This window comes from Helicobacter muridarum, assembly GCF_000765805.2.
In the GTDB taxonomy this organism is placed as follows: Bacteria; Campylobacterota; Campylobacteria; order Campylobacterales; family Helicobacteraceae; genus Helicobacter_A; species Helicobacter_A muridarum.
On the sequence record NZ_JRPD02000011.1, the window covers coordinates 1 to 57,671 of the forward strand.

General features: G+C 32.3%; 51 protein-coding genes (1 of these 51 running past the window's edge). 30 read left to right on the forward strand and 21 right to left on the reverse strand.

Annotation, left to right across the window (positions count from 1 at the left end; genetic code table 11):
- Positions 1–264 precede the first annotated feature (264 nt).
- From LS73_RS05715 to LS73_RS05725, 3 genes are all read right to left on the reverse strand, one after another.
- Positions 265–459, reverse strand: a complete 195-nt coding sequence (locus tag LS73_RS05715) for a hypothetical protein (protein WP_034557970.1) — start codon at positions 457–459, stop codon at positions 265–267.
- A 321-nt stretch (positions 460–780) separates the two neighbouring features.
- Positions 781–1,884, reverse strand: coding sequence for a dual-specificity RNA methyltransferase RlmN (gene rlmN, locus LS73_RS05720; protein ID WP_034558211.1), 1,104 nt, complete (start codon positions 1,882–1,884; stop codon positions 781–783).
- Positions 1,885–2,181: 297 nt separating this feature from the next.
- Complete coding sequence (locus LS73_RS05725) at positions 2,182–3,273, reverse strand: Mrp/NBP35 family ATP-binding protein (RefSeq protein ID WP_034556825.1); 1,092 nt, start codon at positions 3,271–3,273, stop codon at positions 2,182–2,184.
- Between the two features lie 109 nt (positions 3,274–3,382).
- Here LS73_RS05725 and LS73_RS05730 point away from each other — a divergent pair, with 109 nt between their 5' ends.
- The 3 genes from LS73_RS05730 to LS73_RS05740 all read left to right on the forward strand — a co-directional run bounded on the left by LS73_RS05730 (position 3,383) and on the right by LS73_RS05740 (position 5,312).
- The gene (locus LS73_RS05730; protein WP_034556824.1) at positions 3,383–4,150 is read left to right on the forward strand and encodes a uroporphyrinogen-III synthase; all 768 of its coding nucleotides are present in this window, start codon (positions 3,383–3,385) and stop codon (positions 4,148–4,150) included.
- A 20-nt stretch (positions 4,151–4,170) separates the two neighbouring features.
- A complete protein-coding gene (locus LS73_RS10215) occupies positions 4,171–4,866 on the forward strand; it encodes an RDD family protein (protein ID WP_052089458.1) in 696 nt (231 codons plus the stop codon).
- 113 nt (positions 4,867–4,979) lie between these two features.
- Positions 4,980–5,312 carry a hypothetical protein gene (locus LS73_RS05740; protein WP_034556823.1) on the forward strand — a complete coding sequence of 111 codons (333 nt, stop codon included), beginning with the start codon at positions 4,980–4,982 and terminating at the stop codon, positions 5,310–5,312.
- 80 nt (positions 5,313–5,392) lie between these two features.
- Here LS73_RS05740 and LS73_RS05745 read toward each other — a convergent pair whose 3' ends face one another.
- Positions 5,393–7,393 carry a tRNA uridine-5-carboxymethylaminomethyl modification enzyme MnmG/GidA gene (locus LS73_RS05745; protein WP_034556822.1) on the reverse strand — a complete coding sequence of 667 codons (2,001 nt, stop codon included), beginning with the start codon at positions 7,391–7,393 and terminating at the stop codon, positions 5,393–5,395.
- An 84-nt stretch (positions 7,394–7,477) separates the two neighbouring features.
- On the opposite strand from LS73_RS05745, the gene LS73_RS05750 reads away from it, so the two are divergent.
- The 5 genes from LS73_RS05750 to LS73_RS05770 all read left to right on the forward strand — a co-directional run bounded on the left by LS73_RS05750 (position 7,478) and on the right by LS73_RS05770 (position 12,445).
- A complete protein-coding gene (locus LS73_RS05750) occupies positions 7,478–8,593 on the forward strand; it encodes a phosphatidate cytidylyltransferase (RefSeq protein WP_233708833.1) in 1,116 nt (371 codons plus the stop codon).
- A gap of 141 nt (positions 8,594–8,734) precedes the next feature.
- On the forward strand, positions 8,735–9,244 hold the full coding sequence (gene fabZ / locus LS73_RS05755) for a 3-hydroxyacyl-ACP dehydratase FabZ (RefSeq protein ID WP_052089457.1): 510 nt from the start codon (positions 8,735–8,737) through the stop codon (positions 9,242–9,244).
- Positions 9,245–9,294: 50 nt separating this feature from the next.
- Positions 9,295–10,116, forward strand: a complete 822-nt coding sequence (gene lpxA, locus LS73_RS05760; protein ID WP_034556821.1) for an acyl-ACP--UDP-N-acetylglucosamine O-acyltransferase — start codon at positions 9,295–9,297, stop codon at positions 10,114–10,116.
- Entirely contained in the window at positions 10,109–11,389 is a 1,281-nt protein-coding gene (gene clpX, locus LS73_RS05765) for an ATP-dependent protease ATP-binding subunit ClpX (RefSeq protein WP_034556820.1), read from the forward strand. Before lpxA ends, clpX begins: the two co-directional genes overlap by 8 nt.
- Before the next feature lie 18 nt (positions 11,390–11,407).
- Positions 11,408–12,445, forward strand: coding sequence for a rod shape-determining protein (locus LS73_RS05770; RefSeq protein ID WP_034556818.1), 1,038 nt, complete (start codon positions 11,408–11,410; stop codon positions 12,443–12,445).
- Positions 12,446–13,132: 687 nt separating this feature from the next.
- Here LS73_RS05770 and LS73_RS05775 read toward each other — a convergent pair.
- The 3 genes from LS73_RS05775 to LS73_RS05785 all read right to left on the reverse strand — a co-directional run bounded on the left by LS73_RS05775 (position 13,133) and on the right by LS73_RS05785 (position 15,615).
- Positions 13,133–13,405: a hypothetical protein gene (locus LS73_RS05775; protein ID WP_034556817.1), complete on the reverse strand. Its 273-nt coding sequence runs from the start codon at positions 13,403–13,405 to the stop codon at positions 13,133–13,135.
- Entirely contained in the window at positions 13,392–13,964 is a 573-nt protein-coding gene (locus LS73_RS05780) for a dCTP deaminase (protein ID WP_034556816.1), read from the reverse strand. Before LS73_RS05780 ends, LS73_RS05775 begins: the two co-directional genes overlap by 14 nt.
- 739 nt (positions 13,965–14,703) lie before the next feature.
- Positions 14,704–15,615, reverse strand: coding sequence for a hypothetical protein (locus LS73_RS05785; RefSeq protein ID WP_034556815.1), 912 nt, complete (start codon positions 15,613–15,615; stop codon positions 14,704–14,706).
- Between the two features lie 81 nt (positions 15,616–15,696).
- On the opposite strand from LS73_RS05785, the gene rimO reads away from it, so the two are divergent.
- The gene (rimO, locus tag LS73_RS05790) at positions 15,697–16,989 is read left to right on the forward strand and encodes a 30S ribosomal protein S12 methylthiotransferase RimO (protein WP_034556814.1); all 1,293 of its coding nucleotides are present in this window, start codon (positions 15,697–15,699) and stop codon (positions 16,987–16,989) included.
- A 431-nt stretch (positions 16,990–17,420) separates the two neighbouring features.
- Positions 17,421–18,359, forward strand: coding sequence for a phospholipase A (locus tag LS73_RS05795; protein ID WP_104692157.1), 939 nt, complete (start codon positions 17,421–17,423; stop codon positions 18,357–18,359).
- Positions 18,360–18,791: 432 nt separating this feature from the next.
- Here the strand turns inward: LS73_RS05795 and LS73_RS05800 are convergent, their stop codons facing one another.
- From LS73_RS05800 to lspA, 3 genes are all read right to left on the reverse strand, one after another.
- Positions 18,792–20,924, reverse strand: a complete 2,133-nt coding sequence (locus LS73_RS05800) for a motility associated factor glycosyltransferase family protein (RefSeq protein WP_104692156.1) — start codon at positions 20,922–20,924, stop codon at positions 18,792–18,794.
- Positions 20,925–21,041: 117 nt separating this feature from the next.
- A complete protein-coding gene (gene guaB, locus LS73_RS05805) occupies positions 21,042–22,487 on the reverse strand; it encodes an IMP dehydrogenase (protein ID WP_104692155.1) in 1,446 nt (481 codons plus the stop codon).
- 66 nt (positions 22,488–22,553) lie between these two features.
- Positions 22,554–23,063 (reverse strand): signal peptidase II, encoded by a 510-nt coding sequence (gene lspA, locus LS73_RS05810; RefSeq protein ID WP_034558352.1) that lies wholly within the window; start codon positions 23,061–23,063, stop codon positions 22,554–22,556.
- A 163-nt stretch (positions 23,064–23,226) separates the two neighbouring features.
- Here lspA and thrC point away from each other — a divergent pair, with 163 nt between their 5' ends.
- Entirely contained in the window at positions 23,227–24,726 is a 1,500-nt protein-coding gene (gene thrC / locus LS73_RS05815; RefSeq protein ID WP_034558353.1) for a threonine synthase, read from the forward strand.
- On the opposite strand, the gene LS73_RS05820 is transcribed toward thrC, so the two are convergent.
- The 5 genes from LS73_RS05820 to ribD form a co-directional block, all read right to left on the reverse strand.
- Complete coding sequence (locus tag LS73_RS05820) at positions 24,723–26,645, reverse strand: tetratricopeptide repeat protein (protein ID WP_034558355.1); 1,923 nt, start codon at positions 26,643–26,645, stop codon at positions 24,723–24,725. The two genes, thrC and LS73_RS05820, sit on opposite strands and share 4 nt — an antisense overlap.
- A gap of 525 nt (positions 26,646–27,170) precedes the next feature.
- Positions 27,171–28,793 carry a cation acetate symporter gene (locus LS73_RS05825; protein ID WP_407918755.1) on the reverse strand — a complete coding sequence of 541 codons (1,623 nt, stop codon included), beginning with the start codon at positions 28,791–28,793 and terminating at the stop codon, positions 27,171–27,173.
- 99 nt (positions 28,794–28,892) lie between these two features.
- On the reverse strand, positions 28,893–29,228 hold the full coding sequence (locus LS73_RS05830) for a DUF485 domain-containing protein (protein ID WP_034558359.1): 336 nt from the start codon (positions 29,226–29,228) through the stop codon (positions 28,893–28,895).
- 203 nt (positions 29,229–29,431) lie between these two features.
- Positions 29,432–30,322, reverse strand: a complete 891-nt coding sequence (locus LS73_RS05835; protein WP_034558361.1) for a tRNA1(Val) (adenine(37)-N6)-methyltransferase — start codon at positions 30,320–30,322, stop codon at positions 29,432–29,434.
- Positions 30,315–31,703: a bifunctional diaminohydroxyphosphoribosylaminopyrimidine deaminase/5-amino-6-(5-phosphoribosylamino)uracil reductase RibD gene (gene ribD, locus LS73_RS05840; RefSeq protein WP_052089727.1), complete on the reverse strand. Its 1,389-nt coding sequence runs from the start codon at positions 31,701–31,703 to the stop codon at positions 30,315–30,317. The genes LS73_RS05835 and ribD overlap by 8 nt, the downstream gene beginning before the upstream one ends.
- A 93-nt stretch (positions 31,704–31,796) precedes the next feature.
- Here ribD and LS73_RS05845 point away from each other — a divergent pair, with 93 nt between their 5' ends.
- The 6 genes from LS73_RS05845 to LS73_RS05870 all read left to right on the forward strand — a co-directional run bounded on the left by LS73_RS05845 (position 31,797) and on the right by LS73_RS05870 (position 38,092).
- The gene (locus LS73_RS05845; protein ID WP_104692154.1) at positions 31,797–33,773 is read left to right on the forward strand and encodes an ATP-binding cassette domain-containing protein; all 1,977 of its coding nucleotides are present in this window, start codon (positions 31,797–31,799) and stop codon (positions 33,771–33,773) included.
- Positions 33,774–33,795: 22 nt separating this feature from the next.
- The gene (locus LS73_RS05850) at positions 33,796–34,323 is read left to right on the forward strand and encodes an NYN domain-containing protein (protein WP_052089732.1); all 528 of its coding nucleotides are present in this window, start codon (positions 33,796–33,798) and stop codon (positions 34,321–34,323) included.
- 119 nt (positions 34,324–34,442) lie between these two features.
- Complete coding sequence (locus tag LS73_RS05855; protein WP_034558363.1) at positions 34,443–34,868, forward strand: universal stress protein; 426 nt, start codon at positions 34,443–34,445, stop codon at positions 34,866–34,868.
- 12 nt (positions 34,869–34,880) lie between these two features.
- Positions 34,881–35,657 (forward strand): SDR family NAD(P)-dependent oxidoreductase, encoded by a 777-nt coding sequence (locus LS73_RS05860; protein WP_034558365.1) that lies wholly within the window; start codon positions 34,881–34,883, stop codon positions 35,655–35,657.
- 67 nt (positions 35,658–35,724) lie between these two features.
- Positions 35,725–36,666, forward strand: a complete 942-nt coding sequence (gene pgp3 / locus LS73_RS05865; protein WP_081955601.1) for a peptidoglycan metallopeptidase Pgp3 — start codon at positions 35,725–35,727, stop codon at positions 36,664–36,666.
- A 154-nt stretch (positions 36,667–36,820) separates the two neighbouring features.
- A complete protein-coding gene (locus tag LS73_RS05870) occupies positions 36,821–38,092 on the forward strand; it encodes an NTP/NDP exchange transporter (RefSeq protein ID WP_104692153.1) in 1,272 nt (423 codons plus the stop codon).
- Between the two features lie 352 nt (positions 38,093–38,444).
- Here the strand turns inward: LS73_RS05870 and LS73_RS05875 are convergent, their stop codons facing one another.
- On the reverse strand, positions 38,445–43,688 hold the full coding sequence (locus LS73_RS05875; RefSeq protein WP_034557943.1) for a vacuolating cytotoxin domain-containing protein: 5,244 nt from the start codon (positions 43,686–43,688) through the stop codon (positions 38,445–38,447).
- 380 nt (positions 43,689–44,068) lie between these two features.
- On the opposite strand from LS73_RS05875, the gene efp reads away from it, so the two are divergent.
- From efp to LS73_RS05910, 7 genes are all read left to right on the forward strand, one after another.
- On the forward strand, positions 44,069–44,632 hold the full coding sequence (efp, locus tag LS73_RS05880) for an elongation factor P (protein ID WP_104692152.1): 564 nt from the start codon (positions 44,069–44,071) through the stop codon (positions 44,630–44,632).
- 4 nt (positions 44,633–44,636) lie between these two features.
- Positions 44,637–46,094, forward strand: coding sequence for an inositol monophosphatase family protein (locus LS73_RS05885; protein ID WP_233708834.1), 1,458 nt, complete (start codon positions 44,637–44,639; stop codon positions 46,092–46,094).
- Between the two features lies 1 nt (position 46,095).
- Entirely contained in the window at positions 46,096–46,965 is an 870-nt protein-coding gene (accD, locus tag LS73_RS05890) for an acetyl-CoA carboxylase, carboxyltransferase subunit beta (RefSeq protein WP_034557942.1), read from the forward strand.
- 10 nt (positions 46,966–46,975) lie between these two features.
- Positions 46,976–47,473 carry a 23S rRNA (pseudouridine(1915)-N(3))-methyltransferase RlmH gene (locus LS73_RS05895; protein WP_052089684.1) on the forward strand — a complete coding sequence of 166 codons (498 nt, stop codon included), beginning with the start codon at positions 46,976–46,978 and terminating at the stop codon, positions 47,471–47,473.
- Positions 47,474–47,485: 12 nt separating this feature from the next.
- Positions 47,486–47,854 carry a TraR/DksA C4-type zinc finger protein gene (locus tag LS73_RS05900; protein ID WP_034557939.1) on the forward strand — a complete coding sequence of 123 codons (369 nt, stop codon included), beginning with the start codon at positions 47,486–47,488 and terminating at the stop codon, positions 47,852–47,854.
- The gene (locus LS73_RS05905) at positions 47,851–48,987 is read left to right on the forward strand and encodes a ubiquitin family protein (RefSeq protein WP_034557938.1); all 1,137 of its coding nucleotides are present in this window, start codon (positions 47,851–47,853) and stop codon (positions 48,985–48,987) included. Before LS73_RS05900 ends, LS73_RS05905 begins: the two co-directional genes overlap by 4 nt.
- A gap of 112 nt (positions 48,988–49,099) precedes the next feature.
- Entirely contained in the window at positions 49,100–49,528 is a 429-nt protein-coding gene (locus LS73_RS05910; protein ID WP_052089600.1) for a phosphatase PAP2 family protein, read from the forward strand.
- A gap of 198 nt (positions 49,529–49,726) precedes the next feature.
- On the opposite strand, the gene tpx is transcribed toward LS73_RS05910, so the two are convergent.
- From tpx to LS73_RS05930, 4 genes are all read right to left on the reverse strand, one after another.
- Positions 49,727–50,221 (reverse strand): thiol peroxidase, encoded by a 495-nt coding sequence (gene tpx, locus LS73_RS05915; RefSeq protein WP_034557937.1) that lies wholly within the window; start codon positions 50,219–50,221, stop codon positions 49,727–49,729.
- Between the two features lie 93 nt (positions 50,222–50,314).
- Entirely contained in the window at positions 50,315–50,752 is a 438-nt protein-coding gene (locus tag LS73_RS05920; RefSeq protein ID WP_034557935.1) for a flagellar basal body-associated FliL family protein, read from the reverse strand.
- Positions 50,753–50,865: 113 nt separating this feature from the next.
- Positions 50,866–51,417: a flagellar basal body-associated FliL family protein gene (locus LS73_RS05925; protein WP_034557934.1), complete on the reverse strand. Its 552-nt coding sequence runs from the start codon at positions 51,415–51,417 to the stop codon at positions 50,866–50,868.
- Positions 51,418–51,432: 15 nt separating this feature from the next.
- Entirely contained in the window at positions 51,433–52,146 is a 714-nt protein-coding gene (locus LS73_RS05930; protein WP_081955560.1) for an RsmD family RNA methyltransferase, read from the reverse strand.
- 111 nt (positions 52,147–52,257) lie between these two features.
- Between LS73_RS05930 and trpA the strand changes: the two genes are divergently transcribed.
- From trpA to LS73_RS05955, 5 genes are read left to right on the forward strand one after another with little or no spacing between them, the layout of a single operon-like run.
- Complete coding sequence (trpA, locus tag LS73_RS05935) at positions 52,258–53,022, forward strand: tryptophan synthase subunit alpha (RefSeq protein WP_104692151.1); 765 nt, start codon at positions 52,258–52,260, stop codon at positions 53,020–53,022.
- 43 nt (positions 53,023–53,065) lie between these two features.
- Complete coding sequence (locus LS73_RS05940; protein ID WP_034556802.1) at positions 53,066–54,250, forward strand: trans-sulfuration enzyme family protein; 1,185 nt, start codon at positions 53,066–53,068, stop codon at positions 54,248–54,250.
- Positions 54,251–54,284: 34 nt separating this feature from the next.
- The gene (locus LS73_RS05945) at positions 54,285–54,686 is read left to right on the forward strand and encodes a hypothetical protein (protein ID WP_052089456.1); all 402 of its coding nucleotides are present in this window, start codon (positions 54,285–54,287) and stop codon (positions 54,684–54,686) included.
- Positions 54,670–55,281 (forward strand): hypothetical protein, encoded by a 612-nt coding sequence (locus LS73_RS05950; protein ID WP_052089455.1) that lies wholly within the window; start codon positions 54,670–54,672, stop codon positions 55,279–55,281. Before LS73_RS05945 ends, LS73_RS05950 begins: the two co-directional genes overlap by 17 nt.
- Positions 55,259–55,699 carry a DUF1104 domain-containing protein gene (locus LS73_RS05955; protein WP_034556800.1) on the forward strand — a complete coding sequence of 147 codons (441 nt, stop codon included), beginning with the start codon at positions 55,259–55,261 and terminating at the stop codon, positions 55,697–55,699. Before LS73_RS05950 ends, LS73_RS05955 begins: the two co-directional genes overlap by 23 nt.
- Before the next feature lie 453 nt (positions 55,700–56,152).
- On the opposite strand, the gene folE is transcribed toward LS73_RS05955, so the two are convergent.
- Positions 56,153–56,707 carry a GTP cyclohydrolase I FolE gene (gene folE, locus LS73_RS05960; protein ID WP_034557376.1) on the reverse strand — a complete coding sequence of 185 codons (555 nt, stop codon included), beginning with the start codon at positions 56,705–56,707 and terminating at the stop codon, positions 56,153–56,155.
- Between the two features lie 181 nt (positions 56,708–56,888).
- Between folE and LS73_RS05965 the strand changes: the two genes are divergently transcribed.
- Positions 56,889–57,671, forward strand: partial view of a D-alanine--D-alanine ligase gene (locus LS73_RS05965; protein WP_034556799.1) — the 5' portion only. 261 nt of this gene lie beyond the right edge of the window; 783 of the gene's 1,044 nt are visible here — the first part of the coding sequence; the start codon lies at positions 56,889–56,891; its stop codon lies off the right edge, out of view.

Below are 57,671 nucleotides of genomic sequence, written 5' to 3' on the forward strand. Positions count from 1 at the left end.
TGCTTATCATTACCTTTAAGGTTTGTAGATTGAATATTTAAGCTATTTGGAATCTTAATATCCACAGGATTTATATCCTGTGTAATTGATACTTGATTGCATAAATTGTTATAGCTTTTGCTTGAACATTTGGAATTAACAATTTGTTCCTTATTGCTACTTAACTAACAAACTCATTATGATAGAAGCGCATTTTTCTTGAAAACATAAAATCGATTGTAAATATTGATTTATCTTGTATTTTAAGATAAGATTACAATTTTGTCATAGTGCTAGAAATTTCTCAAATATATTCTTTAAGGATAGATAAAATACAATTAGCACTACTCTTAAATGCGGTCTTGTAAGCATGTAAGAAAGCACAATCATCATAACAATCATGACTATATATTCTATATTGATTTTTATATCAAATAGGACATATGTTTTAGCATTTGGCAAACCATCGCAAATTATCATCTATCACACAAAAATAAACGTGCTTTTTGAAATATAAAATGCGCAAAAGATTCTACAATATCCCTATTGCTATTATAAATAAAAGACATAAATAATATATTTTATATCCTTAATGGTAATGACCTTCCCAAATATTAATCTTATTGGCAATTTATTAGATAGATTTTAGTTGCATATCCATAAGTGCGTATATAACAAAATATTGAAATGTAACCTAAAACTAGCATCTTAAAACGTTAAGTTTTATTTCGACTTATATTTGGCTATGCCATAGAAGATTCATTAGCATTTTACTATTTAATTCTGATACAACAATAATTGCTATATATTTGTTGGCTTATTTTGTAATGTGCCTCCATTTATAACTTTCTGCCTTAATTGCCCACACGCAGCACTTATGTCTAACCCCCTTGATTCCCTAATAGTTGCTACAATACCTTTTTTGTAGAGATAATCCGCAAAAAGCTTCAAACGTTCTCTACTTGGTCTCTCAAACTCGCTTTCACTATGTGGATTAAACGGAATCAGATTAACTTTTGCTCTAAATCCATTCAAAAGACTAACCAACTTTTTGGCATGATCTAAGCTATCATTTACATTATGTAACATCAGATACTCAAAGAGTATCTTATTTCTAGAGCGGATTGGGAAATTTCTTAGAGATTCCAAAACTTGAGCAATATTCCAAGATTTGTTAATTGGCATTAATCTATCACGAAGAGAATCATCAACAGCATGCAAAGATAAAGCTATTTGGACATCTAAATTCATATCTGCAAGTTTTGCTATTTGTGGAACTATACCGCTAGTTGATATAGTTTGCCTCCTAGTAGCAATATTTAGCCCATCTTTGTGGCTAATAATTTTAATAGCTCTAACAACATTATTTAAATTATCAAGAGGCTCACCCATACCCATAAACACAATATTTACGCTCTTGTTAGAATCTAAACCATTATCGCGTTTCAAGAATACCACCTGCTCTACAATTTCCCCAGAGGTAAGATTACGTACAAAGCCTCCCTTAGCAGTAGAACAGAAAGTACAACCAATCTTACAACCTATTTGACTAGATAAGCAAAATGTGTATTTCTCACTTTTCAAAACCTTGCCGCAATCATCAACAACTCTATCTTTCATAAGAATCAAAACAGATTCAAAGAAGAGATTATCACCTGTTTGAAAGAGATATTTCTTTGTTCCGTCACTACTTTGTTCAATATGCTTAATATTTAAATTAGATATTGAAAATATGGAGTTTAATCTATATCTATCAGCCTTAGAAATATTGCTCATAACATCAAAACTAGTGGTATATTTGCTATAAAGCCAACTATATATTTGCTTAGAACGAAAGCCTAATGCTGAATTCTGCTTTTTTGTTATAAATTGTCTATGATTAGATTTTAAAGACTCTATCCCCATATCTAAAACTTGCAATATCTCCTCTGGAAATAAACAATATATATGCTGCTTATCATTACCTTTAAGGTTTGTAGATTGAATATTTAAGCTATTTGGAATCTTAATATCCACAGGATTTATATCCTGTGTAATTGATACTTGATTGCATAAATTGTTATAGCTTTTGCTTGAACATTTGGAATTAACAATTTGTTCCTTATTGCTACTTAAGATAGCTTCATTCAAATTAACCTCCAACCCAAACAAAAATTTAATGTCAAAAATAATTTATAAATAGCTATTTATCAATGGCTAGCCCTATTGTATAGGCTGTATAGTTTTATTGTCCGCTTTTGTATTTTCTAGGAAATCAATCAGCATTGCTGCACATTGCATATAGGCTTGACTTACTAAACTATCTGGCTGATAGAAGCTAATTGGCTTTCCTATATCACTAGATTCTACTATTTTAGGCTCTAGGGGGATTTTTGCTACTACTTTCGTATTAAAATGGTTGGCTAGATTATTGGAATTACCGCTACCAAATATATCATATTTATTATTGCAATTTGGACAAATAAAGCCACTCATGTTTTCTATAATTCCAAAGATTGGAATCTGACATTTGACAAACATATCCAAAGCACGTTCACCATCATCTATTGCAACCATTTGCGGAGTTGTTACATTTATACCTGCTCCTACAGGAACACTTTGAGCTATAGTAAGTTGGGCATCTCCTGTACCTGGTGGCATGTCAATAACCATAATATCAAGCTCATCCCAATCCACATCTTGCAGAAGCTGCGTCAATGCTCGCATAACCAAAGGACCTCTCCAAACAAGGCTCTCCCCTTTGTCATATAAAACTCCCATGCTCATTATTTTAACTCCAAATTTCTCTAATGGAATTAGCTTTTTACCATCTACGCTTACATCTGGTTTAATATCAGATAATCCTAGCATGCGTGGGATATTTGGACCATATACATCAGCATCAAGCAAGCCTACCTTTTTGCCGCTTTTTGCTAGAGATATGGCTAGATTCACACTCGAAGTAGACTTACCAACACCTCCCTTACCACTGCTTACCATAACAAAATGCTTTATACTAGGGGCTATATTTTTTGTTTCTTGAGATTGAGCTGCTTGCTTTTTTTGTGTGTTCGGAGTATGTGTTTCTATATCTACATTAGCAAACCCTAGATTACTAGTTTCTTCTAACACTCTCTTTTTTACCTCTGATATGACTTCTTCATTGCCAGATGGAATCATAATTTTCATATAGCAAACATTATTGTTGATTCGAATATCACTTACAAAACCAAAATGTATAATATCTTTCTCGAAATTGGGATAAATAACTCTACGTAATGCCTCTATGACTTGCTCTTTTGTAGTGGGTTGCATATTTTCCTCATAATTTTTGAAATTTAATGGATTTTAGCATAAAGTTGGAACATATTATGTTTTTAAATATAACATTACATTAAATAAAATTCGTTTTAAGGCTCATGTTATGATTTATATTCTCAAATCTGATAAAGACCCCATCATAAATGAAAGCTACCTATCACATAATGTGTGCTTACTATCATTATTGCAGATTCAATTTCATGATTTTAGTTTAGACTTAGAACAAATAAATAAAGCTGATTATTTGCTTTTTACCTCCAAAAACGCTCTCAAAGCAATAATAAATCATAGTTACTTTGATTTGTTAGCAAATAAACAAGCATTGTTTATAGGAGAAAAAAGCAAAAACATTTGGTTGCAAAAAGGCGGTAAATATGCCGTATCTCCTGCGGATTTAGGGGTTAGTGAGTGCAATAATGGAAAAAAATTTGCAGAGATTATCTCTCCTATTGTTAACGGGAAGAACATTTTGTATCTGTGTGGAAAAGATAGGGCTACAGACTTTAAAGTTCTGCTTAAAGATTCTTTCATACAAGAAGTTATTGTATATTCAAGCATAGAAAATTGCAATCCAGACACAAATCTTTCCAATATAAGCGAAAATGCACAATCCAGCGATACATTTGAAGATGAGAGTATATTTATATTTGGCTCTCCAAAACATTATCAAGTATTTTGCAAATATTACAGATGGAATCTCTCATGGCTTGCCATATCTCTAGGCGATACTACATTCCAATCCTTTGGCAACAATGTCCGCAAGCTTAATGCAAAAGGCAATTTTCAAAAGGCATTAAAGGTAGCTCAAGCCCTTTGCGGTACAACACCATTGCAACACAATATCCCAGTAGATGTTGATAACGTATTTTAAACTTAGTGGAGCAATCGCACTTGAGCAAAAATGCAAACAAGAAATTATTACGTCCTAAAAACAAAATTAAAGCCAATAAATTCCTCGATGGACAAAAAGAAGCATTAAACTCTAATCCAAACACAAAAAGCAATCAAAAATCTAATAAGGGCTTCCTTATTGAAAGATTAAAAGCATTCATAACTGATATATTCCTAATAAATATGCCAATTTTATATATAACAACATATGTAATATTAGATGGCAAGCAAAGCCTATTAGATAATCAAATAGCTATTGCTATATGCACTAGTTGCTATTGTGTCATAATATTTTTCTTTTTATGGCGTTTTGGTCAAACGCCAGGCTTTCGATATGCAGAGATAGCCATAGTTAGTATTAATTACAACAATCAAGAGAATCTAAATCATGATTCTAATACCATAAATGGAAGCTCAAAGAAAAATCACTTTAACACAGAAAGAGATTCTAATATTAGAGAAAAATCTATTAAATCTAGCAACATATCTAGCCTAAACACAAAGCCATATAGCATTTCAAAACCAAAAGCATGGCAATGCCTTGTATTTATTGCAGTATGGTTAATTGAGATAAGTTTCTTTTTGTGGGTTATTTATTTTTTGCGTAAAGATAAAAGAAGTTTACATGAAATTCTATCTCACACTAAAATTATATATAAGCAAAACCAAGCAAGGAAAAAAAATAACGTTATGTAGTTTATTATATATCAATAGTAAAATAACCCTGTTTTTAATATATGCCAGATAAGTAGGAATTACTTTTGCTTAGGCTTACAAACAACTATTACATAGAATAAAAGGAGTTATTTATGAAAATAGATTCTACTAATGCAATAAACTCTCTTGCAAATGCAAAACAGAGCAGTCTAATTACTAATCTTAAGAATAAAATTGGAAAGGGTGTTGATAATAATGATGCTGCACTAAGAGAGCAAACAGATAAATTTGAAGCACTGTTCATTAAAACTTTGCTTGATTCGTCATTAAATATGGATAATCCGCTATATCCAAAGCAGCCCGGTGCTGATATTTACAATGCCATGTATAAAGAGCAATTATCAGAGAGCTTAAGTGGTAGATTTGGATATAGCGAGCTATTATTCCAATACCTAAAAGACCAACAAAAGCTTAATAATCAATAACCAAGTTATTATAATTACATTACCTTTAAGCTATAACATAAACATAATGTTTTAATGAAAATCAGGCATTTAAGCTTAATCTATAGAAGTTCTTTTTGTCTATTATGCATGATTATGTTTAACTCTAGCACCTCTAAGCTTGCAGGGGTTACACCACTAACTAGCGAGGCTTCTTGAAGATTCTTTGGCTTATATAGACTTAGCTTTTCAATGACTTCAAGGCTTAAACCAGAAATGCCTTCATACACAAAATTATCTGGTATTTTTAGACTTAAAGCTCTCTTACTCCGAATAATTTGCTCTTCTTGTTTACGAATATAATCTTGGTATTTTGCCGTAATTCGTAATTGCTCTAATGCCCTATCGCTCAAAGGAGATAAACTAGTATGCAATTCTTTCATCTTGTAGGTATTCATGCTATCTCTACCTAGTATTAGTGCTAGATTGCAAGGATTGCTAAATGGTTCTTCATTTATTTTTGCTAGTGTATCTAGGTTTTGCTTATTTGGAGTAAAGCGATATTCTAACAGAGATAGATTAGATTGTATATCATCCATATCCTTTTGCAAAGAATCTATGATTCTAGAATCTAGTAATCCCAATTCTCTAGCATATGGCAACATTCTAAAGCAAGCATTATCTTCGCGAAGCAACAAGCGATATTCTGCCCTACTTGTAAAAACCCTATATGGCTCATTTGTACCTTTTGTAACCAAGTCATCAATCATCACTCCAATATAACTCTCATCTCTTCTCAATATCAAGGATTCTCTACTGCTTTTTCCTCTTTGGGATAGTAGGCTAAGGCTAGCGTTAATTCCGGCAATGATTCCTTGTGCAGCTGCCTCCTCATATCCTGTAGTGCCATTTACTTGTCCAGCTAAGTATAGATTCTTAATGATTTTTGATTCTAATGTATGATAGAGGTTTGTAGGCTGACTATAATCATACTCAATAGCATAGCCATAGCGAGTAATATGTGCATTTTCTAACCCTTGTATAGATTGAATCACGTCTTCTTGGACTTGATAAGGCAAACTTGTAGTTAGCCCATTTATATAATATTCAGACGCGCTATATGTCTGCGGCTCTAAGAAAAGCTGATGTCTCTCTTTCTCACTAAAACGATTTATCTTGTCTTCTATGCTTGGACAATATCTTGGACCAACCCCTTGTATTTGTCCTGTAAAAAGAGGAGCGCGATAAAAATTACTTCTTATAATTTCATGTGTATTTTCATTAGTATATGTCACAAAGCAAGGCAACTCTTTAGGCAAGAATCTATCATGTTTAATCCTACTTAAAAGAAATTGTGAGATGATATTATCTTTTTTATGATGAATAAAATCATGAGTTAAAAGGCTAAAGTATGGTGCTTGTTTTTGATTAGAATCCCCTTGTTTATTTTCTAAATCAGCATAAGCATCTCCATAGTGCTTTTGCAAATTAGAAGAATCTATACTACTGCCAAGAATTCTAGGGCATGTTCCAGTTTTTAACCTAGAAAGTGGGATTCCCAATGATTGCAAACTTTGGCTTAATTCATTGCTGGCAATCTCCCCTACCCTACCATTTTTGCTCTTATTTTCGCCAATGTGAATTAATCCACTAAGGAATGTCCCAGCTGTTAGTATTATTTTCTCTGCAAAGAATTGCTTTTTAATTGAAATTTCAACGCCTATAGCTCTAGAATCATTGCTTAAAATCCTTATAACATTAGCTTGAATTATGTTTAGATTCCTAGTTTGCAATAGAAAATCCCTAACATACTTTCTATATAAGTCCATATCAATTTGTGCTCTAGTACCTCGCACAGCTGGACCTTTGGAGGCATTTAATATTCTATATTGCAATCCACTAATATCTGTGATAGCCCCCATTAGTCCGCCTAAACTATCTACTTCTTTTGTCAAATGTCCCTTGCCTAAACCGCCTATTGCTGGATTACAGCTAGCTAGCGCGATATTATCTATTAGATGAGTAATAAGTAATGTTTTTAAACCCATTTTCGCACAAATATGGCTAGCTTCAACTCCAGCATGCCCACCGCCTATAACTATTATGTCGTAGTGATTTTGCATTTTTATACCCGAATTGATGATTTTAAAGGTAAAATTATAGTCATTTTTGAGTTTATAAAATATTAAAGGTTAAAGGAGGCAATGATGCAAAATGATTCACAAGCCCAAGCTATGAATGCAGATGCGCAAGATATAAGCACATCAGCTACCAATCAAAATATTAACACTGATTCAAATAATAGCTTAAATCATGGAACAAACATAGACAAACAAGATAATATAAAAATCAACTCTAGCAATTCATTGCAAAGCGAAAATCTTAGTATAGAGAACAATAAAATAACCAACGAAACATCTAGCACAGAATCTTATAAAAACAACCAAGATTCAAATATTTCTACAGATAGCTTTAATACACAAGAAACAAACATTGCTCAAAATAATCTCAACCAAACTAGCACTATAAGTTCTGCCCAATCAGGCATAAAGTCGCTTGTAATGCAAGATAGTACAAGAGTATGGAGTGCTATTGTTATGCTCGTTGCAGTAATCATTGTGCTTGGTATGGATAATGTAGTCCTTACTTGGCTTGTCATGGGTATTATATATTTACTAGCTATGAAAGAAGGTGCAAATATATACAAAATCCCATTTGGAATCTTTAGTATTTCTATGTCAGTATTACTATGGATAGGGTTATATTTTAGTTCAAATTCTTTTGCAGTGGTTGCTTGTGTGCTATGTATTATATCTTTATATTGTGTTACAGATAATTCAGAATCAAGCACAAAGAATTTATTCCCATTTATATATCCTAGTCTACCTTTTGTAGCTATATATGTGATCTACAACGAATATGGTGTTGGATTCTTAGCATGGCTTATAGCTACTATATGCGTAGCAGACATATTTGCATTTTATGGTGGCAAAATACTAGGAAAAACACAGCTTTGTTCTGCTTCTCCAAACAAAACCATAGAGGGCGCAATCTGTGGTGTTATATCTGGCGTTGTGATTGGATCTATCTTTGGAATTGGAATCTTTGGTGGATTCTCTATTGCTTTCCTAGCAAGCATATTTATTGTTATATTATCAATAATTGGAGACTTGGTTGAAAGCTCGTTAAAGCGCAGGGCACAAATAAAAGATTCAAGCTCAATTCTGCCAGGACATGGCGGTGTGCTTGATAGAATAGATGCCCTTATGTTTGGGGCTGTAGGTATGTTACTTATTCTATCTTTACTAGATATATACCAATAATCTATTAATATTAGAGTAAAAAGTAACCACTAGTTATGCTCGTATTATAACTTAGTCATTAAAAATTAAACATTTGTGTCTTATCATAAGGCATTATGTTATAATATTAGGAAACTTCATGAATGTTAGGGTTATTTTATAATGAATGATGCAAAACAAACTTCTGATAATACGCAATCTCAAGCCACAAAATATACGAATCTAAATATAGATAAGATTATGAAAATATTACCACATCGCTATCCAATGCTATTGGTAGATAAGGTTAAGGAAATTTGTCCTCATAAAAGCATAACTGCTTATAAAAATATAACAATTAATGAACAGGTGTTTATTGGGCACTTTCCCAAAGAGCCAATATATCCTGGTGTAATGATTATTGAGGGAATGGCACAAGCTGGTGGCATTCTTGCATTTGTGAGTGAATGGGGTTTAGATTTTGAAGCAAGTAAGGATAAGATAGTCTATTTTATGACAATAGACAAAGTAAAGTTTAGAGTCCCGGTAAGACCCGGTGATACGCTTTTCTATAACATGCAGGTTATGAAACATAGAAACAATGTATGGCAACTTGAAGGCAAAGCTTTCATAGGAGATATATTAGTAAGCGAGGCAGAATTAAAGGCTATGGTAACAGATGTGCATAATTGATATATTTTAAATATATTATGTCAATGACTTAATCAATAAAAGGAATGAAAATGAATATTTCTTCAACAGCCAAAATAGCCAAAACAGCCATTATAGAAGGAGAAGTAAATATCGGAGAAAATGTAGTAATAGAGGACTATGTAGTCATTAAAGGCAATATAGATATAAATGATAATAGCTATATATATAATCATGTAACAATTAGGGGTAATACTTCTATTGGTAAAGGTAACACAATCTTTCCAAATGCTGTATTAGGCACAATCCCGCAAGATTTGAAATTCAAGGGCGAAACAACATTTCTAGAAATCGGAGACAATAATCTCATTAGAGAATCTTGCATGTTCAATCCAGGAACAGAAGGCGGAGGTGGGATAACCAAAATAGGCAGTAATAATCTTTTTATGGCATATGTCCATGTAGCTCATGATTGCATTATCGGCAACAATAATATATTTGCAAATAATGCTACATTAGGGGGACATATACATATTGCCAACTTTGTAAATATTGGAGGCATGACTCCTATACACCAATTTGTTCGCATTGGTGAAGGAGCAATGATTGCTGGGGCCTCAGCTTTATCACAAGATATTCCACCATACTGCATGGCAGAGGGCAATAGAGCTAAGATTGTTGGGCTTAATAGGTTTCGCATGCGTAAAATTATGGATAGATATGTAATAGATAAAATCGATGCTCTCTATAAAAGACTCTTCTCTGGATCACAAAGCCTTAGAGATTTAGCATCTCTAGAGCTTAAAGTAGCACAAGGTAGCGGAAGCGATGAAAGTGAGATTATTAGTATATGTGAATTTATTTTACAATCAGAAAGAGGCATTCCCCATAGGAGAGGTGATATAAATGATTGAGACTTGTAGTTTTTGCGGTAAGACAGAGTCTAAGATAAACCCTATCGTATCTAGCAACGAAAAGATTACGGGCACAAAGGCTTATATTTGCAAAATGTGCACCCTATTCATCTATGAAAGATTTAATACTAAAAACGATATAGATAGCTCTAATTTTTCGCTTGATTCCATTCCTTCTCCAAAGGAATTAAAAGAGCATCTAGATGACTATGTGATAGGACAAGAACAAGCAAAAAAAGTTTTTAGCGTAGCTGTATATAATCACTACAAAAGATTGCTATATCAACAAAAATTATCCAATGATGACATTGAAAATACAAATTTATCTCAAGACGTTGAGCTATCAAAGTCAAATATACTTTTAATTGGTCCAACAGGCAGTGGCAAAACTCTGATGGCACAAACACTAGCACGTTTTCTTGACATTCCAATAGCTATTTCAGATGCCACTTCGCTAACAGAAGCTGGATATGTAGGCGAAGATGTAGAAAACATTTTAACTAGATTATTACAAGCTGCCAATGGGGACTTAAAACGTGCTCAAATGGGCATAGTATTTATCGATGAAATTGATAAGATTTCAAGACTATCAGAAAATCGATCTATTACTAGAGATGTATCCGGTGAGGGGGTGCAACAAGCACTACTAAAAATAATAGAGGGAAGCATTGTAAATATTCCTCCAAAAGGAGGCAGAAAGCACCCAAACCAAGATTTCGTAAAGATGGATACAAGCAATATATTATTTATTTGTGGTGGAGCATTCGATGGTATTGAAGATATTATTAAACGCAAATTAGGTAAAAATGTCTTAGGATTTGAATCTAACACAGAATCAAATAAAAAAAACTTACAAAATACAAGCGACATAATTCACCAAATAGAAACAGATGATTTAGTTAACTTTGGCTTGATTCCAGAATTAATAGGCAGATTGCATGTTATAGCAACATTAGATTCTATTAGCAAAGAAGCCATGATTGCAATCCTAACCAAACCAAAGAACGCCCTAATAAAGCAATACCAAAAACTTTTTGAGTTAGATGGAGCTAAACTTTCATTTGAAAATGATGCTATAGAACGTATAGCGGAGCTTGCTATGGAAAGAAAAACAGGTGCTAGGGGACTTAGAGCAATAGTAGAAGATTTTAGCTTGGATATTATGTTTGACTTGCCAAACCTAAATGGATATGAAATAATTATCACACGAAAATGTGTAGATAAAATAGATAAACCGCTTCTTATAAAGAAGAAATCAGTTAAGGCAGTTTAGATAAATAAGGAGATTTCAGTGTTTTTAAGTAAGTTTGCAGGTTGGTTTTCACATGATATAGCAATTGATTTAGGAACAGCCAATACTATTGTCATGATAAAAGGGCATGAGATTCTCATTAATGAACCGTCTATTGTAGCAGTCAAGGTAGATCAATATCGAGATGGAGAAATATTAGCAGTTGGCAAGGAAGCAAAGGAAATGATAGGTAAAACGCCTGATAATATACGAGCTATAAGACCTCTTCGAGATGGAGTAATTGCAGACTTTGAAATCACAGAAAAAATGATTAGACATTTTATAGAGAGAGCACATAAACGTAAATCATTTGTACGTCCTAGGATTATGGTATGTGTGCCTTATGGTTTGACATCTGTTGAAAGAAAGGCTGTTAAGGAATCTGCTATGAGTGCTGGAGCAAGAGAGGTGTTCTTGATTGAGGAGCCGCTCGCTGCAGCAATTGGTGCTGGACTACCAATTAAAGAACCACAAGGTAGCCTTGTTGTTGATATTGGTGGTGGAACAACAGAGATTGGCGTGTTATCATTAAGCGGACTTGTAATTTCAAAATCTATTCGTGTAGCAGGAGACAAGCTAGATGTAGCCATAATGGACTATGTTAGAAAGAAATTCAATCTTCTCATTGGAGATAGAACCGCAGAAGAAATAAAAATTGAGATTGGTTGTGCTGCACCTTTGGAAAAACCGCTCGTAAAATTAATAAAAGGACGAGATCAGGTAAGCGGATTATTAAATTCAATAGAATTAACAAGCGAAGATATTAGAGAAGCAATTAAAGATCAAATTAAAGAGATGGGTAATGCCTTGCGCAGTGTGTTAGAGCAAGTTCCACCTGATTTAGCTGGAGATCTTGTAGAAAATGGCATCGTGCTTACTGGCGGTGGAGCATTAATACGAAATCTTGATAGATATTTTTCTGATATAGTTAAGTTACCTGTATATGTTGGTGATGAACCGTTACTATCTGTGGCAAAGGGAACTGGAATGGCGATGGAAGATTCAGAAATGCTAGAAAAAATCATTGCTAGAAGCTAAACTAAAAGTAGAATAAAATATAAGCGGCCTTGTATAACTAATCTTATCTAATATATAGAATCTACAATGAAATCAATAATGACTCAATTAAAATGTATGCGCTTTATTAAGGAATCTAATCAATTATCTTATTAAGATTAGCAACAACTTATAAAACTTATTAAAATATCTTATACATTCCTTACATAATTATAAACAGCCTAGAAATATTAATACATTAGGGATAGAAATCTTGCTTAATATATTAGAGCAAAAGCTTAGTCAAGCAAACAATTTAGAATCAACGCTAATAATAAGCAAATGCAACAAAAAATAAACAGATATAACTTTAAGGCAGAGAAAAGTCCATTTAATGAAAAATGCAAACCTTTAGGCAAGCGCACACTAAAGTGTAAAAATAAAATAAGATTCTAGATGAGAGCAGGGCATTACAAACAAGCATTGATGTTGGGGGCTAAAGATATACATCAAACACAAGATAGCATAAAGACAGTATGAGCATAGGCAATAAGCTTAGTTATGCCGCTATTTAATTCGAAAGCAAGGCAGGTAAAAGCTTAAAAGCAATATCCTTGTTCACACTTTTTACCTGTAAAAAGTGTAAGATTGAAAATATTTAGAATAGGATATTAAAGAGATTGTATATAGCTATTTAGGAATAAGAAAATAAGAGCTTCATTGAGATTCTTATTTATCTGGTAGTTTTGCAATATCACTTAAAATAAAATATATTAGCTCTTTAATATCATCTTGAAGTAACTTTTTATTATACTCTCTAGCAATTTTTATACGTTTTACAATAATCTCTCTAGATTTTTCTGATTTATTTTTTATTTTTGGGAACGTTTCTAATATTGCATCATAAATATTATTTAAACTAGGGGTTTTATTCCCATCTTCTTCTTGCTTTGCCTGTAAGCTTTTAATGATTGTATTTAGAATATCATCAAAGCTTTTCAAGGATTTCTCCTATCTCACTATCATTAAAACTTGGGGATGTAAGTTTAGATTCGTCATGATATTTAGAATCCTCGAATGAATTATATGGTTGCGCATCACCTTTTACCTCTAAAAGTAAAAGCTGAGCAATTCTTATATATGGTGGAATAGTGATAGTGCATGGTGAAGCATTAAAAATAATTATAGGTAAATGCCCCTTATAACCCGGATTGGCATACAAAGACATTGGCAATATAAGTCCTAATCTTGCAAAGGTGCTTCTAGGTAATATAAGTCCACATTTATCTATAGGGATAGTTACATGCTCGCATGTAGAAGTATATAAAAATGTCTGTGGTTTTAATGGATACCCTCTTGCAAGATTAATAGTCTCATACATATTATCTATTGTTGTCTTATCAATATTATCTTCAAACAGATTAATATCCCTTGCATGCTTAATTATTTTTGCCTCTTCGCTAAGGCTTAAGTCTATGCTACTGCCGCGTATATTATTATCATTTAAGCATGTAATATGCTTTGGAGCGATATCCTTTAATTCAGAAAACCCTAAAACCATATAAACCCTTAACTAAATACATAACTTAAATATATTATACATAAAATCTTACAACAATAAATTGCAAGATTAGAGTATGTAACCTTACTTAAGAGTTTTTCTTAATATCCTTATAAATATAACTAGTATAAAATATTAAAATCACCATTTGTATTAACATATTAAGCGCGAAAGTGTATAGCAATACTTAGAAAAAATAGCGTGAATTTGCTTTGCAAATTTGCAACCATAAATCAATAGTAAAATATAGAGTCCTAGAATCTAGATTTTGTTGTTGAGCATTTGATAGTAGGTATATTTATTATTCCTTGTAGTTAAACTTCATACATGAAGCAATTTTTGTAATCATATATAATCCATTTTTGCCGATACCAAACTAACCATTGTGAAATAGTTCGTTTTGCAAAAGCTACAATATTTTCTCAAAGAATATATTGCATTTTGTCGTATCCTTAATAGTTTTAGAATCTGTCATCATTCAAAAACTCATTTAGTCGGTATTGTTTGAATATCTTTACTAAAAATTTGGGTTATTATATATAGATACAAAACAAATTGCGCATAAAACCATATTTTAAACATTCTTCGTATATTCAATGGTTTTAAATACCGTTTAAATGTTGCTTTACTTTTTCTTCTTCATATTATTAATGACTGCCTCTACATAGTTAAGGCTGCGTTGCAAATGCTCCTTTTACTTCAATCATAAAAGCATAAACCAATATAGCAATTAGGCTAATTATTTGTTATTGACTTTTATAAATTGCTTTAACGTATTAAGATTTGTTAATGTTTCGCGTTTAAGTGGTGGATTAGTAATCATATTCATAATATCATGCACACATACAGCATGCAAAACATGACCTAGCGCAGAGTATTGCAATATCTTGCCCTTTGTTTGTGATAAGCTAGCATTGAAAAAATCTCTACATAATCTCTCTCCAAAAAACACGGCATAATCTATAAATCTCAACTGACGTATTAAATAATCTCCGCATATTTTACGTTCTTGCACTAAGTTGTTATTTTGTATTGTTAGCAATAAATTGTTATTTTGCAAAGCGACACATTTAAAGAGTGGCAATATAAATGCGGATTCTAATGAAATGCTCATAACTTTAGTAATAATATCTATAAGCATAATATTTGACTTGCTTGCATCTAAGCAATCGAGGCAATCTCCTAGATGTTGCAGACGTAAGGATTCTACTACAAAGGCAATTTTTAGAGATTTTTTCGCTAGAGATTGACTTTGTGATTTAGAATCATTTGAATTATCTATATGTGTTTGTTGCATTAATGGCGATTTTATTTGAGCATGCACCTCTTGCTGTTTGGGCAAGATGCCACAAAATCTAGCATTATCATCAGCCATATTAGACAAGCTACATAACTTGCATGCAAGAATCTTATGCTTTATATCACTTAATGTCTGGTATGTCGATACTTTAGAATTTGCTTGCGTATATGTGGATTTATATGTTTGTTGAATATGATTAGATTTGTTTGATTTTATCTTACTAGCAATCAAAGTCGCATTTGAATCCGCTAGCGAATAGTCCATTATAAAAGAATCTACAAAACAATCACCAAGTAGCTCCAATCTATATAACATAGATTGTAAATATGCTAAACGCAAGGTCTGCTTCATGCATATTCCTTTTGACAAGTCTTTTATGTTATTATATTGTGATTCTAATACAAAACATCAATTCTTTAGATAAGGATTACAATGCAAATACAAAAGAAACTGCATGTAATATCGCTTGGTTGTTCTAAAAATCTAGTAGATTCTGAAGTAATGCTAGGTAGGCTAACAGACTATGCTATGACAAATGAAATAGGTGAAGCAGATGTAATTATTATTAATACATGTGGCTTTATTGAAGCTGCAAAGAAAGAAAGTTTAGGGCACATATTTGAGGCATTACAAAGACGAAAGGAAGGTGCTCTTTTAGTTGCTAGTGGATGCTTAGTTGCGCGTTATGCCAAAGAAATAAAGGATATGATTCCAGAAATTGACATTCTTACCGGCGTTAGTGATTATCACAGAATCGATTCTATGATTGCGCAAAAAAGGAGTATCGCCAACAATGGTGTATTTTTATATAACCAAGAGAAACGAGTTATAACAGGATCAAATATTCATGCATTCGTGAAAATAAGTGAAGGTTGCAATCAAAATTGCTCTTTTTGTGCTATACCTAGCTTTAAGGGCAGATTGCAAAGCAGAGGAATAGATTCTATACTACATGAGATAGAAATGTTGGCTGGTAACGGATATTATGATATTAGCTTTATTGCACAAGATTCTAGTTCTTATCTTAGAGATAAGAATCAAAAAGACGGACTATTAAAGTTAATACAAGCTATAGAGGCACAAGGAGCAATCAAAAGTGCTAGAATATTATATCTATATCCCAACTCAACTAATTTTGAGTTGATTGATAAAATTGCACAATCAAGCATATTTCAAAATTATTACGATATGCCAATACAACATATAAGCACCAATGTGCTGCAAAGTATGCAACGAAGTCATAATAATATACACCAACTATTAACTTATATGAGAAATGTCCCGCATAGCTTTGTGCGTAGTAGCGTGATTGTGGGCTATCCAAATGAAAGTGAAGATGATTTTACTAGACTATGTGATTTTGTGGAAGAGTTTGGATTCGACAGATTGAATATTTTTGAATTCTCCAAGGAAGAAGGCACAAAGGCTGGATTATTGGAAGAGCTACCAAAAAACATTAGGAGCAAGCGCATTAACGCATTAAATAAGATTGTTAAAAAGCAACAAGATACATTATTTAAGGATATGGTAGGACAGAATCTAGATGTAATTATCGAAGGCAAGAGTGAGATTAGCGAGTATTTTTATAGTGCTAGAGATAAGAAATGGGCTATTGATATTGATGGTGAGATATTGATTAATGATGGGGATTTTCAAGGAACAGGATATTACTGCGCAAGGATTACAGACTATAAAGACGGAATCTTAGTTGGTCGCATCATATAAATAATATTATACAATAGAAATGCTTATATTTAGCTTGCAATTAAATATAATAGAATAGAAATTTATAAGGTTTTTAGATTAGATTCAAATCTAGAGCCAATATATTCATTTTTATAAAAAGCTTTCTTTGACTACAAAATTTTACTTTATTTAAACCACATCAAAACTATAAACAGAAATTATTAAACAAACTTTATTTAAATTATACTTAATGCAAGTACTTAAAAGAAAATTACGATAAGTTTGCCATATTAAAGGCAATTAAGATAATTACTGTAATTTAAAAAATAATAATATTAAACAAAACAATTAATTCAATAACTATAAAATAAGTATATTTTACTATAACTATATTATTCCTGCTATAATTCATACCTTTTGTTACATATATGATAATTATGATAAATCATCTATAATAGTTATGAGGTTCTATGCGAATATTATTTGTCTTATTTTATGCCTTATATTTGACAAATATAAGTTTCGCTACTACTAGCAAAACTTATACTCCTTTTAGTGAAAAAGAAATATTACAAGAATATAATGCTCTGCAAGCTCCACATATACCAAATAAAAGTGCTCTAGCAATACAAAATTTCTTTGCTAAATTTAAGATATATGAGCCATGGTATATTATCCCTGTATACTATAGCTTCAACAAAATGTATAGTCCTAGATTACAAAAAATTGAGTTTAAATCACAGATTAGCTTTAGATTAGAATTATTAGATAATATTATATGTGATTTCTGCTCATTTAGTTTTGGCTACACACAAAGAATCTATCTACAAACATATAACGGAATCATAAGCTCACCACTTAGAGATATTGACTTATCACCACAGATAGGTTTTGCCTACAAGAAACCAATTTATATAAAAGGTAATAGTTATATAAATTGGATATCCATATATTATAACCACACTAGTAATGGTGAGACAAATAGAATTTTAGCAGATGACTTACGAGGAGAGATTGTAAGAAGTAAGGCTCTTGATAGAATCGTATTTGAAACCAATTATAACAATAATAATTTCAATATGAGAATTAGAACATATATAATAATAGGAGTCTTTGATGGTGGAAAAACCAATCCTGATATAGGTAAATATATAGGATATGGCGATGTAAAATTCTCATATAAATATGGTAAAAATCTCTTTGAGTTAAGTGCAAATAATATATTAAATAACTATTTTGATAGTAGCTACTGGAAGTTTAAAGGACAACTAGAGCTTGGGTATAGCTATGGCATTACTAGTCAATATGCATTATTTGTTCAATACATATTAGGGCATGGAGATAGCCTATATGAATATAGCCTTCCTGTAAATAGAATAGGTATTGGGGTTAGACTTAGAGACTTTTAGTAAGGACAAAAGAATAATTATATTGAGATTATTGTTAGTTTAACGAAATAGGCAAAAGATTAATATCTATTTATATCTTAGTTATATCGGCTATGACAATAAAACAAATGAAATGCACAAAGGATACTCTTAAAGAAGAATATTTTATTTTACAATTACTAATAAAGTCCATATCATTATATACCAAAGCAAAAAATAACTTATATTTGTATAATATAACCCACTTATTACTAATAGATTTCCACTTCAATGGCTATTTATATGCCATGCCATAATTAACTAAAGCATAGCTATTACATTCTATCAATTTATAAATACAAGATTCTTTAATTGCCTAAGCAGCTTCAAAATGATAATTCTTTTTATAATTCTCACATTGATACATTTATAAAATGTTATAGTTGTTGAGATTGGTTTACATATTTTATTTAATTAATTTATAGTCTTATCCTGCTGTGCTCTCTCCTTATTTTTTTGACTTATATATTTTTCACCTGTTAAATATTCTAACGCCCGTCTTACGACTGTAACAACGGTGTCAATACCGCCAGCTAGGCTAAAAAGCCAATATCTATGACAATATAACCACTCAAGTTCTTTTGCCCTTTTATCATCATCATTTTGTATTGGTCGCACAAGAAGTTGCGCTATATCTAGCTCTTGATGAAAAATGTAAGATTGCAAGGCATCTGTAAAATAATCATGAAATACACGTGAGTTAAATATATCTTTAATATCATCAATAGAACTTATAAGTTTATCCATTGTCTCGTAGCTAAATTCCTCAAGGCGATTTTTCCTATTTAGCTCTTCTATATGTTGCAAAAATTCTATAAGCTCAAGGAAAACTTTTTCTATATTTGATTGTTGCAATTCTCCATAATCAATCCAATTTTGGCATATTTCAATAGCCTTTTTAAGATTCTTTTCTGAAGCCTCTTTACTTGGTGCTTTAAGTATTATTTTTTCTTTTTTGATTTTTGGTATAAGACTGCAAGCCTCTTTAAAAGACATCTCTATAGTGCCCCTAATCCTAGCTCCTCCCTCTGTAGCATTTATTACTTCAATCTTATATGGTGTATTGGCAATATCTTTTTCATAAAAATTCAAAAAAAGCCTCCAAATCTCTGTTGTCTCTATAACGCCACCGCCACCATATTTTTCAACAAATATCTTTTGCTCCTTTGGCTTAATTTCATTTTCTCCATACAATGCACCTTTGGAATGACTAGACCCATCTTCGCCAAAAGCTAAATCTTGTCCAATCAATATGCAACGTTTGAATTGAGAATGCACTACAAGCTCATAAGCCATATTTGCTGCGCTCATGCCTATTCCTAAATATCCATATTCGTAAAAATTAAATAAAGTCGTATAGCCAAATGGACGAAAACTAAATTGCTTTATTCCATCTGTAATAGCATGTATCGTATCCTCATGTACTATAGAGGTAAGAGAAAATATCACATCTTTTTGCGCCTCTTTTGGCGTATCTGTATAGAATTTTGCACTTTCTTTAACTCTTTCAAGAGAAAATACAATATCAGGTTTTATTCCATGACTATATAAAATAGGAAAGCTAGCATCAATACAAAATAATGTAGCATATGGGGCAATTTCTTTAAGCTGATCTAGTTGTTTATATAAGCTAGGACCTGTGGAGACTATTATTGCCGTGTCTCTTCCTTTAAGCTGATTATTAATCTCTACAAGAGATGGTGAAAAAAGCGAGTGCTTCATATTCTCTATATGCTGCTTAATTCCAATAATTGCATCTCTTGTATCATTTCCAACACTAACTACATTATGCTCTATTGCCTGCACAAAATCCTTATTAATACGAATTATCTCCTCTTGGTATCTTTCATAGTAATCATTTGGCAATAATAAATCATAAACTTTTGAATATATCTTAGAGAATTTATCCATATCAAATAAGGAATTAACCATATGAAAATTACATGTAGGAGAATGCAGCAAAATAAAACGATTGTTATAAATATCCTCGCTAAAGTCAATGAGGTTTAGAACAATATAGATAATCTCTAATTCTGGCTCTATGACTACAATACGTTTTAAAATCTCACTACCAAACATCATTTTATATAAAATTCCATTTCCTAAACCATAGGCATACAGATATGGATAGTATCGATAGATTTCATATTCCTTCAGTTTGTTTAAGTTTTCTTGCAAAGGATCTCTTTTGTATAATGGCGTGGAGTTTGAGATTTCAATTATATTAAAGTTTGCGCTATCACTTCCCATGAATACTTCGTATTTGCTATTTGTCTCTATTGACAATAAATTATAAAACAACAAAGGATCCCGATAACTTAGAGCATGTAAATTTTGCTGATAGATTAGATTTTGATCAATTTGAGCATGTTGTGTATTTATATCTCCTAGCGATTGCAGCAAATCATTAGAAGTTTTCAATCCTTGTAAAATTTTAGAATCTAAAATACTATTTTGATTTTTTGTTGTTATGAAATTATCATTAATGTTATTATTTATATTAGGTGTTGTTTGTGCAATGTTATTCTTAGCATTTGTATTTGCCATATTTCCCTCATTTTCCTCTTAGTTGTTCGTGTCCTAGATTCTACACAGATTCTAGTCTAGCGCGTAACATGTTTTTAAAGTCTAACTTATATTTTAGGCAATAGATTCTATTTTAGATTACACATGATAGTTTGGTGCTTCTTTGGTAATTACTACATCATGGACATGACTCTCTCTTAATCCAGCCGATGTGATTTCAACAAAGCGAGCCCTTTCCCATAGAGAAACCATATCTACAGCACCCAAATATCCCATGCAAGATCTAAGTCCGCCTGTTAATTGATTAAGCACAGAGGCTATCTTACCACGATATGGAACTCTGCCCTCTATACCCTCTGGGACTAGCTTATCTTGAGCTATGCCATCTTGAAAATATCTATCACTACTTCCCTTTTGCATTGCTCCAATGCTTCCCATGCCGCGATAACTCTTATATTGCCTACCTTGAAATATAACTAGATCTCCAGGGCTTTCTTCTGTGCCTGCCAACAACGAGCCAATCATTACACTTGACGCTCCAACAGCTAAGGCTTTAGCTACATCGCCACTATACTTTATACCACCATCTGCGATAATTGGGATATTATGCTCTTTAGCAACACGAGCGCAACCATCGATAGCAGAAACTTGAGGCATACCAACACCAGCTACAATTCTTGTTGTGCATATACTACCTGGCCCAATACCTACTTTCACCGCATCAGCTCCGGCTAATATTAAATCCTTAGTAGCTTCAGGTGTTACAACATTTCCAACTATCACATCAATATCTGTTTTTAATTTGATTTCTTTTAGCGTATCAATTACATTCTTTGAGTGTCCATGTGCGGAATCTAAAACCAAAACATCTACACCAGCCTTAGCAAGTTCCAATGCCCTATCAATTTGTTTTACACCAACAGCCGCACCAACTCGCAACCTGCCCATGAAGTCTTTATTTGCTTGTGGATATTCAATACATTTTTGTATATCTTTGATTGTAATTAAGCCTTTCAAGACATTATTACTATCAACTAGAGGTAATTTTTCTATGCGATTTTTATGCATAATATCCTTTGCATGTTCCAAGCTAATATCTACATTTGCAGTAATTAATGGTGGTTTTGTCATTACCTCGCCTACTCTCTTATTAAAATTTGTCTCAAATCTTGTATCTCTATTAGTTAAGATTCCAATTAATACTCCATTTGAATCTACAACGGGCACACCAGAAATGCTGTAATTCCTCATAATCTCTTCTGCATCTTGAAGTGTTTTATCTTCTGTTATAAAAACAGGATCATTTACTATTCCACTCTCACTCTTTTTTACCTTGCGTATTTGAGCAGCTTGAGATTCTATATCCATATTTTTGTGAATGATTCCAATGCCGCCTAGTCTTGCCATAGCGATAGCAGATTTGTATTCTGTTACTGTATCCATAGCAGCACTGACAAATGGAATATTTAGGCTTATATTCTTTGTTAGCATAGACTGTATATTTACATTCTTTGGTAGAACTTCAGAGTAAGCTGGAACGAGTAAAATATCTTCGAATGTTAGAGCCCTAGTGATTAGATTCATATTACGCCTTTTTGTGGAATTTAGTTGTGATTCTACTTAACTTATAATAATGATTAGATGTAAGGGCTATTGCTTCTTGATCTTAGAGTATACTATAGTTTGCAAGATAAAAAACGCTATTCCGCAATCAATACATATATCTGCGAAGTTAAAAATAGGAAAATCAAATTTATAATGCCAATAGATATAATCCACAACACCGCCATGTAAGAATCTATCTAAAACATTTGAAATTCCACCGCCTAACATAAACGCAAAAGCTAGATAATGTTGCAAAAAAAGCTCCTTTTGCAAATAAAGTAATGTGAATACGACAAACAAAAAACCAACTTGTATAAACTTAAGCCATTCGCCAAGAGACGTAAGAAATGAAAACGCAACTCCAGTGTTATACACCAATGCTATTGATATGACTTCACCATGGGCTATCATTACAAAGTCATTAATATCTCTTGGATTAGCAATAGATATACAATAAAATTTGATTGCTTGATCAAGTGCTAAAAGAAACATTCCTACAATAAGAAAAATGATTAATTTTTTTATAGGAGATTCTTCACTATGTGCAAGTTGCATTATTGTCCATTATGTTGAATTTGCATAAATATTTATGAATTATAGCAAAGCAAACAAAAGGATTTATAACCACTACAATACATAAAGGCTTAACGCGTAAGCAATAGGGCTTTATATAAGATATAATCCTAGCTTCAATCAATCCATTTTCAAAGAGACAATTATGAATTACCTTGCACAAACTCGCAGCAATGATGAAACATACAAAACATTTAGTGATGCTATCCTAGACCCAAATGCTAAGTTAGGTGGACTTTATACATTTAACAATATTAAGCCTTTTAGTGATTTTACTTGGCTTAAGAAAGCTAGCTATGTAGATATATGCAATAAAGTTTTTTCACAACTAGGCATTATTGATATAAACTCAAACAATATTTCTTCATATATACAAATAGCTTTAAAAAGCTATGATTCATTTCGACACAAAGAAATATGCCCACTTGTAAATATTTCTCCGAATCTATATTGCCTAGAACTTTATCATGGACCAACCTTTGCATTTAAAGATATGGCACTACAACCTTTTTCAAAATTGCTAGATTCCCTAGCTAGTAGCCAAAAGCAAAAATATCTTATTCTTAGTGCTACAAGCGGAGATACAGGACCTGCTACATTGCAAGGTTTTGCAGATTCTACTAATATACGCGCTATTTGTATTTATCCAAAGGGTGGAACAAGTGAGGTGCAACGGTTACAAATGACCACTCAAGATGCTAAGAATCTAAAGGTGTTTGGCATACAAGGAGATTTTGATATGGCACAAAACTCCTTAAAGCTCTTATTAAGAAAACAGAGCTTTCGTGAAAATCTTACTAATATGGGATATGCTCTAAGTGCAGCAAACTCTGTTAATATCGGACGCATAGCATTTCAGATTATTTATTACTTCGTGATTGCTAGGGATCTATATTTGCAAGGAATACAAGAGTTTAGCATCATTGTGCCTAGTGGAAATTTCGGCAACGCGCTTGCTGGATTTTTCGCAAAACAGCTTGGTTTGCAAATTACAAAACTCTGTATAGCATCAAATCCAAATGATATTTTAAGCGAATTTTTCAACACAGGCATATATGACTTGCGCAATAAGATTCTAAAACAATCATACTCTCCGGCTATGGATATTCTAAAAAGCTCTAATATAGAGAGATTGCTCTTTGCCTTATTTGGTGCTAATAGAACAAGGCAATGTATGGAATCTTTAGATAAAGATTTAATATTTTCGCTCACAAAAGAAGAGCTTAAGACTTTACAAACATTATTTGAAGCGCATAGCTTTGATGATTCTTCTTGCCTTATTGGAATCAAGAAAGCCTTTAATCAAGGTTATGTAATTGATCCACATACAAGCAATGCCTATTTGTTCGCCAAATTAAGAGAAAGCTCTATTAATGGGCAAACACAAGTCATTTTATCTACTGCATATTTTGCTAAATTCGCAAAAACTACACTTAAGGCATTAAAAGGGGATTCTGATAGAATAAAATCTATAGGAGATTTAGAAGCATTGAAAGAAATACAAAAAGAAATCCGAAACAACATAAATCCAAACTTCACATTAGAATCTAACATCACATCTTTGTTTAATAAGTCAGAAATACATACACATACATACCATATAGAGGATTTAGAGCAAGAGATTTTAAATTTCTGCAAAGATTAAAAAGATTGATATCTCTTAACAAGATACTTTCTTAACCCTTTTAGGGGCTTATCCCATCGATTTGGAGATTCTTGGATAAATAATTTTACCTTATCATACCATATAGTGCCATTATTTGCCCCTATCCTTCCCCAACGCCAATCATGTTTTTTATGCAACAATACAAGAGTCTCCACGCCAAGAGTAGCACTTAGGTGAGCTATGGCTGAATCAATGCTTATCACAATGTCTAAATTCTTAATGATTAGCGCACTATCTAGGAAATTTCTAATGTATTTGGACATATCTATTACGCCATATTCATCTGCCAAATCCAAATCAAACCCTTCATATTGCAGGCTAATATATTTCATTCCATTTCTTGGAAGAGCTTCTAGAAGCTTCTTTGGATATATAGACTTCTTACGCGCATCTTGGAAGTTGGGATTTGAGCTAAAATTCAGCCCTACCCTAAGTATCTTATTGGGATTCTTATTTATTGAATCTAGCTTATTATGTTTTAACCTAGTTTTTTTGTTGATATTAATTTTATAACTTGTATAAGTCTTGGCATGTTTAAGAGATAGATTATCTTGCTTTGGTAGATTGTAGGATTGCAAAATTGTATTCATAGAAATTGAATTGGTATTGTCATTTTTAATAAGCAAATTGGCATCTTGATTGTTAGAATCATCGATTAAAGATGGTTTAGCTTCAGTATCATTTAATATTCCTAAATGATGCTTTATATTTGATTCTATTTGTTTATTGTCTGAACTATTTAAATATTTTTTTAACAAATCCGAAAATTCGGACAATGATTCCCTAATACTTGCAGAATCTGCAAGTAAAAAAGCAAGACTTGGCATAGGAATGGATATGTCATAATCTTGTGAAATACTAGTCTTAACATCTAAACCAAAGCATGAAAACAAAAGTTCTAACTCTTTAGATACGAATATGGTTTTTGCCCTACATACAAGTCTAGGAATAAATCTAGCAAACATGATACTATCACCAAATCCTTGTTCATGATATATAGCTATCTTCTTATCTCTTATGAATGTAAGTAGGCTATCCCTATTATCCAAACCAAAATCAAGAAAATGTCTAGGAAAGCTATTTGCTCTTATTTGTGCTAAAAGATTTCTTCTATACTCATATAATGGAAATCCACTATTAAAATCCTCTATGCTAAGCAACAAATATGCAAGATTTATAATATATCTCACATCAGCATGAATAGAAATTGCATTGATATATTTTTGCCTTGCTTGCTCAATATTGCCTGACACCCACAATGTATTTGCATAATTGAAATAAAAGTTAGAATCTTTGTTATATATAGGCTCTAGCTTTTTATATATCTCAAGTGCAAAATCCATCTTACCTAACTCTGAATAGATTTGTGCAAGATTAATGCCCGCATCATCTACGCCACCCTCATAAGCTAGTAAATAATATTTTAACGCCGTTTTTATACTGCCAATAGCAGCTTGCTGATTTGCTAGATTAAACACCGCATGCATATCACTAGGATTAATTTGAATAGCAATTGCATAATGCTTGATTGATTGCTCATAGTCGTGCAAATCTGCATAACATTTTGCTAGGTTGAAATGCAAATTTCCATCTTCTCTTGGAAGAAAACCATTAAGCAAGGCTATTGCCTGCAATGTCATATTATTGCGTCTATAAAACTCTGCCAAATTTACAGATAGCGAAAAGGCATTATCCCCGCCACTTATCTTATCTATTTTTAGTGCTTCTTGTAAACATTCAATAGCTTCATCTCTTCTTCCCAATTTTTCATAACTTAGCGCGCATAAGCTCCAAGCTTCTATATTTTCTATATTATTTTTAATTATTTTTAGGCAGAATTCTGCACATTTAGCATATTTAGCATTCTTAAAGTGGTGTCGGACAACGTCCATATCCATAAATAACCCTTGTGTAAATAGAATATTAATGATTGCAGTAAAAGCTAAATTAAATAACAATAATTATGTAATTTTCAAAAAATAACATAATCTTGTTTCATTGTTACATCATTAAATCATAACATAATAAAAACAAAGCTTTTTTAGTAAAAAGACAATTGCAATCAAAACTTGTAATTTCAAAGCTAAATTAAGCGATTAAACTAGAAAATGAAACGCTTAGTTATATTTGTAAATTAGTGGCTTATCAGTTAATGCATTTAAGTTGTAACTTACAATAACTATTAATTTACTAATATTTGACAACAAAACATATACAAGAAATAAAAATATGTTTATCTAATATTATAACAACTATAAAAGTAAGATAAATAAATATAACAACGATAAACCCAAACTAGACAAAGAAATAAGCCTAGACTCCTAACTATAACCAAAAAGTTAAATGAGCATGGTAAACAAGATAATAAACACACCACCCACAAAATGCAGGTAGCTCTAGTCCTAAAAAACTGCAAGCACCAATTAATGCACTACAGCCTCACTTATACCTATTCCTGTTTGTGCCCTAAAGTCTTGGGACTTAAAGCCAGATTTATCAATCTTTGCCCTATTGCTATTGTCAATCTTGGAAATAATATAAATAGCCAAGAAAGAAACAGGTATGCTAAAGATTGCTGGGTGTTTATAAGGAAATATTGCTTGATCAAAATGCAAAACACCCACCCACACACTTGGACTTAAGATTACCAATAACAACACAGTTAAAAGTCCTATCAAACCACCATATAACACGCCATTGGTAGTAAGATTTTTCCAATAAATACAAAGTAAAATAATTGGGAAATTTACACTTGCTGCAATAGCAAAAGCCAACCCAACAGTAAATGCTACATTTTGCCCTTGAAATATAATGCCTAACAAGATAGCTAAGATTCCAAGCCCTATAGTAGATCCTTTGGTTACTTTCATTTCAAGAGCAGGATCGCATTTTCCACCTTTTATAACATTCACAAACAAATCATGACTAATTGCAGATGCCCCAGATATGGCAAGCCCAGCTACAACAGCCAAAATAGTAGCAAATGCCACAGCTGATATAAATCCATACAAAACATTGCCACCTAATACCTTTGATAATACAACTGCTTCCATATTTGGCGCAACATTAAATTTCCCATCTGCACCAATGAATTCTGGATTACCAATCAAGAAGGCAATCGCTCCAAAGCCAATTATGAATGTGAGGATATAAAAATATCCTATCAAGCCAGTAGCAAAAAATACAGATTTACGAGCTTCTTTGGCATCTTTGACAGTGAAAAAACGCATTAAAATATGCGGTAATCCAGCAGTTCCAAACATCAAAGCAAGTCCCAAAGATATAGCAGATACAGGATCAGGCAAGAATGTCCCAGGACCCATAATAGCCTCTCCTTTTGAATGATTAGCAATTGCTACTTGGAAGTAATGTTGCAAATCAAAGTTAGTTAAATATAACACCATAATAGCCATAAAAGTAGCTCCGCCAAGCAACAAGCAAGCTTTAATGATTTGCACCCAAGTAGTAGCATGCATTCCACCAAAGGCTACATAGCAAATCATCAAAACTCCTACAATTACTACAGCAGTATTATAAGGTAAGCCAAAAAGCACCTGAATAAGCCCGCCAGCTCCAACCATTTGGGCTATCAAATAAAATATAACAACGCTTAAGCCACTAATAGCAGAAATTGTTCTTACTTTTTTTGATTCCAAACGATAGGCAATAATATCTGCAAATGTATATTTACCTAAATTTCTAAATTTCTCTGCTATTAGAAAAAGAACTATTGGCCAACCAACTAAGAATCCAATCGAATAAATAAGTCCATCAAACCCATTTACAAACACAAGCCCCACAATCCCAAGAAAACTAGCAGCACTCATATAATCTCCAGCAATGGCAATACCATTTTGAACACCTGAAATATTTCCACCTGCTGTATAAAACCCAGAAGCAGACTGAGATTTTTTATTTGAATAATATGTAATACCCAATGTAAATAACACAAATGTTACAAACATGCTAATAGCAATATAATTTATAGGAGCTTTCTCTACATTGCCAACATCAATGCCTGCTGCAAAACTTTGCTCAAGCAGCATAATAAATAAAATATAACCATATTTCTTCTTCATAAATTATCCTTAATTACAAATAAACACCGATATACACAAGTGCAAACAATGTTAGCCTTAAATAAACTATTCTTTCATTTCTTGAATTAGCCCAGTCCTTTCAAGTTCCTCTATAACCTCAGCTTGCTCCTTGTCAAAATACTTATTAGCAAATAATGTATAAAACCCTGTGCTAATGATTGATAAAACTATAATAGATATGCCTACTATGATTCCTAAACTTATAGAACTTGGTCCTAAGCGATATCCAAGCACATCTGGAAAAAATCCTACACTAGCTATAAATGAGTAGTAACAAACAAAAATAACTAATGATAGATATACGGAAAATCTATTCCTAAACGATACGAATTTGTAAAATCTATCTTTCACTTCTTCTTTTGTAGCAAGCGACTTATTCATAAAAACTCCTCAAGCTTTTGTATTTCATGCTTCAATTCAAATTAAAGCTACTTTAAATATATACAAAAATCAAAAAGATTCAAAAAAATATAGCATATAATTGAGTATGTATTATATTTTTGTTGATTAAAGTAACAGTCAAATGTACCTAACTTAGTTAGAAAATAAACAAAGTAACAAAAATACTGAAGTTATATGAAGAACTAAACTAACAATCTATCCCAAAGCACATCGCGTAAATTAACCTTTATGCTATATGTGGTAGCGCGAGAATAAATGTCCAATACCTCGCTAGAATTATCCTTTTGATTTATCCCAATATGAGTGATTAATGGCGGACAAATATGCACTTGAGTGTTGTTTTTGGTCGTGCTAGACTTTCTTGCATAAATCAAAACAAGTGTAGCATCTCTATCTAATCTGGGATACACAAAACGCATAGAATCAACAACTAATCCATGCTCAACAATTAAAGCCATAATTAAAGAAAGATTAAGCGCAGAATAGCAAAAAAATAGCCTGCCATTTGGTTTTAAAACTCTACTAGCGCAAGCTAGCAATATATCTAGTGGTAAAAAATTATTCTGCCTTGCCTCTGACTTTAGTCTATCTTGAGAATGTGTTATGCAGGAATCATAAAATGGAGGATTGGATATGACAATATCAAAGTTCTGCCATAAATATCTAGTGGATATGTTCTCATTTAATATGATATATTCGTTATTGTTGAATCTAGACTGAACATTGTCCTTAGCGATGTCATAGGTCCCTATGCTTCGTTTTACAGAGAATGATTCCATATTTGCCTCATTAAGCAACAATTCACATTCTCCTAAAATAAAACAAGCTTCAAGTCTATTAATCATAGCATTTTTAGTGCTAAGCAGGAAATATTCTCTTTGCCTTTCAATACCAAAGAGTCTAATTCTACTCTCCCTGGCACAAAGTAAACCCAAGATCCCACTACCGCTACCAATATCTAAGACTTTAATATTAGTCCTAAGATATTTCCTAAGGAAATCCCATAAAAATAATGTATCACTGTTGTAACAATATCCCTCCGAAATTTGATAGATACTTAATCTTTTAAGCATATCCTTCCTTGATAAGCCAATAAATAATATTTTGCTTAGAATCAATATTTGCATTGTTGTTTAATTTATAAGAATGTGGCAGTAAGCTTGAATATGCAAGCATAAAACCATTCATATTAAATATATCACAAGCCTCCATTAGAGCATCTTGACTAATCCTATTAAGACTATTTGATATGAAATTAGGTGGTATAGCAAGAGTTGGCGCAATATAACCTAGAATACAGTCAATGCTAAAGTTATTTTTATAACGCATAGATTCCTTGAGCAATAAACTACAAAAGCTAAACCCCCCCTCAATCACAATAAAACCAGAACTAGGAAGCTCATCTATGCTTCGCGCTATATGCACCTTTCTATCTGGGTTATCCATGATATGAAAACTCTTTAAATCTTCTAGCTTTATGGTTTTACTAAGAATAAATATTTCAGGTAATTTAGAGCTATAAGGAACGGTGCCAAAGCGAGTATCAAGCAATGGGTTATCAACTCGCAAAGTCTCGCCAGAAATAACGATGTAATCAGCCACACAGCGCATATTGTGAGTGAAGATTCTAGAATCCATGTTACTAATTGCACCACCATGATATGTTCCATCTAGCCTATGGGCAACCTTAAACAATGTAAAACTAGATTTTTTTTGCCATGTTAGAAATGGATAAAGCAATTTTCTAGCCTCTGTCTCTAATACATGAGATATGATATTAATATTACCTAATGTCTTAAATCCTCCACTAGCATCAGGGGTTGGATCAGAACAAGCTACAATAATCTTATTTGGTTTCAACTCTGCTAGGAGATTTGCACAAGGTGGAGTTTTACCATAATGGTTACATGGCTCAAGTGTTACAAAAATATTACAATCATGAAATATTCCACTAGAAAATAAAATCAGAAAATCATGAATGATTCTAGAATCCATCTCCAATTCAAAGCATTCAATAATAGAGTTAGCAAAACTATCTAAACTAGATTTAGAACATGATGGATAGCACTCTAGCAAATATTCCTTATTGGCTACAAAAGCTTGTGTGAGATTTTGTGCCTTATTTGAATCATGTCTAAAGAAGTATATCAAGGCCTCCTTGCAAGCTATTACCTCTGCATGTGGCATACCAGCCTTATAATGTGCACCAAGTGCCACTATTTCACCATTAGCAACAATTAAGGCGGCTACTGCTGGATTAGGAAGTGTTAATGTTTGAAATTGCCAAGCATAGCTAATGGCAATATTCATAAATATAGAATAAGAATCCATGAGTACCTCAATCAGCGTAATAAAATGATAAATTGCGTATTGTAACCAAATTACTAGCTTTTTATTAAGAACACTCTCAAAGAATAGCGATATATAAATCCTAAGATTATTTGAATTATTCATAACATCTTATTTGCTATAATTTTTAGAAATGGTTGGTTTTTTCTGTATAATATCTAGCAATCTCTAGTGGTTTTAAGGAATTTCATAATCTCAATGATCAAGATAGCAAGCATAAAACCAATTTTGCATTTTTATCAGGATGATAAATCTGGAACAAACACATTATATTGTGCCATGCAAACCCATAACACTAAAAAAAATTTGCTAGAAATTAGAAACTTAAATGTGTCATTTTTTAGGCATATTGATTCTAGAGGTAATAATGATAAAGAAATATTTGGATTAAAGAATTTATCTCTATCGCTTAATTATGGCGAAAGGATTGGAATAGCAGGAGAGAGTGGCAGCGGGAAGAGTTTATTAATGCGAGTTATTATGGGATTGGAGAATCAGATATATCTAGATGGAGGTAGCATATACTTTGATAATAAAGATATTTTTGCATTACAAGAATGGATACCTGCAAAATGCATATCAAACAAAAAAAATCTTAAAATAGAGAAAAGTCATTTAAATACACAAGAACCACTAAATACAGAACAAGACTCTATAAATAAGCCAACTAACAACACTTCATTTAAAAGACGTAAAAAGTTTGTATTTGGCACAAGCAAGCCTATGCAAGCATTGCTTGGAAAGGATATATCATATATCCCACAAGATACATTAAGTGCGTTAAATCCCACATCTAAGGTATTTAAACAAATAGAGGAAGTTTTGCTCCTACATAACAATATCTCACTTGATAGTGAGCAAAGCATAAACACAGCACACGAACATACAAAAAAAATGCGAAGAAGATACATCATAGCAACAGCAAAAAAACTAGATCTAGAACAAGAATTATTAGATAGATTTCCCCATGAGTTAAGCGGCGGTCAAAGACAACGCGTGATAATATGTATGGCTATAATTGGAAAGCCAAAGCTTATTATATGCGATGAGCCAACAACTTCGCTGGATGCAAATCTAAGCTTACAAACGATAAAACTATTAAAGTCAATATCTGAACAAAATAACATAGCTATGCTATTTGTTACACATGATTTAGGATTGCTTACTCATTTCTGCAATAAGATAATGATTATGAAGAATGGAGAAATTATTGAGACAATCAGCAACATCACAGGCGATATGACAAGACTAGGCAAAACTCATAGCTTTGCTCATAGCTATACAAAAGATCTATTTGAAGCAAATTTTCTTGCGCCAAAATTTTTATTAAAATCAAATACAAATTCCAGCCAAAAACAAAATAAAAATACAGCCAATAGTATGCCTCTAAACGCAATCACAGATGTCATGAGATTAGAAAATTTTAGCGTTGGAATTTATAAAAGTAAACTATTTAGCAGAAATTTCAAAGCAATAACAAAAAACATATCATTGACATTAAAAGCAGGTAAAACACTAGGTATTATAGGTCAAAGTGGCAGCGGAAAAAGCACATTAGCACAAGGCATATTGCATCTTATGCACACACAAGGCAGAGACATTTATTTCGGCAGACAACTATCATATAATGGAAAGTTTAGCAAGCAAGATATTAAGGATTTTAGAAATACAGTTCAAATTGTATTTCAAGATTCCACAAGTGCGCTTAATCCTAGATTTCGCATTCAAGAGCTAGTTAGTGAGGGATTAACACTACGCAAGGCTTCAAAAAATGAAATTAAAAACAACATTGAAGAAATTTTTTCATTTTTGCAGCTTGATATAAGTTTATTATCACGTTATCCAAGGGAGCTAAGTGGCGGACAGAGGCAACGTGTGGCCATTGCTAGAGCAATGGTGTTAAAACCTAAAATCCTAATACTAGATGAGCCAACAAGTGCTCTAGATAAATTCGTGCAAAAAAAGACCTTAAACCTACTGCAAGACATGCAAAACTCATTTAATCTAAGCTACATATTCATTACTCATGATTTAGATGTATTGGCACATATATGCGATGATGTTTTGGTGCTTTATAATGGGGAAATTGTAGAAGCTTGTAACATATATACACTATTGAATAATCCAAAACACAACCATACAAAACAACTAGTAGCAACCTATCAGGGTTATTAATCTTAGCAAGGAGGTATAATTAATGAAAAAGAATGTAGCGTTATTTATTGATTGTGATAGAATTGAAGTAGCTTTCATGAGCGTAATATTTGACTACTTTCGCAACAAAGAATATAATGTTTGTGTAAAGAGGGCATATGTAACAAAGGACACATTAAACTTTTGGTATGATAGATTAGAAAAACAACACTTCAAAGTGGTGCTAGGTAGCTCTCAATCAAATAGTGATTTAAAATTTGCCTTAGACATAGCCAAGGCAATAAATACAGGCAAATATGATAGTATAGCAATAGCTTCAAATTATCGTGAGTTTTCAGTCCTAGCAGGCGAAATACAATCCATGGGACTAGAATCAATTTGCTTTTATCAATATTCTAAAGGTAATGAAGCTTTGCTAAAAAGAGCCTATCATACGGTATACAACCTTGAGCCAAATAGAGAAGAAGATGGCGAACTTGTAGAAGACTTTGATGACGTGTTGGCTGCATTAGAATCTGCTATTGAAGGACTGGATTCTAGCGTGCTTGGAAAAAGACTATCAGATAGCTAATTCGTTCAAACCTAAATAAATAAACAAAACTAGGCAAATCGAGCAATATCGCGCATATTAAGGAAACAAGAAAATTAAGCTTCATAAAACATTAACTCATATATTATTAAGGAGCAAATATGACAGAACCAATAAGAATTTTATTTGGAGTAAGCGACACAGAGGAATGTAAAAAGGCGATACCAACGATTATAAAGCTTTTTGCAAAACGTAGTGAAATTGAGCTAACATTACTACATGTCATACCAGAGACAATAGTGCTAGCAGAAAGCGGTATTGTAGATTATGCGTCCTTAGAGCATTTACAGCAAGAAGAATCAAATGAGATTCTAAAAGAATTCGCAAAAATATTCAATCAAGAAGGTATAGCATGCAAGAAAATATTGCGTAATGGGAATCCAATTGATGTGGTGCTTGAGATTGCAAACGACTTTGACTTATTAGTTATTGGTGCTAGTGAATCATCTTTGTTGCGCAGAATATTCAATTCTCATCAAAATAGCTTCATAAATTCTTCTCCAATTCCAGTTTTGGTTGCAAAATAACAAGGAAGTTAGATGAATATACTAATCACTGGAGCTAGCTCTGGCTTTGGAATGGAACTAGCATTTAAATATGCAAATGAGTTAAATAATGTAACTCTATATCTAATAGCAAGGCGCAAGGAAAAATTAGAGGCAGTTCAAGAGCACATAAATGAAATTTCTACTAAAAATAAAAAGAATATACAAGTATACTTGGGAATTGGTGATGTGTGCGATAAAGATTTTGTAAGAAGCTTTGCTAACTCTCTATATATTGACATTCTAGTTAATAACGCTGGCTTAGCTAGGGGTATTGATAGCACAGATAAGATTCCATTTCAAGATTGGGAAGAAATGATTGCAGTAAATATAACCGCTCTAAGCTTTTTAACGCATATCATCCTACCCAACATGCTAAAACAAGGCAGAGGACATATTGTTAATATAGGCTCAATAGCTGGCACATACCCATATTATGGCTCAAGTGTATATGGTGCTAGCAAAGCTTTTGTAAAGCAATTTAGTCGCAATCTACGAGCAGAGTTATATGATAAAAATATACGGGTAACTAATATTGAACCAGGACTTTGTAATGGCAGTGATTTTTCACTTACAAGATTCCATGGAGACAAACAAAAGGCAGATCTGGTCTATGAAAATACAATACCATTAAATGCTAAAGACATAGCGGAGGCTATATTCTGGGCTACAAGTCAGCCCCAACATGTAAATATTAATCACATAGAACTTATGCCAACAACACAAGCAAGCGCAGGCTTAGTGGTGCATAAGAAAAACAAAAAATCATGATTACATAAGCCAAAACATTAAACAAATTCCAATTTCACAACTCAAATCTAATAAAAAGCGGTGAGTAATGCTAAACAAAATATTAATATCATTTATCATATCTAGCCTCGCTATATTTGGGCTAGCCGATTCTATAATTAACATTTCTATTGCAAACAATATAGAATCAAATACCACAACAAAAACACGAAAAAATGAAGATAGTAAACAAATAAAGCAAAATACAAAAGATGAACAAAAAGACATAGACAAAGAACATATAATCATCGTAGAAAATGGCAAAACAGCAATTATTACAACAGAAGAAAAAAATCCGAAACCTCTTAAAATAGGCTCTAAAAATATAGAATGGCTAACGCATCCAAAAGACAAAACAAAACATATAGCAATCATTCCAATTCACTACTATGAGAAAAAACAAGACTTTTCTCTACATATAAACGAAGGGCAAATCTTAAGAGTGAAATATGCTAACTATAAAAAAGAAAATATAAAAGTATCAGACAAAAATAAAGTAACGCCAAATCAAAATAGCAAGGAACGTATAGAAAAAGAGAGACAAGAAGCAATAGCTATATATAAGGTCAAAACAAAGACACGCTATTGGAATCTGCCTTTTGTTTATCCTATAGAAAGCAAGATAACAAGCCCATTTGGTTCTGCTAGAGTATTTAATGGCGAAGTGAAAAGTTATCATGGTGGAACAGATTTTCGTGCTAGCATTGGTAGAGATATTAAAGCCATTAACGATGGAGTAGTAGTCATTGCTAAAGATAGATTCCTAGCAGGAAAGTCTGTAGTAATAGATCATGGTGAAGGGATATATAGTCAATATTACCATTGTAGTGATATAAATGTAAAAGTAGGAGATAAGGTTAAAAAATCCCAAGTCATTGCATTAAGCGGTGATACAGGTAGAGTAAGTGCACCACATTTACACTTTGGAATCATGATAAACTCCATACAAATAGACCCATTACACTTTATTGAGAGTATGAATGCCCTATAATATATAACCTATAATTTTTAAATGTTTGTCTAAATAAAACTATAATAAAGGTGCAAATATACATAATGTAAATACAAAGCTAAGTGGTGGAATAAAATTAAACAAAATGACATGGCGAGAATAAAAACACAAAATAAACTAAAGGAGGATTTTCATGCAAAATAGCTTCCTAAACAGAGCCTTTAATGTGCACAGTAATGAGATAAAACTAATTATTACAGCATTTTTATTTATGTTTTTAATCTTTACTTCATATTCATTGTTACGTCCCTTAAGAGATAGTATGGGATTAACAGGAGGCACAAGAGATTTGAAATGGCTCTTTGCATCTACATTTATTGCTACTCTAATTGGCTCACTACTTGCTATGTGGATTAGCTCAATATGCAAACGCAAACATTATATCAATGTCATTTTTGGATTCTTTATAGTGAATCTCATTATATTTTATATTTGTTTCATAATTTTCCATCATGATAGTGATGGCTTTGTTTGGTTAGCCCGCACATTTTTTGTATGGACATCGCTTTTTATTATGTTTATCTTAAGCACAGCATGGAGTTTGATGAGCGATATTTTTAGCAGAGAGCAAAGTCAAAGGCTATTTGGCATAGTTGCCGCTGGAGTTAGTCTAGGAGGAGTTAGTGGCTCTGTCATCGTAAGTTTGCTCGTTAAAGAAATTGGCATAGATTCTTTGGTTCTGTGTTCAGCCCTGCTTTTATTCATTGCATCAATATTAAAAAATATTTTACTTAATCAAATAAAAAGTAAAGATGGATTCTCAGATAGATTTGATAAGCCATTAAGTGCTAAGAATCCTTTTATAGGTTTTAAAATTCTATTGTCTTCTAAGTATTTATTGATGTTTGCACTTTTTATCATACTGCTTTCCTCTACAACAACATTTCTTTATCTTGAACAAGCCCGTATTGTAGAGCTAAATTTTCATTCTAAGGAGGAGCGTACTGTAGCATTTGCCAATATAAACCTAGTTGTGCAAATCTTATCACTAATAGGACAACTTTTCCTTACAGGAGCGGTTGCAAAAAGACTAGGAATACAATTCTTATTATGCTTTATACCATTCTTATTATCGGCATGCTTTGTTGTGCTATGCTTTACTCACCCTGCATTCTTACCATTTGTAATTGTACTTGCATTGCGAAATGTCGGAGAATATACACTTATTAAGCCTGCTAGAGAAATGCTATTTGTGCCATTAGATGGAGATTCTAAATATAAAGTCAAGAATTTTTTAGATACAGTGGTGTATAGAGGTGGGGACGCATTTAGTGCTCAGATTGAGAGTTTGGTAGCAAATCAAGGAATACAAGTAGCATTATTAAGTGGAGCAAGTTGCGCCTTTCTATGGGGATTATGCGGATTATTGCTTGGCAGAAAATATAAAAATAAGCAATTTAACTAACACATGTAAATATAAAAATTTATTGTTATTTTATTAATTGATGAAATAAATAATCTTATATTAATTCCTAGCATTGAATAATATATACCCCCTAATAATTTTATATTCTTAATAATACAAATTTAGTCTGCATATATTCCAATGATTATAATATTATATGTCTTATTAGAATTTATATAAAAATAAATAATATAACAGATGTTCCAATAGAAATACTCCACATAAGAAAAGTGGCATATCGGAATAATAACTATGAAATATTTAGACCCATCTAGTCTATTATAATATTTTACAGTTACAACAACCATTAAAGTGTAAAATTTATCATTATTTTATAACAGTAGTCTAAATTTTAAAATATTACCCTAGCACCAAGGTTGAATCCAAATCCAAAACTATTATCAGATATAGCATTTTGGAAATTCAGACTACCATTCAAATAGAATCTGCCTAAGCCAAGCTCTCCTCCGCCAGTAACAAATACAGAACTTTGTAAATTTGCCTTTGCATAACTAACATATAGAATATTTTGAGAACCAATAGCACCCAAATCACTTCCATTATTAGTTATTCCAGATTGTGTGGTGGCATGCCCACTCTCATTTAAATTATTTTTTAATAACACCACATCTTGCTTAAACTGACCAGATATAAATATATAACTCTGATTAGCCCAATATTTCCTTCCCTCAACCCCAATAATAGCTCCAAAGCCATGCCTTACATTATTGTGGGTATTGACTAAAAAATTGCTAGCAGTTTTACCATCATGGTTAATATTACTAGATTGCAAGACATAATAATTAAACCCTAAGAATGGCTTAAGTATATAACCTTTACTTAGGTTAAAAGCATATCCATAACTAGCACTTCCTTCAATATTTAATACATTATAGCCATATCGTTGTCCAAATAGATTTAGCAATGGCATATTTGGCACTCCAGATCTTAATTCCTCATTAACAAAGCCAAATGATGAATTAATAGTTACATCAATCTCATTATTTCCAATAAATGTCCTGCTATATAATCCAGCAAAGATATTATTAGAATTGTTAGATACAAAGTTATTATACCCGCCCTTAAAAACTCCATAACCATAGCCGCCATAGCCGCCAATAGCGGTGCGAATAGACTTGATATAGTAATCATACCCAGCGTTAAATCCATATAACTGCGAGTTACCAGATGATGAAAAATTGAGATTACCTAAGGCATTAATCCATATATTATTTGGATACTCCTCTCTTTTGTTAAAATTAGCAACCAAATCACTAAGGCTTTCAAACCATACAGATTCCATAGGACTAATTGGCTCAAGATTCATACTATGCTCCCTAGCCGTCCTAAGCTTTGGCTTTGCATCACTCGGCTTTGCATCACTCTGCTCTGCTTCACTAAGAAAATCACCACCTAACTCACCATCATATTTAGCAGAAACGATAAAGTTTTGTGCAAGGCTATTTTGATTCATAATAGCTATTCCAGAATCATTTTTTTCAGACATAAAACCATTATATGAGCTTAACTTATCACTAGAGCTATTAGCAGAATTATAGTTATTCATTGAAAGCTTTTTTCGCTTCTTAATCATTTGTGCAACTTCTATAGCTTGCTTTAGATTCCTCTGATATGCTTCGAATGCCAACACTTCTTGATTCTTAATGGGTGAGCCAACTCCATGCAAGGCTGATATTTTTGTTAACCGATTAACCTTTGAGCTTTCCATAGCCATAGATAGAATATTTATTGAAGAGCTCTTGCTAGATAAATCTGATATATGCTTAAATGTAGAATCAATAGTTCTAGCAACCTCTAGGAAGTAGTTTAGATTCCTAGATGAAGACAATGTTTGATCTATATTAAGTAAAAAAAGCACGGCAGAGTTATCATTATAGAATAGATTTTTTAGTATATCGTAGCTATTTGCGGTCTCACTCTTAATAGCATTTATCCATGAGTTATTACCTCCAGCCTCCATATATAACACACAGTCAAATGCACTAGAGCCTTTTGCACATAGAGGTTTTTCTTGACCGCCTTCTTTGAAGTTAGAAATATCTCTTCGCAACACACGAAATCCAATCATATTCTCTGTGGCAACACGTTCAACCTGCAAATATTTACTATCTATGCTAGCACCATTATATGACACAGAGAAAGCACTCTTCATTCTCTCTTGTGCATAGTTATAGCCTCTTTCCGCCTCGCTAGCATTTGCATTGGCAAAACCACAGTAATCATTATTGCACTCTTTTTGTTTATCAGATTGACTTAGCTTATGAATATAGTTACCTTCGTTATCAATATCTCCTATTCCATTCCACAGCTTACTACCATCTTTATCATTAACCAATGCCTTATCCATATCCCAAGGATTATTGGCATTATTTGTAGTATAGTAAGTTTCTTGGACTGTTTGTCCATTAGCCCCAGTTGTTTGGCAATTATTGTTTATACAGGTATTTCCATTATTTTTGCTAGTAGAGATTGTATAATTATTGTTAGACTTATTAAATGTAGTTGTATAATCTCCTTGCGTAAAAACATAGTTTATAGTGCCACTTGTTAGTGTAATTAGCCTATATGTATTAGCATCGCTATCTGCAGCAACTGGCTTACCATCTGCACCCATAGTAGCTAGCTTGAGATTTTGTAGGCTTTTCATATCCAATATATCTGCTCTAAATGCTCCTGGAGTGCCCATAGACACATCAAGCGTAGCATTTCCAATAATTCCTAAATTACCAAACTTTACATCAGTTGCATTTTTGTCTTTTGTATTTGCTTGGAGGCGAAATATGAGTTCTCCCTTATTTACAAAGTTTCCTTGCATAATAATTTCTGAATTGGCACCAATGTCTATTTTATTGTAATTATCTAGATTTCCCTCCAAAGTTAGCAATGCTGTGCTTTTACCTGTATAGTGTGCACCAGAATCAAGCAATATAGTCCCATAATTGCCCAGGGTGCCTTTCTTTAGTGCTGTTTGCTCTATTAGCAATGTCCCGTTATTTTCTACTTGATCTTTACCATTGATTATCTCATCGTGAGTTTTTATATCTGGGAGTAACAAGTAGTGCTTATTGTCGCTTGTAGTAATATATGTTCCACTAGCATTTTCATAATCACTTTGTGATGTGCTACCACCTGTCGTATTACCAAGTTTATCTTTGCCTTCTTGTATTATATTCCTTAGTTCCTCCTTGCTCATGAGCAACACTTCATTAGATCTAGCTCCAACTTTTAGATATTTGCTAAAGTCTTGATTAACATCTGTATTATTAGCATTAAGAACAATTTCTAATCGCCCAGAATGAATACTTCCATTTTTCAAATGTAATAGAGAATTTACATTCATAGCATTACCTGTAATCTTAGCATCATTTGTTACATTAAATATTCCAAAGCCTGTTTGACCATTTTTCACAGTAATACTATTAAAGATTCCATTTTTCATATAGAAATCTGCCTGTGTGATATTTAGAGTATTGACATTGGTATTATCAATATTTTGCATGCGAGTAAATGAAGTTGCTCTAGCATCTATTAAATTAAAATTCAATATACTTCCTCCACCAGTAAAGCGAATGTCAGAACCATCGGCAAAATTGCTTGTACCTAAATCCATTTGCAATGAGTTTATAAAGCTTTTGCCTATGTTAACACTTACCACAGAATAAGAATTGCTCTTAGATACAGAGAAGTTATTCAAATGAAAGTTAGAAGCTTTAAATGTCCCTGTTCGGATATTAAAATTATCAATAAATACATCGCCTGTTATTTTGCTTAAATCTAGCGTAGAATCACTTCCTGCAGTTGGCAGGGCATAGGCTTTTATGGCTCCTCCATAGAAGTTTTGTCCCTCTGCTATTAAGAAATTTCCAGCTCTAATCCCCTGCTCACTATCATTTCCGCCTAACACACTTTTTACGATAACATCGCCATTATCAGCCTTAAGTGTTACCATTCCACCACAACCATTAGTAATACAAATATCTTGTACGAAAGTTAGATTCTCCACTTTGATATTACCATCAGTGCTAGTAGCAGTCATATAATTAGCTGCTCTACCTGAAAGATTCTTGATATTAATATCATCTTTAGCAGTTAAATCTATATGCCCTATACTACCAATTACATCAGAACCAAAGCCAATATTATCAGCATTTATTGCCCCCTTAGCATTTGCTCTTATTGTATTTAGACTCCCAGAGCTAGCACTTCCTATATTGATATTATTGCCTTTTAACTCTATTAAGCCCTGCGAACCAAAAATGCCATTAGTAGCAAAGCTCATGTTTTTGACTTCTAAGTCTGCATTTTGGGAATCTATTATTATCTGACTGCCACCTGTATAATTCCTATGGGCTATATTATCTATTGTTGTGCTTACATTGGTAGTTAGTCTTGATGCAAAGCCCTTACCAAAGAAAAAGAACGGATTGGTAATAGTTTTGATATTAATTGAATTACCGTTACTGCTGCTGATAGTAAGATTTCTATCACCATTGCCAAATACTGTGCCAGGTCCTACAAACTCAAGCGTATCAATGTTTACATTATTAGCATTAATAGAATTATTTACATCAGTTAGCTTAACAGTATTAGCACTAAAATCTTGACCATTATTCCCTAATGCTGCCCTAAAACTCCTAAATGACCTAGCATTAGGAGTAGGTTTTATCCGTCCATTAACAATATCGCCAGAAATATTCATAGATAGGCTATTTCTATTGCTTGTATTAATAACCAATCTTCCCCCGGTCATATTTATAGAGCTAGAACTATCTATATTTACATTGGCTCTACTATTACCTATTGTTAATGTCCCGCCATTAATTTGCAACTGAGTATTGCTAATATTTACTACAGAAGTATTACTACTATTAGTTCCAATTTGCATGCCACCACCATTGACATTTTCTATATTTAACCTTGAACCAACTATATATATGTTTCTACCATTTAGCGTTGTGGTGTGATTTTGCAATCCAGCCCTGCGAACAGTAATTGCTGCCTGATTAACATTTAAATCACCTGTAGCTCTAAAGCTAAGATTTGTTCCTCCACCTGTGCGAAATGAATTTCCCGTATTAATATTGCCTGTTAGATAAACTTCCTTAGCAGAAAATGAAGCAGTGATAAATCCTAGAATTCCGCCGCTACCAAATGTGTGTTCTGAGTTACTTTTTGGATTCTTGGTATTATTTCCAATAATCAATGTTCCATTATTGTAATTTTGAGAAAATCTAGCTCCAAACGAAGAATATGTAGTCATATTCCCTCTACTATAAAACGTATCATTTGAGTTATTTGTATTATTTCGCAGATTATATATATTATTTTGTATATCCTGTGCAGCATATACAATTCCAGAGCAAAGCGATATAGAGAATATTCCAAATGCAGACATTCCCATAATATAAGATATATGCTTAGTAAATTTAAGTCTAAAATTTGTTATGCTAGGAACCTCAAAACTTTTGAATTCCTTGACCAAAATATCAGACCCCCCCACAGGCAACTTTCTTAACCTAACACTATAGATATTAGGCTTCATATTTATTTTTATGTTATATCTCTTATTACACATATCAACCCTCCTTGATAATGCTAAGCAGAACAACGCTAACGTAACAAAAAAATTGAATTTACATAATTTTATACATAAATCCCTTCAACAATTCTACTATAAAGAAATTCATTATTACCAAAAAATTTCATTTCGTTGTTGCTTTGACTTCTTAATTTATTATTGTGAACCTGCATTAATTAAGGTAAAGAATCATTTTTGATTGAATCAATGCAAATATTTCGACATGTTTATAGACATGACAAATAAGATAGAATATATATATAACTATACGAATGAATAGGAATCTTTAGGGGGTATAAATATAGTTTTAGCTTATTTTTAGGGTTGAGTGTGTAAAATGCGGATTTGTTTTAGAGCCAAAACTTGAAGGATAATGTATGACTATAGAAATGGGTGATTTAAAGAAAGGCTTAAAAATTGAGATAGATGGCATTCCTTATAGAATTGTTGAATATCAACATGTAAAGCCTGGTAAGGGTCCAGCGTTTGTTAGAGTCAAGATTAAGAGCTTTTTAGATGGGAAGGTGATAGATAAGACTTTTCATGCTGGAGACAAATGCGAAACTCCGAATATTGTAGAAAAAAGCATGCAATATCTCTATCATGATGGCGACTTATATCAGTTTATGGATAGCGAGACTTACGAACAAGTGGGGTTAGATTCCAATCAAGTTGGAGAAAGTGCAAAGTGGTTGCTTGAGAGCATGTATGTAAGCGTTTTATTATATAACGAAAAAGCTATTTCTGTAAATGTGCCACAAATAGTAGAACTAAAGATTATAGACACATCGCCTAACTTCAAGGGCGATACATCTAGTGCAGGAAAGAAACCAGCCAAATTAGAGACAGGTGCTGTTGTGTCAGTCCCCTTTCATATATTAGAGGGGGAAACAATTCGTATCAATACCGAAACAGGCGATTACATAGAAAAGGTAAAGTGATATTATGCAAATCTCTTCTACAAAATATTTAGCAAAGGCTATTAATTATGTAGATGTCGATTTTAAGATAGATTCCAACTCTTTGATTGCGACAAATCAATTTAACGCAATAAGCCATAACACAAAGTGCAATAGAGAATTCTATAAAAATTATCTACATTCAAATAACAAAAAAATGCTAAATGTAGATAATTTCACAAATGATTCTATATTGGGAAATTGCTATAGGAAAATTGCGAAGAAGAATGGTAAATATAACCTTTTAAAAAATATTGGTAGTAATGATATAAATCATAATGGCAAATATTACAAAAACATGACAGAAAATAATCAAAAAAAATCAAACTCTATTCATACAAATAACACAGATAAAGATACAATCAAACATGAAAGCATACAAACTAGGATTAATTGTGATTTCTTTGTGCGTATAGTCTTAGCTGGACTTGAAATAATCAAGTTATTACGAGTGCAAGATTCACTGTTACATGAGCCATTTGGAATTGGTGCTGGTGGTGATTGCAGTAGTGGGGCAGATTTATTAGCAGAGGCTGTATTTAGGAAGTTTTTACTACCAAAATATAATTTAGATTCTGAAGAGAGTGGTATTTTAGAATCTGATATTAAGTCCTCTTATACTATTGTGCTAGATCCTCTTGATGGAAGCAGTAACTTCCAATCAAATATACCCTACTATGGAGCTAGCCTAGCCCTATGTGATGAAAGTGGAAAAGTATGTGAAGCATGCGTGATTAACTATGTATCGCGTGAAATTTCATATATTAACGACTCTTTGCTAACTACTACTAATATCCCATGTGTATTTACGCTAGATTCTGTTGGACTTTATATTCCCTTTACGCTTTTAGAATCAAGTCCAAAATATTTTACATCAAACAGCGGATTACCATACCAACCAATAGATTTTTCACAATTATTTAATAGTAGAACTTGTGGGGACTTTGCTGCAAACCCGCATATAGCCATCAAACTAATATGCGATACCATAGTAGAAACAAAGAAGTATTTACCAGAATTTAATGATGAATTTATGTATAAGTTATTTCAACATAAGGTAATTGAACGCAAGTTTGAACCAAACTATTCTGCTTCCTCGCTTAAATGTGGAATATTTGAAAAAGCTAGCCATTTCCCAGAATGGGTAACTATCTTATTGCAATATAAATTAAAATTTCGTTCACTTGGCGCAACAGCCCTTAGCCTAGGATTTAGCTTTAGATACTTATTTGTATTGCTGCCTACATCAGTGCGTAAATATGACGGAATGGCTGGATTCTATCTCGCACAAAACCAATATATAAAAGGAAATGTTGGTAAGTATCTACAAGCAATTCCTAGTATGAAAAGGAACATAAATGACAAAGAACATATCATAATTAGTGTAAATCCCCAAATTGTAGACATACTATGTCAAATAACGTCACGTCATCAAAAGGAATAAAATGGGTTTTTCAGATTTTTTAAAAAATTTTAAGCGAGAAGATTCAAGATTAAAAAAAGATAATACAACACATTGGACAAAATGCCCATCTTGTGCAGCACTAATATACAACAAAGAGATATTAGAAAACTCACATGTATGTTCAAAATGCTCATATCATTTTAGGATTAGTGCACTAGATAGATTAAAGCTACTTTGTGATGAGGACTCATTTATAGAGTATGACATGGACTTAGAACCAAACGACCCCTTAGGATTTGTAGATAAGAAAAGCTATACGAAACGAATCCAAGAAGGTGTAACAAAAACTAAACGAAAGAGTGCTGTAATCTCTGGGGAAGCTTCAATTCATGACATAGAAGTTCAGTTAGTGGTATTTGACTTCTCATTTATGGGTGGTAGCCTTGGCAGTGTTGAGGGAGAGCGTATTGTTAGAGCAATCAATCGTGCAACAGAGAAGAAACAAGCCCTAATTATAGTATCCACTAGCGGTGGAGCAAGAATGCAAGAATCAACCTACTCCCTTATGCAAATGGCAAAAACTTCTGCAGCACTTAATAAACTATCAGAACTAAAACTTCCATATATATCAGTTTTAACAGATCCCACATTTGGAGGAGTATCGGCATCTTTTGCATTCCTAGGAGACATCATTATAGCAGAACCGGGTGCTATAGTTGGATTTGCGGGGGCAAGAGTAATCAAACAAACTATTAGGACAGATTTGCCCGAGGGATTCCAGACTGCAGAATTTTTACTTGAGCATGGATTAATTGATATGATTGTTTCGCGCAAAGATCTAAAACAAACGCTAAGCGATTTAATAAAGTTACTATCTCCATATGAAAATACTTATCTACTTAATTCATAAAGAAGAGAAAATGTCAGAAGATATAAACCGTTACCTAAAGATATGTAAACAATTTGGTGTAGATATTGTAATCTCACATATATTTAATAAGGAAATTCAGCAGGCACAAAAATATGACTCATCAAAAAAATCAAAATCAAATAAGCAAGGACAGGATAATATAGCTTCAAAGATAGCTTATAGCAAAGCTTTAGAATCCTATATTGATTCTCAAAGCATTTTATTAGATGAAGGAGGGAAGCTATATGACTCATTTGGTTTTGCTGAACTAATTAGCAAATTAATATCTTCTCAAGGAAATTTGCATAGAAACAATAAAAACTTGCATAATTATGGAATAAAGTTTTTCATAGCTGGAGCCTTTGGATTCCACTCATCTCTTTTAGCAAAATACCATACAATAAGTTTAAGTCCAATGACATTTAGCCATAAGATAGCTAAGCTTGTATTGTTAGAGCAGATTTATCGCTCATTAAGCATAATAAATAACCACCCATATCATAAATAAAGAAGGATAACAATGAGAGATGAAGATATATTAGAACTTAAATATATGCTTGAAAATAGGTTAAAATATTTGGATAGTGTAAGTATAGCATTAGAAAAAAACCTCAAGGAAATGGCATCATTAAAGTTAAATGAAAATACAGATATAATTTCTATACAGTCGCAATTACGTTTTGATGATTCCATGCTCGAGAGACATCAAAGAGAGATTAATGAAATAATATATTCTTTATCAAAATTTGAAGCAAATGAATATGGAATATGTGAAATGTGCGAAGATGAAATAGGCATCGAAAGATTATATGCTAAACCCCATGCTAAATATTGCATCAGTTGTCGAGAAGTATATGAAAAGAAAGAAAAACAAAAGGAAAAATCATGAAAACTAGATATTTTTTAGTTGCTATAATCCTATATATCGCTGTTGTAATTGGATATATATTCTATGTAACACAAGATTATTATACTCTTACTAATGAGATTTTAATTCACTTCTCTTTTACATTACCAATTGCTGCTTGGTTTGCAATGGCTTTGGGTGGAGTGGTAATAATTGTGCTTATGTATGTTATACTTAATTGGTTTGTTTGCACATATAAAAAATTCATAATAAATCGAGATTTAAATAAAATTACTTCACAGATTATAGAACTAGCATTAGGTGAATCTCCAAAGCAAAGGACATTTACAACTAATGATATTAAACAAATTTCTGCTATGCTAGATAGATTCTATCTTGTTCCAAATCTAGAATCATCAGACACAAAAAATCAAAAGTTAGATTCAATATTCAACGAACTTAAGCAAATATCAAACGGATCAGAATCAAAATATATAAAGCTAAATGTTAGAAATCCATTATATTTACAAAGTCTAAGAAACTTTATGGGTGATGATCCTCAAAAATCTTTAGAAGTTCTTATGATGAACATTCAAGATAAATCAGCTATGGAAACTAATATAAGTATACAAGATGTATATGATTTAGCATGGGATAATATTTTAAAAAGCAAAAATGCAAAGATTATTAAAAAAGCATTACAGCTTAATAGTGCTCATATATCTTCTGATATTATAAAAAAGATTTGCTTACTTAGAATCCAAGACAAAAATGCATTGCTTCCCGAAGAAATTATTAATATTTGTAAAATGGCGAATCTTAATGAAAGAGAATACTTAGACATTGTAATCTCGCTTTGCCATTATGTAAATTCAAACAATATTTCTTTCTGGCTTGACATTTTTGATAAGTTATCAAAGGAAGTTGAGAGAAGTGTATTTGCATACTTCTATTTCCTACTTGAAGTTGGTAAAACTAATGAAGCTATGGATTTAAAAAAGCAATATCCAAAAAATGATTATTTATCTGTCTCAGCTTTTATAGCTCTAAGAGATAAAGGTTATCCTTTACTTGTATTCTTTGATCCACTATTATATAGAGCAAATAAACCCGAATCTAATCTACATCACAATCGAAACGCATTAAGAGTTGATTATGAAGTTTCAAACAAATAAGCTAACATAACCTAACCACATGATAAATCTTCTTTTGTTTCTTACGGGATTACTTCTAGATACCGATATTAATTCTAATATGATGAATGGTTTTGAAGCATATGGAGATCTCATGCAATTTTTCTGCGCTTTTTTGACATTTTTCCTATTTGTTAATAAAGATTACCTAGCTAGTGCTCAAATGATACTTGGCATGTGCATAGCACTAGGCATAATGTATACTTCTAAATTGTTTTTTATCTACTTATCCAACCATGATCATATAGAGCTAGCAAGAATATCTCAAAGACCAAACAACGGATCATTTGATGGATTTCCTAGCGGGCATTCAACAGGGAGCTTCCTTGCAGCAGGATTTATATGCAAGAAATATGGTTTTAAGATAGGTATATTTGCTATTATCATAGCTGCTTTAGTCGCTATATCACGCGTATATGCAGGTAAACACACTGTAATACAAGTCATTTGTGGATCAATACTTGGCTTCTTTGTAACCTATGCGCTAACTGATTCTAAGATATTTGCAAAATATCTTAGATAGACAAAAAAACCAAACAAACAACCTATGAGTAAATGAATGCAGCTAACAAAAAATATCAGAAAATAAGAATACATACGATATAAAAACGTCTTAATGAAGTATAAAAATATTTTTATAATATATTTGGACTAATACTATGACAAGTTATATAACATGCCATAGTAAAAAATCATATCATAGAGTTATATAGATAGAAAATTACTTGATAGTAGCTAAAGCTTTACTGTAATCTGGCTCATTAGTAATCTCATCACAAATTTCTTGATACACTATCTTACCTTCTGGATTAACTACTATAACAGCTCTAGTAAGCAATCCTTGTAAAGGTCCATCTTGCAATAACAAACCATAAATCTTACCAAATAATTTATCCCTGAAATCGCTTAACACTATCATATCATTGATTCCATCAGAACCGCAAAATCTACCAAGCGCAAAAGGTAGATCTACAGAAATAGAATAAACCTTTGTATTAGCTAGCTTACTAGCTTTCTCATTAAAAACTCTTGTTTGGACTTGACATACTCCTGTATCAATACTAGGCATGACGCTAATAACTTGATATGAACCATTTGAGCCACCAACTGTTTTTTCACTTAAGTCATTAGCTACAAGAGTTATAATTGGTGCATCTTGCCCAACATCTAGGGATTTTCCATATAGTTTTACCTGTGTTCCTTTAAAAGTAGGCATATTATTCCTTTTATAATATAAAGTCTTTGCTTAGTTTTTATAACATAGCTATTAAATTATAGCAAAAAAAAGAATTATCAAGCACCATATCAATTAGGACTGTATAACAAAATCCCCAAAAGCAACACCCCTTACTTGCCCAGCTGTTAAGATTGCATTTACATTTGCTACAATAAAGTCTGCTAGCTCTTTTTTACCCGATGAACTCTGCAAGGTAGAAGCCTCAAATCCACTCACAGCTAAAATAATAATATGCCTAATAATATCTTCTTTAGCTGACATTTCGGCTTGTAATTTAGATTCATCGAAGTATAAAGTTACCTTGAACTTTATAAATCCTCCTGACTTAATATCATCAGGTGTCGCGGACTTTAAATTAGAAATAATATCTTTTTCTATTGGATAATTAAATTTAGCTGTTTTATAAACATTATAATATGAACTCATATCATCTGCGCCTATAGCCATATGGATAAATCCAAGTAGCAAAAAAACCTCAACTAACTTACTAATACTTCCTCTTGACAACATTAATCTATCCTCTTCAGTCTTAATTTTAATTCATACCTAACACAGAATTTCACATTCAAATTAGCATTATATTGCTACACACTTAAATAAGAAATCATACAATCATAGTTGGTTTAAGGCTGAATAAGAAAATCGGGAAAAACCACAGCTTCTATTCTGCCATCAACAAGAATTCCATTGAGACTACTTCTAATTTGGTTTGCTAGAGTGATCCTGCCCTGCTGCCCTTGTAAATCAGCGGCAGTAAACTTGGATACCTCGTCCATTATAACTTGGGATATAACAGCTTGCTTATCTCCAATTTCCTTAGCCATACTCTTGTCAGATGGTATAAAGCTTACATTAAGCTTAACAAATCCGCCTCTAGTCGAAGTTTGATCAGGAGACTTAAGATTCACAATTAATTCTTTTTCTAACGGAATTATTGCTGATGGATTTCTATATGCTTCATTTTGCGCTAATGCTTGTTGATCTTCTGTTAAATTATGTATTGGCATGCTTTTACTATCACCATGCCCTCCATGATCATCTTCATCACCGCCACCAAATATTAACCAACCTGCTACACCGCCTATTAATAATATAAATACAACAGCACCTATTATAATAAACAATGTTGCCTTGCTTTTCTTTGGCTCGGCTGCTGGCTTTTCTTCTTCTGCCATATTTGCTCCTTAAATTTAATGTTTAAAATAAATCAAAGTAGTTTTACCAAACTTAGAAATCTTAGAAATATGAAAATTAGCTATATTCTCATAAATGGGATAATTACTCATTAATTCTATAATTAATATATGGATTTTGTGTAAAAAGGCATTGCTAAATGTTTGCATAAAAAATAAAATATTATCATACACATTGCTACTATCATGGGTATTAGATGGAAAAGGCGGATCTAAATACATAACTATATGCTCAGATAAATTACTTAAATCTTCCAAAATACTAGATGAATCAAAAAAATCAATAGAATAAGATTCTATTTGTTGCCCAGATTGTAATGATAATGTAGATTGTGATTTTAATATCTTCATGTCATTTTTGTGATTTGTGCTAGCATTCTCTCTACACCTAAATAATCTAAGATTTTCTTGAAGATTATTATATGCTATTAAATCTTTCTCAAAAAATATAGCTTTCTTAGCACCTCTTGATATAGCCTCAAAGCCCATTTGCCCACTTCCAGCAAAACACTCAATAAATATACAATTTGGAATTATATCCTGCATAGAATCAAAAAATGATTTTTTCACTAATGCTTTTGTGGGTCGTGTTGTTATGTTAGAGTGCATATAAAGCCGCTTACCTTTATATCTCCCACCCGTAATATTGAAAGAGGACTTAGACTCTTTTTTGTGTTGTTTGTTTATCATCTCTATTGAACTAGAACACATAAATAATCTCTTGGCTGTGGTTTAACTCGGCATTATAGCCAAAAATTACAAAATTATAGTATAATCCAGGCTTTATTGCCTAGGCAATACAATTCATAATTAAGGTTTCTTATGCAAAGATTGGAGCTAATGGGGCATGTTGTAGCTGGTTATCCTGATATGAAAACTTGCTTATGCGCTGGTACAGGTATTTGTAGCGGAGGTGCAAATTTTCTTGAAGTTCAGTTTCCATTCTCTGATGGCAATGCAGATGGCAGCATAATTCAACAAGCTAGCGATTACAGCATTAAACACAATTTCGAGCCCAAAAATGGTTTTATGATTATTAGGACATTGGTAAAAAATACGGCAAAGAATATTCTAGCTATGACTTATGCCAATATTGTATTTCAATACGGCATATATGAGTTTGTAAAAGAACTAAAAGAATGTGGTGCTTATGGGCTTATTGTTCCAGATTTTTGTTTTAATCAAGATGATTTTGGACTCCGAGAAGCTTGCCTGCAAGAGGAAATTCACTTTATTGAAATAATCACACCAATTACTCCCGCTAAGAGAATAAGAAGCATAGCAAGATATACTAATGCTCCATTTGTATATGCTGTAGCAAGGAACGGAATCACAGGTGATAAAACTAAAATTAGTCAAAATGTGCTTGATTATATAAAAGAGGCAAATGAAATTTGTGAACAAGAATCAAAACATATCATGCTAGGATTCGGTATTAATGATTCAAATCAATTGCGTATACTAGATGGTAAAATATATGGTGTAGTAGCTGGGAGCTACTTTCTCAACATTATCAATGAAAATAAAGATTCTAATGATTTAGTGGCAGTTATGAAAGAAGCAACGCGTAAATTACTAGATTATTAGAATCCAAAATAAACAATATCAAACATTATTATAAGGAAATACCATGAAATTCGAACCCAAATTTAACACCGGATTTGAAACAAATGCTATTCACATTGACGAAAAGCCAAATATATATGGACATATCAGTGCTGATGTAGTTACACCAATACATCTAAGTAGCACCTTTGCAAAACCAGACTATGAAAGCACATGTCTTGGGTATAGCTACTCAAGATTATCGAATCCAACTAGAGAAGTTATGGAATCAAAACTAGGAAGTCTAGAAAACGCAAAGCATACAATATGCTATGCTAGTGGTCAGGCTGCTGAAGTAGCAGTTATATTAAGCTTCTTAAAGGCAGGCGATGGAATCTTGTGCTTTGATGACATCTATGGAGGAACTAGGAGGCTCCTATCTCAAGTATTTGATAGCTTTGGAATCACAACTCATTTCGTTGATATGAGAGATATAAGCTCTCTAGAAAAACACTACAATCCATCAATAAAAATGATATTGGCAGAGACTCCAACTAATCCATTTCTTACATTATGCGATATGCAGGCTTTAGCAGATTTCGCTAAAAAACGCAATATTATAAGTGTCATTGATAATACTTTTGCTACCCCATATATACAAAAGCCGCTAGATTTAGGCATTGATATTGTTGTGCATAGTATGACAAAATATATTAATGGACATAGTGATAGCATTGCTGGGGCAGTGTGTTTAAATGAAGATTCTTTATATGAAAAGCTACGTTTTGTAAGTAACTCAACAGGTATGGTGTTATCCCCTATGGATTCCTATCTAAATATTCGCGGAATAAAGACATTAGCATTACGTATGCAAAAGCATTGTGATAATGCATTAGAGATTGCTAAATTCTTAGAATCACATGACAAAGTAGAAAAAGTTTTATATCCGGGATTAACAAGTTTTCCACAACATGAACTAGCTAAAAAGCAAATGAAAAATGGCTTTGGTGGCGTAGTGGCTGTATATATTAAGGCTAATTATGATGAGATGAAAATATTTGCTAAGAATCTTGAATTATTTAATCTTGCAGAAAGTCTAGGTGGAGTAGAAAGTCTATATGGAGCACCATACTTTATGAGTCATGGTAGCGTTGATGTTGAAATTAAAAAACAGATGAATATAACTAAAAATCTATTACGCTTAAGCGTTGGACTTGAGAATGTAGAAGATTTGAAAAAGGCACTTGATAACGCTCTAAGATCGATTTAGATTCTATTATCAAGTAAATTAAGGAATCAAAAACTTGAGAATAATAGCACTAATCTCTATTTGTATTTCAATAGTTGCTTTGATGTGTGCATGTAGTAGGAAAGATGTAATCTCTCTTGGAACAATGGATTACTACAAGCCACTTAAATCATCTAAGTTGCGCGATATTCCAAATAAACCAATAAACGAAATAGCCAGAATTTGCAATAACTATTCAATATTCACAAAAAATAAAATCTATGAAACTATGACATTAGAAAATCTATTGAAAAAAGCTATAATGGAATCAAACAAAGAGGTTTTTCATAATGTAGCAATTTGGCAAAAAAGCTGGAATATCATGTATTTATTTGGGCAAAAATGCCTTATACTAGGAGAAATTAAAAGCTTAGTAACAGAAGAAACAAATAGGCTAGATAGTGACTATACAGAGTGAAGCTATGCAAATAAGAATCATAAATCCAAGAATTAGCATAAATATTATTTCCTTAAGAATCTCAACAGCAAAAAATTCAAATCCACAAACAAAATATATAAAAATCCATAATAGATTGAATTTTAGTTTTATTTGGCATTATTTAATATTTATGTTATACATAGCAATTTGTGTTGGTTGTTACCAACCAGTGGCTACATTCGAAAGCATAGGTCTAAGAAGTGATAGTAAGCTTATAACTAATAACAATATTAAAAAAGAAAAATCTAATTTAGACCATAATAAAGACATAAAAATAACATTATCAGATAGGCAAAATAAAGATGGAAATGAACAATCTAGCAAAAACCCTGCTACACAAACAAAGACAGAGTTAAACCAACAATATCCATTCATATTCTATAAAGAATGCAATAAAAGCGGATTTATATGGCTATATGAATGCCAAAGGTTAGGAATCGAATCAATTTATGATGCTTTCAAATTAGAAATACCACAAACTAAATATCTACATAATATTACGATGTTTTATCATGTTAAAGAATCTTTCATTCGATATGAGGTGCTACATAATGGTCAAAATACAAATCAATAAAAAATCCAAATATAACAAATTAAATATAGAAGTTAAAAGTATCTTTAGAATTATCATAGTGTTATTTGTTGTAATATGTAACTTGGGTTTTGATGCCAAATTCAAAAATGACAACAGTGAAGAATCAATCAAGGAAGCAATCAAAACAGCAGTTGATGATGCAGTAGAATTTTCTCTTAAAATTAAAAAACGCGCAAATGAAATGAGTGAAGACGTAAGAAAAAATTTCATTAGCGAAATAAAAGCTAGATATAAGGAAAACACCAAGAATATAAGCTTAGATAAGCTTAAGAAATATGAGCAAGAAACACTCAAAGCGTTAAAAAATAAGATAGACAACATGAGCGATTCTGCAAAACAAGAATATGGAATTACAAAGGAATGGCTAGAAAAGCTATACAAAGAGGTTATAGATTAGAAATTATAATGTATTGCATATTACATATATAAAGTATTTAAATTGCCTTGTATAGCTTTGTTTTTTCATTTGAGCTAGATAATCTTATAGTGGATTCTAGACTTATCATATCAGAAATAAGTAAGAAGTCTTATCACCATTTAAATTACAAGCAATTAAATTTTTATTTGTGCTACTTTAAAATACACTTTATTAGATAGGACAGATTCTAATATGCTTAATGGTTGATTAATAATCTTACTATCTCTTGCATTGCATATCTTTAAGCAAAAATCTCAAACTTCTATTTCATTGGCAAAAAATTTCACATTTATATGGCTTTGCGTTCAATAGTGTATATATGTAAAGCTTATAAATAATAATCCAAATCAATTTTAAACTCGCTTATAGCACTTTGTTTAAAGGTGTATAGGATTCCTTAAATAAAAACTACAGAATACTACTTACACATAATTAACTACTTATAAGCTGCATAAACTCTGCTCTAGTGCGAGAATCTCTCTTAAAAAGTCCACGCACAGCAGAAGTAACCACTCGCGCTTTCTGTTTCTGAACACCGCGCATAGCCATGCACAAATGAAGTGCTTCACACACGACCATTGTTCCCTTTGGGTTTAATGTCTGCATTATCGTATCTGCAATCTGGGTTGTTAGATTCTCTTGTATCTGCAATCTTCTAGCAAAAATCTCAACAAGCTCTGCTATATTAGATATACCAACTAAGCGTTTATCAGGTATATATCCAACAGAAATCTCTCCAAAAAATGGCAATAGATGATGCTCACACATAGAATAAAATTCTATATTTTTCACAATCACCATTTCATCACAAGCACCATCGCTAAATACCGAGTCTAGAACCTCGCTTGGATTTCTTTCATAACCCTTATATAAAAAGCTATTTAGCTCTAATATACGTTTAGCACTATTTGATAACCCCTCGCGATTTGGATTCTCATTAATATGTCTAAATAGAGAATATAAATATTGCGATGTGATTTTTTCCATATCTGTATCATTTTGGCACATATTTAGAATCCTCATATAAATGAAACTTTAATATGATTTTACTATGTTCTTTGAATTATAGAAATGTATTTATCAAGTAATTTGTAAGCTAGGCTAATTTAGTAAAGTTTTTTATAATGTGTAGTAAAATGCTAAGAGAATTTTCTAATAAGGAGTCAAATTGAGATTAAGTGTAGTATTTGGTGGCATTAGCTATGAGCATGAGATTAGCATTGTAAGTGCTATAGCACTATATCAAAAACTAAAAACAAAGATTGAATATTATATTTTCTTAGATTATAACCACAATTTCTATCTTATTGAGTCAAGCAACATGAAATCAAAATATTTTAGTTCAGGCGATTACACAAAATCACAACAAATCGATATTGGCAAAAATGGATTCTACACTAAAGGCATACTAGGCAAGAGAAAACTACTAGATATTGGTGTGCTACTTAATCTTATACATGGAGCAGACGGAGAAGACGGTGTGCTAGCCGGGTTATTTGAATTTTATGATATTCCATTTATTGGACCACGTATTGAGGCTAGCACTATAAGCTACAATAAACATCTAACAAAGTTATATGCAAATAGAATAGGCATAGCAACACTGCCTTTTATCTTACATAGAATGAGTGAAAATCTTCCCAATATTCAAGACTTTCCTGTAATAGTAAAGCCTGCACGATTGGGAAGCTCTATTGGTATTACCGTAGTGCAAGATAGAAATAATTTAGAATATGCCCTAGATGTTGCATATGAATTTGATGATGAATTAATTATTGAAACATTTATTAGCGGAATCAAAGAATATAATATTGCTGGAGCAAAAATTGATAATGAATTTATACTATCTATTATCGAAGAGCCAAGTAAAAAAGATCTACTAGATTTCAATGACAAATATTTAGACTTTTCACGCACGCAAAAGATAGTAAGCGCACAAATTTCACCTAGT

Excerpts from the sequence above, each read along its gene's own strand:
- LS73_RS05715 (WP_034557970.1), bottom strand. The coding sequence starts at position 459 with ATGATAATTTGCGATGGTTTGCCAAATGCTAAAACATATGTCCTATTT.
- rlmN (WP_034558211.1), bottom strand. The coding sequence starts at position 1,884 with ATGGGGATAGAGTCTTTAAAATCTAATCATAGACAATTTATAACAAAA.
- LS73_RS05725 (WP_034556825.1), bottom strand. The coding sequence starts at position 3,273 with ATGCAACCCACTACAAAAGAGCAAGTCATAGAGGCATTACGTAGAGTT.
- LS73_RS05730 (WP_034556824.1), top strand. The coding sequence starts at position 3,383 with ATGATTTATATTCTCAAATCTGATAAAGACCCCATCATAAATGAAAGC.
- LS73_RS05740 (WP_034556823.1), top strand. The coding sequence starts at position 4,980 with ATGAAAATAGATTCTACTAATGCAATAAACTCTCTTGCAAATGCAAAA.
- LS73_RS05745 (WP_034556822.1), bottom strand. The coding sequence starts at position 7,393 with ATGCAAAATCACTACGACATAATAGTTATAGGCGGTGGGCATGCTGGA.
- LS73_RS05750 (WP_233708833.1), top strand. The coding sequence starts at position 7,478 with ATGCAAAATGATTCACAAGCCCAAGCTATGAATGCAGATGCGCAAGAT.
- fabZ (WP_052089457.1), top strand. The coding sequence starts at position 8,735 with ATGAATGATGCAAAACAAACTTCTGATAATACGCAATCTCAAGCCACA.
- lpxA (WP_034556821.1), top strand. The coding sequence starts at position 9,295 with ATGAATATTTCTTCAACAGCCAAAATAGCCAAAACAGCCATTATAGAA.
- clpX (WP_034556820.1), top strand. The coding sequence starts at position 10,109 with ATGATTGAGACTTGTAGTTTTTGCGGTAAGACAGAGTCTAAGATAAAC.
- LS73_RS05780 (WP_034556816.1), bottom strand. The coding sequence starts at position 13,964 with ATGGTTTTAGGGTTTTCTGAATTAAAGGATATCGCTCCAAAGCATATT.
- LS73_RS05785 (WP_034556815.1), bottom strand. The coding sequence starts at position 15,615 with ATGAAGCAGACCTTGCGTTTAGCATATTTACAATCTATGTTATATAGA.
- rimO (WP_034556814.1), top strand. The coding sequence starts at position 15,697 with ATGCAAATACAAAAGAAACTGCATGTAATATCGCTTGGTTGTTCTAAA.
- LS73_RS05795 (WP_104692157.1), top strand. The coding sequence starts at position 17,421 with ATGCGAATATTATTTGTCTTATTTTATGCCTTATATTTGACAAATATA.
- LS73_RS05800 (WP_104692156.1), bottom strand. The coding sequence starts at position 20,924 with ATGGCAAATACAAATGCTAAGAATAACATTGCACAAACAACACCTAAT.
- guaB (WP_104692155.1), bottom strand. The coding sequence starts at position 22,487 with ATGAATCTAATCACTAGGGCTCTAACATTCGAAGATATTTTACTCGTT.
- lspA (WP_034558352.1), bottom strand. The coding sequence starts at position 23,063 with ATGCAACTTGCACATAGTGAAGAATCTCCTATAAAAAAATTAATCATT.
- thrC (WP_034558353.1), top strand. The coding sequence starts at position 23,227 with ATGAATTACCTTGCACAAACTCGCAGCAATGATGAAACATACAAAACA.
- LS73_RS05820 (WP_034558355.1), bottom strand. The coding sequence starts at position 26,645 with ATGGATATGGACGTTGTCCGACACCACTTTAAGAATGCTAAATATGCT.
- LS73_RS05825 (WP_407918755.1), bottom strand. The coding sequence starts at position 28,793 with ATGCTGCTTGAGCAAAGTTTTGCAGCAGGCATTGATGTTGGCAATGTA.
- LS73_RS05830 (WP_034558359.1), bottom strand. The coding sequence starts at position 29,228 with ATGAATAAGTCGCTTGCTACAAAAGAAGAAGTGAAAGATAGATTTTAC.
- LS73_RS05835 (WP_034558361.1), bottom strand. The coding sequence starts at position 30,322 with ATGCTTAAAAGATTAAGTATCTATCAAATTTCGGAGGGATATTGTTAC.
- ribD (WP_052089727.1), bottom strand. The coding sequence starts at position 31,703 with ATGAATAATTCAAATAATCTTAGGATTTATATATCGCTATTCTTTGAG.
- LS73_RS05845 (WP_104692154.1), top strand. The coding sequence starts at position 31,797 with ATGATCAAGATAGCAAGCATAAAACCAATTTTGCATTTTTATCAGGAT.
- LS73_RS05850 (WP_052089732.1), top strand. The coding sequence starts at position 33,796 with ATGAAAAAGAATGTAGCGTTATTTATTGATTGTGATAGAATTGAAGTA.
- LS73_RS05855 (WP_034558363.1), top strand. The coding sequence starts at position 34,443 with ATGACAGAACCAATAAGAATTTTATTTGGAGTAAGCGACACAGAGGAA.
- LS73_RS05860 (WP_034558365.1), top strand. The coding sequence starts at position 34,881 with ATGAATATACTAATCACTGGAGCTAGCTCTGGCTTTGGAATGGAACTA.
- pgp3 (WP_081955601.1), top strand. The coding sequence starts at position 35,725 with ATGCTAAACAAAATATTAATATCATTTATCATATCTAGCCTCGCTATA.
- LS73_RS05870 (WP_104692153.1), top strand. The coding sequence starts at position 36,821 with ATGCAAAATAGCTTCCTAAACAGAGCCTTTAATGTGCACAGTAATGAG.
- LS73_RS05875 (WP_034557943.1), bottom strand. The coding sequence starts at position 43,688 with ATGTGTAATAAGAGATATAACATAAAAATAAATATGAAGCCTAATATC.
- efp (WP_104692152.1), top strand. The coding sequence starts at position 44,069 with ATGACTATAGAAATGGGTGATTTAAAGAAAGGCTTAAAAATTGAGATA.
- LS73_RS05885 (WP_233708834.1), top strand. The coding sequence starts at position 44,637 with ATGCAAATCTCTTCTACAAAATATTTAGCAAAGGCTATTAATTATGTA.
- accD (WP_034557942.1), top strand. The coding sequence starts at position 46,096 with ATGGGTTTTTCAGATTTTTTAAAAAATTTTAAGCGAGAAGATTCAAGA.
- LS73_RS05895 (WP_052089684.1), top strand. The coding sequence starts at position 46,976 with ATGTCAGAAGATATAAACCGTTACCTAAAGATATGTAAACAATTTGGT.
- LS73_RS05900 (WP_034557939.1), top strand. The coding sequence starts at position 47,486 with ATGAGAGATGAAGATATATTAGAACTTAAATATATGCTTGAAAATAGG.
- LS73_RS05905 (WP_034557938.1), top strand. The coding sequence starts at position 47,851 with ATGAAAACTAGATATTTTTTAGTTGCTATAATCCTATATATCGCTGTT.
- LS73_RS05910 (WP_052089600.1), top strand. The coding sequence starts at position 49,100 with ATGCAATTTTTCTGCGCTTTTTTGACATTTTTCCTATTTGTTAATAAA.
- tpx (WP_034557937.1), bottom strand. The coding sequence starts at position 50,221 with ATGCCTACTTTTAAAGGAACACAGGTAAAACTATATGGAAAATCCCTA.
- LS73_RS05920 (WP_034557935.1), bottom strand. The coding sequence starts at position 50,752 with ATGTTGTCAAGAGGAAGTATTAGTAAGTTAGTTGAGGTTTTTTTGCTA.
- LS73_RS05925 (WP_034557934.1), bottom strand. The coding sequence starts at position 51,417 with ATGGCAGAAGAAGAAAAGCCAGCAGCCGAGCCAAAGAAAAGCAAGGCA.
- LS73_RS05930 (WP_081955560.1), bottom strand. The coding sequence starts at position 52,146 with ATGTGTTCTAGTTCAATAGAGATGATAAACAAACAACACAAAAAAGAG.
- trpA (WP_104692151.1), top strand. The coding sequence starts at position 52,258 with ATGCAAAGATTGGAGCTAATGGGGCATGTTGTAGCTGGTTATCCTGAT.
- LS73_RS05940 (WP_034556802.1), top strand. The coding sequence starts at position 53,066 with ATGAAATTCGAACCCAAATTTAACACCGGATTTGAAACAAATGCTATT.
- LS73_RS05955 (WP_034556800.1), top strand. The coding sequence starts at position 55,259 with ATGGTCAAAATACAAATCAATAAAAAATCCAAATATAACAAATTAAAT.
- folE (WP_034557376.1), bottom strand. The coding sequence starts at position 56,707 with ATGGAAAAAATCACATCGCAATATTTATATTCTCTATTTAGACATATT.